Origin of the sequence: Cellulosimicrobium cellulans, from assembly GCF_016921195.1 — a bacterium.
In the GTDB taxonomy this organism is placed as follows: domain Bacteria; phylum Actinomycetota; class Actinomycetes; order Actinomycetales; family Cellulomonadaceae; genus Cellulosimicrobium; species Cellulosimicrobium cellulans_F.
Window position 1 is genome coordinate 514,996 of the sequence record NZ_JAFGYF010000001.1, and the last position, 57,269, is coordinate 572,264.

Annotated in this window: 51 protein-coding genes (1 of these 51 running past the window's edge); 27 read left to right on the forward strand and 24 right to left on the reverse strand. The window is 74.9% G+C overall.

What is annotated here, in order from left to right:
- Positions 1-145: 145 nt before the first annotated feature.
- Both JN535_RS02210 and JN535_RS02215 read left to right on the forward strand, forming a co-directional pair.
- Positions 146-2,848: a GH92 family glycosyl hydrolase gene (locus tag JN535_RS02210; protein ID WP_205201559.1), complete on the forward strand. Its 2,703-nt coding sequence runs from the start codon at positions 146-148 to the stop codon at positions 2,846-2,848.
- 98 nt (positions 2,849-2,946) lie between these two features.
- The gene (locus JN535_RS02215; protein ID WP_307868098.1) at positions 2,947-3,882 is read left to right on the forward strand and encodes a Ppx/GppA phosphatase family protein; all 936 of its coding nucleotides are present in this window, start codon (positions 2,947-2,949) and stop codon (positions 3,880-3,882) included.
- Between the two features lie 27 nt (positions 3,883-3,909).
- Here JN535_RS02215 and JN535_RS02220 read toward each other — a convergent pair whose 3' ends face one another.
- From JN535_RS02220 to JN535_RS02245, 6 genes are all read right to left on the reverse strand, one after another.
- A complete protein-coding gene (locus JN535_RS02220; protein WP_205201569.1) occupies positions 3,910-4,347 on the reverse strand; it encodes a VOC family protein in 438 nt (145 codons plus the stop codon).
- Positions 4,348-4,416: 69 nt separating this feature from the next.
- A complete protein-coding gene (locus tag JN535_RS02225; protein WP_307868100.1) occupies positions 4,417-4,878 on the reverse strand; it encodes a helix-turn-helix transcriptional regulator in 462 nt (153 codons plus the stop codon).
- Complete coding sequence (locus tag JN535_RS02230; RefSeq protein ID WP_205201571.1) at positions 4,866-6,182, reverse strand: CoA transferase; 1,317 nt, start codon at positions 6,180-6,182, stop codon at positions 4,866-4,868. The genes JN535_RS02225 and JN535_RS02230 overlap by 13 nt, the downstream gene beginning before the upstream one ends.
- Before the next feature lie 40 nt (positions 6,183-6,222).
- Positions 6,223-8,013 (reverse strand): hypothetical protein, encoded by a 1,791-nt coding sequence (locus JN535_RS02235; protein WP_205201573.1) that lies wholly within the window; start codon positions 8,011-8,013, stop codon positions 6,223-6,225.
- Between the two features lie 142 nt (positions 8,014-8,155).
- Positions 8,156-8,605: an NUDIX hydrolase gene (locus tag JN535_RS02240; protein WP_307868102.1), complete on the reverse strand. Its 450-nt coding sequence runs from the start codon at positions 8,603-8,605 to the stop codon at positions 8,156-8,158.
- 358 nt (positions 8,606-8,963) lie between these two features.
- Complete coding sequence (locus tag JN535_RS02245; RefSeq protein WP_205201575.1) at positions 8,964-10,313, reverse strand: glycoside hydrolase family 6 protein; 1,350 nt, start codon at positions 10,311-10,313, stop codon at positions 8,964-8,966.
- Between the two features lie 135 nt (positions 10,314-10,448).
- Between JN535_RS02245 and JN535_RS02250 the strand changes: the two genes are divergently transcribed.
- Together JN535_RS02250 and JN535_RS02255 are read left to right on the forward strand one after the other, a co-directional pair.
- Positions 10,449-10,862, forward strand: coding sequence for a PadR family transcriptional regulator (locus JN535_RS02250; RefSeq protein ID WP_205201578.1), 414 nt, complete (start codon positions 10,449-10,451; stop codon positions 10,860-10,862).
- Entirely contained in the window at positions 10,859-12,013 is a 1,155-nt protein-coding gene (locus JN535_RS02255) for a hypothetical protein (RefSeq protein WP_205201580.1), read from the forward strand. Before JN535_RS02250 ends, JN535_RS02255 begins: the two co-directional genes overlap by 4 nt.
- Positions 12,014-12,131: 118 nt before the next feature.
- Here the strand turns inward: JN535_RS02255 and purB are convergent, their stop codons facing one another.
- Positions 12,132-13,619 (reverse strand): adenylosuccinate lyase, encoded by a 1,488-nt coding sequence (gene purB, locus JN535_RS02260; protein ID WP_205201582.1) that lies wholly within the window; start codon positions 13,617-13,619, stop codon positions 12,132-12,134.
- A 194-nt stretch (positions 13,620-13,813) separates the two neighbouring features.
- Between purB and JN535_RS02265 the strand changes: the two genes are divergently transcribed.
- Both JN535_RS02265 and JN535_RS21410 read left to right on the forward strand, forming a co-directional pair.
- Positions 13,814-14,128 (forward strand): hypothetical protein, encoded by a 315-nt coding sequence (locus tag JN535_RS02265; RefSeq protein ID WP_205201584.1) that lies wholly within the window; start codon positions 13,814-13,816, stop codon positions 14,126-14,128.
- Positions 14,125-15,810: a PGAP1-like alpha/beta domain-containing protein gene (locus tag JN535_RS21410; protein ID WP_205201586.1), complete on the forward strand. Its 1,686-nt coding sequence runs from the start codon at positions 14,125-14,127 to the stop codon at positions 15,808-15,810. The genes JN535_RS02265 and JN535_RS21410 overlap by 4 nt, the downstream gene beginning before the upstream one ends.
- A 33-nt stretch (positions 15,811-15,843) precedes the next feature.
- Here the strand turns inward: JN535_RS21410 and JN535_RS02275 are convergent, their stop codons facing one another.
- Positions 15,844-16,233: a phage holin family protein gene (locus JN535_RS02275; protein WP_205201588.1), complete on the reverse strand. Its 390-nt coding sequence runs from the start codon at positions 16,231-16,233 to the stop codon at positions 15,844-15,846.
- A gap of 91 nt (positions 16,234-16,324) precedes the next feature.
- Between JN535_RS02275 and hisC the strand changes: the two genes are divergently transcribed.
- Positions 16,325-17,404 (forward strand): histidinol-phosphate transaminase, encoded by a 1,080-nt coding sequence (gene hisC / locus JN535_RS02280; protein ID WP_205201590.1) that lies wholly within the window; start codon positions 16,325-16,327, stop codon positions 17,402-17,404.
- 1 nt (position 17,405) lies between these two features.
- On the opposite strand, the gene JN535_RS02285 is transcribed toward hisC, so the two are convergent.
- Positions 17,406-17,807, reverse strand: a complete 402-nt coding sequence (locus tag JN535_RS02285) for a PIN domain-containing protein (protein ID WP_307868105.1) — start codon at positions 17,805-17,807, stop codon at positions 17,406-17,408.
- Between the two features lie 190 nt (positions 17,808-17,997).
- Between JN535_RS02285 and JN535_RS02290 the strand changes: the two genes are divergently transcribed.
- From JN535_RS02290 to JN535_RS02315, 6 genes are all read left to right on the forward strand, one after another.
- The gene (locus JN535_RS02290) at positions 17,998-18,264 is read left to right on the forward strand and encodes a DUF805 domain-containing protein (RefSeq protein WP_240200423.1); all 267 of its coding nucleotides are present in this window, start codon (positions 17,998-18,000) and stop codon (positions 18,262-18,264) included.
- Positions 18,265-18,486: 222 nt separating this feature from the next.
- Positions 18,487-19,692, forward strand: a complete 1,206-nt coding sequence (gene pdhA / locus JN535_RS02295; RefSeq protein ID WP_205201592.1) for a pyruvate dehydrogenase (acetyl-transferring) E1 component subunit alpha — start codon at positions 18,487-18,489, stop codon at positions 19,690-19,692.
- Positions 19,689-20,681, forward strand: coding sequence for an alpha-ketoacid dehydrogenase subunit beta (locus tag JN535_RS02300; RefSeq protein ID WP_205201594.1), 993 nt, complete (start codon positions 19,689-19,691; stop codon positions 20,679-20,681). Before pdhA ends, JN535_RS02300 begins: the two co-directional genes overlap by 4 nt.
- A gap of 56 nt (positions 20,682-20,737) precedes the next feature.
- Positions 20,738-22,186, forward strand: coding sequence for a dihydrolipoamide acetyltransferase family protein (locus tag JN535_RS02305; RefSeq protein ID WP_205201596.1), 1,449 nt, complete (start codon positions 20,738-20,740; stop codon positions 22,184-22,186).
- A 95-nt stretch (positions 22,187-22,281) separates the two neighbouring features.
- Positions 22,282-22,770, forward strand: a complete 489-nt coding sequence (locus JN535_RS02310; protein WP_205201598.1) for a hypothetical protein — start codon at positions 22,282-22,284, stop codon at positions 22,768-22,770.
- An 85-nt stretch (positions 22,771-22,855) separates the two neighbouring features.
- Positions 22,856-23,557 (forward strand): DUF6766 family protein, encoded by a 702-nt coding sequence (locus JN535_RS02315; RefSeq protein WP_205201600.1) that lies wholly within the window; start codon positions 22,856-22,858, stop codon positions 23,555-23,557.
- A gap of 117 nt (positions 23,558-23,674) precedes the next feature.
- Here JN535_RS02315 and JN535_RS02320 read toward each other — a convergent pair whose 3' ends face one another.
- The gene (locus JN535_RS02320; protein ID WP_205201602.1) at positions 23,675-24,430 is read right to left on the reverse strand and encodes an AraC family transcriptional regulator; all 756 of its coding nucleotides are present in this window, start codon (positions 24,428-24,430) and stop codon (positions 23,675-23,677) included.
- 83 nt (positions 24,431-24,513) lie between these two features.
- Between JN535_RS02320 and JN535_RS02325 the strand changes: the two genes are divergently transcribed.
- The 9 genes from JN535_RS02325 (at position 24,514) to JN535_RS02365 (ending at position 37,893) form a co-directional block, all read left to right on the forward strand.
- Positions 24,514-25,311, forward strand: coding sequence for a TSUP family transporter (locus tag JN535_RS02325; RefSeq protein WP_205201611.1), 798 nt, complete (start codon positions 24,514-24,516; stop codon positions 25,309-25,311).
- A gap of 166 nt (positions 25,312-25,477) precedes the next feature.
- On the forward strand, positions 25,478-26,959 hold the full coding sequence (locus JN535_RS02330; protein WP_205201613.1) for an MFS transporter: 1,482 nt from the start codon (positions 25,478-25,480) through the stop codon (positions 26,957-26,959).
- Between the two features lie 110 nt (positions 26,960-27,069).
- Complete coding sequence (locus JN535_RS02335; RefSeq protein ID WP_205202981.1) at positions 27,070-29,253, forward strand: molybdopterin oxidoreductase family protein; 2,184 nt, start codon at positions 27,070-27,072, stop codon at positions 29,251-29,253.
- Positions 29,250-31,067, forward strand: coding sequence for an FAD-dependent oxidoreductase (locus JN535_RS02340; protein WP_205201616.1), 1,818 nt, complete (start codon positions 29,250-29,252; stop codon positions 31,065-31,067). Before JN535_RS02335 ends, JN535_RS02340 begins: the two co-directional genes overlap by 4 nt.
- Positions 31,068-31,324: 257 nt before the next feature.
- Complete coding sequence (gene nirB, locus JN535_RS02345) at positions 31,325-34,048, forward strand: nitrite reductase large subunit NirB (RefSeq protein WP_307868109.1); 2,724 nt, start codon at positions 31,325-31,327, stop codon at positions 34,046-34,048.
- A complete protein-coding gene (gene nirD / locus JN535_RS02350) occupies positions 34,045-34,485 on the forward strand; it encodes a nitrite reductase small subunit NirD (protein ID WP_205201618.1) in 441 nt (146 codons plus the stop codon). Before nirB ends, nirD begins: the two co-directional genes overlap by 4 nt.
- Positions 34,482-35,843: a uroporphyrinogen-III C-methyltransferase gene (gene cobA / locus JN535_RS02355; RefSeq protein WP_205201620.1), complete on the forward strand. Its 1,362-nt coding sequence runs from the start codon at positions 34,482-34,484 to the stop codon at positions 35,841-35,843. The genes nirD and cobA overlap by 4 nt, the downstream gene beginning before the upstream one ends.
- A 125-nt stretch (positions 35,844-35,968) precedes the next feature.
- Complete coding sequence (locus JN535_RS02360; RefSeq protein WP_205202985.1) at positions 35,969-37,060, forward strand: uroporphyrinogen-III synthase; 1,092 nt, start codon at positions 35,969-35,971, stop codon at positions 37,058-37,060.
- Complete coding sequence (locus tag JN535_RS02365; protein WP_205201622.1) at positions 37,057-37,893, forward strand: sirohydrochlorin chelatase; 837 nt, start codon at positions 37,057-37,059, stop codon at positions 37,891-37,893. Before JN535_RS02360 ends, JN535_RS02365 begins: the two co-directional genes overlap by 4 nt.
- A gap of 179 nt (positions 37,894-38,072) precedes the next feature.
- Here JN535_RS02365 and JN535_RS02370 read toward each other — a convergent pair whose 3' ends face one another.
- Together JN535_RS02370 and JN535_RS02375 are read right to left on the reverse strand one after the other, a co-directional pair.
- The gene (locus JN535_RS02370) at positions 38,073-39,563 is read right to left on the reverse strand and encodes an MFS transporter (protein ID WP_205201624.1); all 1,491 of its coding nucleotides are present in this window, start codon (positions 39,561-39,563) and stop codon (positions 38,073-38,075) included.
- Positions 39,560-40,600 carry an alcohol dehydrogenase catalytic domain-containing protein gene (locus JN535_RS02375; RefSeq protein WP_205201626.1) on the reverse strand — a complete coding sequence of 347 codons (1,041 nt, stop codon included), beginning with the start codon at positions 40,598-40,600 and terminating at the stop codon, positions 39,560-39,562. Before JN535_RS02375 ends, JN535_RS02370 begins: the two co-directional genes overlap by 4 nt.
- 160 nt (positions 40,601-40,760) lie before the next feature.
- Between JN535_RS02375 and soxR the strand changes: the two genes are divergently transcribed.
- On the forward strand, positions 40,761-41,231 hold the full coding sequence (gene soxR / locus JN535_RS02380) for a redox-sensitive transcriptional activator SoxR (protein ID WP_205201628.1): 471 nt from the start codon (positions 40,761-40,763) through the stop codon (positions 41,229-41,231).
- Positions 41,232-41,241: 10 nt separating this feature from the next.
- Here soxR and JN535_RS02385 read toward each other — a convergent pair whose 3' ends face one another.
- The 7 genes from JN535_RS02385 to JN535_RS02415 form a co-directional block, all read right to left on the reverse strand.
- A complete protein-coding gene (locus JN535_RS02385) occupies positions 41,242-41,964 on the reverse strand; it encodes a GNAT family N-acetyltransferase (RefSeq protein WP_205201630.1) in 723 nt (240 codons plus the stop codon).
- A 165-nt stretch (positions 41,965-42,129) separates the two neighbouring features.
- Complete coding sequence (locus JN535_RS02390; RefSeq protein WP_205201632.1) at positions 42,130-43,173, reverse strand: hypothetical protein; 1,044 nt, start codon at positions 43,171-43,173, stop codon at positions 42,130-42,132.
- On the reverse strand, positions 43,170-44,354 hold the full coding sequence (locus JN535_RS02395; RefSeq protein ID WP_205201634.1) for a vWA domain-containing protein: 1,185 nt from the start codon (positions 44,352-44,354) through the stop codon (positions 43,170-43,172). Before JN535_RS02395 ends, JN535_RS02390 begins: the two co-directional genes overlap by 4 nt.
- Positions 44,355-44,361: 7 nt before the next feature.
- Positions 44,362-45,456, reverse strand: a complete 1,095-nt coding sequence (locus JN535_RS02400; RefSeq protein ID WP_205201636.1) for a vWA domain-containing protein — start codon at positions 45,454-45,456, stop codon at positions 44,362-44,364.
- A complete protein-coding gene (locus JN535_RS02405; protein ID WP_205201645.1) occupies positions 45,450-45,953 on the reverse strand; it encodes a hypothetical protein in 504 nt (167 codons plus the stop codon). Before JN535_RS02405 ends, JN535_RS02400 begins: the two co-directional genes overlap by 7 nt.
- Positions 45,940-46,842 (reverse strand): DUF58 domain-containing protein, encoded by a 903-nt coding sequence (locus tag JN535_RS02410; RefSeq protein WP_205201655.1) that lies wholly within the window; start codon positions 46,840-46,842, stop codon positions 45,940-45,942. The genes JN535_RS02405 and JN535_RS02410 overlap by 14 nt, the downstream gene beginning before the upstream one ends.
- A 32-nt stretch (positions 46,843-46,874) precedes the next feature.
- Complete coding sequence (locus tag JN535_RS02415) at positions 46,875-47,873, reverse strand: AAA family ATPase (protein WP_205201657.1); 999 nt, start codon at positions 47,871-47,873, stop codon at positions 46,875-46,877.
- Between the two features lie 251 nt (positions 47,874-48,124).
- On the opposite strand from JN535_RS02415, the gene JN535_RS02420 reads away from it, so the two are divergent.
- Positions 48,125-50,278 (forward strand): cytochrome c oxidase assembly protein, encoded by a 2,154-nt coding sequence (locus JN535_RS02420; protein ID WP_307868114.1) that lies wholly within the window; start codon positions 48,125-48,127, stop codon positions 50,276-50,278.
- Between the two features lie 123 nt (positions 50,279-50,401).
- Positions 50,402-52,714, forward strand: coding sequence for a S9 family peptidase (locus tag JN535_RS02425; protein WP_205201661.1), 2,313 nt, complete (start codon positions 50,402-50,404; stop codon positions 52,712-52,714).
- A 79-nt stretch (positions 52,715-52,793) separates the two neighbouring features.
- On the opposite strand, the gene JN535_RS02430 is transcribed toward JN535_RS02425, so the two are convergent.
- From JN535_RS02430 to JN535_RS02445, 4 genes are all read right to left on the reverse strand, one after another.
- Complete coding sequence (locus tag JN535_RS02430) at positions 52,794-53,336, reverse strand: RNA polymerase sigma factor (RefSeq protein ID WP_205201663.1); 543 nt, start codon at positions 53,334-53,336, stop codon at positions 52,794-52,796.
- A gap of 129 nt (positions 53,337-53,465) precedes the next feature.
- The gene (locus tag JN535_RS02435) at positions 53,466-53,654 is read right to left on the reverse strand and encodes a hypothetical protein (RefSeq protein WP_205201665.1); all 189 of its coding nucleotides are present in this window, start codon (positions 53,652-53,654) and stop codon (positions 53,466-53,468) included.
- A gap of 100 nt (positions 53,655-53,754) precedes the next feature.
- Entirely contained in the window at positions 53,755-53,961 is a 207-nt protein-coding gene (locus JN535_RS02440; protein WP_205201667.1) for a hypothetical protein, read from the reverse strand.
- 159 nt (positions 53,962-54,120) lie between these two features.
- On the reverse strand, positions 54,121-54,858 hold the full coding sequence (locus JN535_RS02445) for an alpha/beta fold hydrolase (protein ID WP_205201669.1): 738 nt from the start codon (positions 54,856-54,858) through the stop codon (positions 54,121-54,123).
- A 50-nt stretch (positions 54,859-54,908) separates the two neighbouring features.
- On the opposite strand from JN535_RS02445, the gene JN535_RS02450 reads away from it, so the two are divergent.
- Positions 54,909-55,670 carry a helix-turn-helix transcriptional regulator gene (locus tag JN535_RS02450; protein WP_205201680.1) on the forward strand — a complete coding sequence of 254 codons (762 nt, stop codon included), beginning with the start codon at positions 54,909-54,911 and terminating at the stop codon, positions 55,668-55,670.
- Positions 55,671-55,830: 160 nt separating this feature from the next.
- Here JN535_RS02450 and JN535_RS02455 read toward each other — a convergent pair whose 3' ends face one another.
- Positions 55,831-56,526 (reverse strand): TetR/AcrR family transcriptional regulator, encoded by a 696-nt coding sequence (locus tag JN535_RS02455; RefSeq protein WP_307868115.1) that lies wholly within the window; start codon positions 56,524-56,526, stop codon positions 55,831-55,833.
- Between the two features lie 137 nt (positions 56,527-56,663).
- On the opposite strand from JN535_RS02455, the gene JN535_RS02460 reads away from it, so the two are divergent.
- A protein-coding gene (locus tag JN535_RS02460; protein WP_205201684.1) for an MMPL family transporter crosses the window boundary here: on the forward strand, positions 56,664-57,269 show its beginning. It continues 2,286 nt past the right edge of the window; 606 of the gene's 2,892 nt are visible here — the first part of the coding sequence; it begins with the start codon at positions 56,664-56,666; its stop codon lies beyond the right edge, outside the window.

Consider the following 57,269-nt stretch of genomic DNA (forward strand, 5'->3'; position numbering starts at 1 on the left):
TAGCCGGGAGAGAGTGGCCGACGGACGCCCGTCGTCGACCAGGAGCACCGTCGCCCCGCCACGAGCGGTCACGGGCGGCACCTGCTCGACGGACCCGGGGCGCCCCGGGCGACGACGCCCGGTCGCACGTCGAAGAGGACATGGCATGAGACGACCACGACTCGCCCTGCTCGCCGCGGGGCTCGCGCTCGCCGTCGCGCCGGGCACGCTGCTGCCCGCCGCCGCGGGCGCCGCCCCCGGCGCCGAGGGCACCGTCACGGCGGCCGCGGACGCCGACCTCACGCTCGAGGTCAACCCGTTCGTCGGCACCGAGAGCGAGGGCAACGCCTACCCGGGCGCGACCGTGCCGTTCGGCATGGTCCAGCTCAGCCCGGACAACACGAACTCCTACGCCTCGACGTCGTACAGCACGAACGCCGGGCGCGTGTGGGGATTCAGCCACCGGCACATCAACAGCGCGGGCTGCCCCGCGGCGGGCGAGCTGCTCGTCACGCCGGACACGAGCGCGACCCCGCGCACGTCGCGCTCGTTCATCGCCATCAAGGACCAGCAGAGCACCGAGCACGCGTCGGCCGGGTTCTACGAGGTGACGCTCGCCAACGACGTGCACGCGGAGCTCACCGCGACCACGCGCGTCGGCGCGCACCGCTACACGTTCCCCGCCGCGACGACGTCGCACCTGTCGTTCAACGTGGGCCAGACCCTGCGCGACGCGGGCGCGAGCTCGGTGACGTGGGTCGACGACCGCACGCTCGAGGGCTGGGTCGACAACGGCGGCTTCTGCGGCGGCACGCCGGACAAGCAGCGGTACTTCTTCAGTGCGACGTTCGACCGTCCGGTCGCGTCGAGCGGTACGTGGGGGACCGACGCACGCTACGTCGCGGGCTCCACGACGAGCGAGGTCGCGGGTGGCAACAACGGTGCCGTCGCGGTGTTCGACACCACGACCGACCGCGACGTCGAGGTGAGCGTGGGCGTGTCGTTCGTGAGCGTCGAGGGCGCGCGCGCCAACCGCGAGGCGGAGGCCACGGACGCGGGCGGTCAGGTCGCGTTCGACACCGTGCGCGAGGAGGCCCGCGACGCCTGGAACGCCGAGCTCGGCCGTGCCGCGATCGACGCGTCACCCGACCAGCGCCGGATCTTCTACACCCAGCTCTACAAGACGCTGCTGTCGCCGACGATCGGCAGCGACGTCGACGGCCGGTACCGCGGCACGGACCTCCAGGTCCACCAGGCCGACGGCTGGGACTACTACCAGAACTTCTCGCTCTGGGACACGTACCGCACGCAGGCGACGCTGCACGCGCTCCTGCTGCCGGAGCGCGCGCAGGACATCGTGCGCTCGATGTACCAGCACCGCGTCGAGGGCGGCTGGTTGCCGCGCTGGTCGCTCGGTTCGCTCGAGACCAACATCATGGCGGGCGACCCGGTGACGCCGTGGCTCGCGGAGAACTTCGCGCTCGGCACCGTCCCCGACGACATCGCGGACGAGCTGTGGGACTACCTCGTGGAGAACGCCACGACGACCCCGCCGGACGACGTCGCGTCCGTCGGGCGGCGCAGCACCGAGTTCTACGCCGAGCACGGCCACGTGCCGTTCTACCCCGAGGTCGAGGGCGGCCTCGGCGGCCAGTTCGAGGAGTACCGCCACGGCGGCTCCGCCACGCTCGAGCTCGCGCTCGCCGACGCGAGCCTCGGCGCCGCGGCGGAGCGCACGGGCCGCGAGGGTGGCCAGGCGTTCCTCGACAAGGGCCGCAACTGGCGCAACCTCTGGAACCCGGACGTCGAGCTCTCCGGCGGCTTCCGGGGCATGGTCAACGCGAAGCGCCCGACGGGCGAGTTCGTCACGCTGCCCGAGCTGACCGACGTCACGCGCTCCGGCTTCCACGAGGGCGTGCCGTGGCAGTACCAGTGGATGGTGCCGCAGGACGTCACCGGTCTCCAGGAGGTCATGGGCGGCGAGGACGGGTTCGTCGAGCGCCTCGACTACTACTTCGACCAGCCGGCGCTCGCCGCGAACCCCGGCGTCTCGCCGAGCACGTGGGCCAAGGGCGGCAGCTCGTACTACACGACGATCCGCTACAACCCGGGCAACGAGCCCACGATCATGAACGCGTGGCTCTACGGGTACGTGGGCCAGCCGTGGAAGACGAACGACGTGCTCGCCGCGAACCTCAACCGCTTCCCGGACACCCCGGACGGCGGCGTGGGGAACGACGACCTCGGCACGCTCGCCGCCTGGTACGTCATGGCGTCGCTCGGGTTCGAGCCCGTCATGCCCGGCTCCGGCATCCTCGCGCTCAACGCCCCCAAGGTGCAGGCCGCGACGCTCACGACCGACGCCGGCACGACGGTGCAGATCGACGCCGCGGGCGCCAACGAGAAGCTCCCGAGCTACGTCGCGGGCCTCGAGGTCGACGGCGTCGCGCACACCGCCGCGTGGCTCGACGTCGCGGCGCTGCAGGACGGCGGCACGCTCGACTTCGACCTGTCCGACACGAGCGCGGGCCTCACGTGGGGTACCGGTGCGGCCGACCGCATCCCGTCGGTCTCCGCGGCCGCCCCGCCCGCGCCGGTCGAGGTCGAGGCGAGCGCGCGCTGCCTCGGCGGCCGCGCGTTCGTCGCGGTCCGTGCGACCAGCACGGCCGACGAGCCCGTCGACGTGACGCTCACGACCCCGTTCGGCGAGCGGACGGTCCGGCACGTCCAGCCGGGCAAGAACGCCTACCAGTCGTTCACGACGCGCTCCACGTCCGTCGAGGCGGGCACGGCGACCGTGACCGTCGTGGCCGCGGACGGCGCGACCTCCGCCATCGACGTGGCGTACGACGCGCTGGCCTGCGACTGAGCGGCACGCCACCGCGGGTGCGCGCCGCGCACCGGACGAGGGCCGTCGTCGGGCACCCCGCCCGACGGCGGCCCTCGCCGCGCCGCTAGGCTCGCGGCGTGAGCACCACCACGCGTCTGGGCGTCCTCGACATCGGCTCGAACACCGTGCACCTCGCCGTCGTGGACGCCGCCTACGCGGCGCGCCCCGTGCAGGCGGCGGGGGCGCGCACGGTCGTGCGCATCATGCGCTACCTCCGGCCCGACGGCTCGCTGTCGCCCGAGGGCGTCGCCGCGATGCTCACCGCGGTCGACGACGCGATGGCGCTCGCGCGCGAGTCGGCCGTCGACGAGATGCTGCCCATGGCGACGTCGGCGCTGCGCGACGCGACGAACGGACCCGAGGTCCTCGCCGCGATCGGCGAGCGCGTGGGCCAGCCCGTGCGCGTGCTGTCCGGGGAGGACGAGTCGCGCCTGACGTTCCTCGCCGCACGGCGCTGGCACGGCTGGGCCGCGGGGCGTCTCCTCGTGCTCGACATCGGCGGCGGCTCGCTCGAGATCGCCTCCGGCGTCGACGAGGAGCCCGACCTCGCCGCGTCGCTCCCGCTCGGTGCCGGGCGCATGACCATGGCGTTCCTGCCCGACGACCCGCCCACGCCCGAGCAGGTCGAGGCGCTGCGCGAGCACGTGCGCGCGACGCTCGCGCCCACCGTCGAGGCGTTCCGGGCGCTCCCCGCGCCCGATCACGTCGTCGCGACGTCCAAGACGTTCCGCTCCCTCGCGCGGCTCGCGGGCATGCAGACCGAGGCCGTCGGCCCGGACGACCGGTGGCGCATGCGGCGCTCGCAGCTCGCCGACTGGGTGCCGCGGCTCGCGCGCATCACGGCGGAGGGGCGCACCGCGCTGCCGGGCATCACGCCCGAACGCACGTTCCAGATCGTCGCCGGCGGCGTCGTCGCGGTCGAGACGATGCGCGCGCTCGGCGTCGACGAGGTCGAGATCTGCCCGTGGGCGCTGCGCGAGGGCGCGATCCTGCGCCGGCTCGACCACAGCTGACGACCGCCCGCGCCGACGGCCGGGGGCTCAGCGAGCGGGCGGCGCGGTGCGCTCCGTGAGGCTGAACCAGTTCCCCGAGTCGTCGACGAACACGGCCTCGATCCCGTACGGGCGGTGCGCGGGCGGCTGGCGGAACGTCACGCCCTTCGCGCTGAGCTCGCGGTACGTCGCCTCGCAGTCGTCGGTCTCCATGACGCCCGCGCCCATCGAGCCCTTCGCGACGAGCGAGCGCAGCTGGGCGGCGGACTCCGGGTCACGGCCCATCGCGCAGTCGGACAGGATGATCGTCCGGCTCGGGTCGTCCTTCGGGCCCACGGTCAGCCAGCGGAAGCCTGCTCCCGCGCCCTCGAGCTCGGCGCCCATCGAGACGTCGTCGCGCAGCTCGAAGCCGAGCACGCCCGTGTAGAACTCCTTGGCCGAGTCCTGGTCCAGGACGTAGACGGTCGTGTGGGACAGGGTGAGCATCGGGTCCTCCTCGTGCCGCCGGTCCGGCGGCGGCGGTCCGCGCGGCCGGGTGGCCGCGACACCTCGACGCTACGGCTCGACGACGGTCGGCGGCTTCTCCGATCGTGCGGTCCCGCCGGGCCTCGGCTGGCCCCACGCGAGCGCGAAGCACCCCGGGACGGGCGGCGGTCCGCTCCGCGCGTGGGCGTCCCGGTAGGCGCGCGGGCTGACGCCGACGATCTCGCGGAACCGCGCGGAGAACGAGCCCAGGCTCGTGTACCCGACGGCGTGGCAGACCTCCGTGACGGTGAGGTTCGCCGAGCGCAGCAGGTCCTTGGCCCGCTCGACGCGTCGCGTGGCCAGGTAGGCCACCGGGCTCGTGCCGAACGCCCGGGTGAACGCGCGCGCGAAGTGGTACGGCGAGTAGCCGGCGTCCGCCGCCACGTCGGCGAGCCGCAGGGGCTCGGCGAAGTCGCGGTCCATGCGGTCCCGCGCCCGGCGCAGGTGCACGGCGACCTCGGGGCGCACGACGACCTGGCTCACGACGACCACCGCGCCTCGTCCGCGCCCCACGGCCGGGCGGGGGCGGGGTAGTCGTCGACGGGCTCGCCGGCGAGGCGGTCGAGCGCGGGCCGGGTCGTCGTCGCGACGACCGCCCGGCCGTCCAGGCGCGCGGGGTGCTCGACGACGCAGCCGGCGCCCGGAGTCCGCGGCGCCCCGTGCGCGGGGTCGCGACCGGGCGCCGCGAGCAGGGCGCGGGCGGTCCGGGCGAGCGCCCCGTCGACCTCGCGACCGCGGCCGTCGGCCGCGCGGTCGGCGAGGGAGTCCACGACGGCGGCCGCGAGGAGGTAGCCGGTCGCGTGGTCGAGCGCCTGGGCGGGCAGCGCGCCGGGGGTCGCGTCCTCGCCAGGGGTGCCGTCCCGGGACCCCTCCACCAGCGCGATCCCGCTCGCCGCCTGGACGATCGAGTCGAAGCCTCGCCGCCCGGCCCACGGGCCGTCGTCGCCCCACGCCGTGACGCGCGCGTGCACGGCGCCCGGCGGGAGCCGCAGGCCGAACGCCTCGACCGCTCCGGGGCGGTAGCCGGTCACGAGGACGTCGGCGCGGTCGAGCAGGTCCTGGGCGAGGGCGAGACCGTCGCGCGTCGCGAGGTCGAGCAGCGTCGACCGCTTGCCCTGGCCCGTGTCGAGGTGCTGCACCTCGATCTCCGGCAGGCCCGGCGGGTCGACGCGCAGCACGTCCGCACCGAGCAGCGCGAGCGTGCGCGTCGCGATCGGGCCCGCGATCACGCGGGTGAGGTCCAGCACCCGGACCCCGGCGAGGGGTCGCGGCCCGCGCGCGAGCGGGCCAGGGCGTGCGGCGTCGTCGCGCACGCAGGCCCGCACGGGAGGGCCCGACGCCGCGGCGCGGCCGGGTGCGGACGCGCGCCACGCCTCCTCGGTGCGCACGCGGACGGCGATCGCCCCGACGTCGGCCGCGCGGTCCTCGACGGCCTGGGCCGAGCGCCCGGCGAGGGCGGCGGCGACGTCGTCGCGTGTCGGGGCGCTCGCGGCGGCGTCCGTCAGGTCGAGGAGCGAGAGCAGGCGCTCGCGGTGGTGCGGGTAGTTCGCGTGCGTGCGGACCCAGCCGTCCGCGGTCCGGAAGAAGCCCGAGAGCGGGGCGAAGCCGTCCACCGGGGCGCCGTCGACGCGCAGCAGCCGGTCGCTCGCGAAGGCCGCGGCGACCCGCTCGGGTTCGGGAGGCGGGCCGGCGTCGAACCCGCCCGCGCGGGCCGCGGCGTCGCGCACGGCGGCGATCGACGCGACCGCGAGGTCCAGGACCGGCAGCGTCGCGGCGAGGAACGGCTCGGCACCCACCCCGCGACGATACGCCGTCGGCGTGGCCCCACGCCGGGCGTCAGCGGCGCGTGACCGTCCCCGGGAACGCCGCGACGTCGTCGTTCGCGTAGTCGCCGTCCGCGCCCTGGTTGATGTCGGAGATCAGCTGGACCAACTCGAGGTCGCTGCGTGGACCGCGGGCGAGGTTGAACGCGATCTGCTCCGAGCTGAGCGGCTTGCCGTCGTAGTCGGTGGTGAACACCTGGCCCGGAGGAGCGCCGACGGACTGGTAGTTCTCGACGCTGTCGATCGAGGTCGACCGGAACTGGTCCATCTGGTCCTGGGTGAGCGAGATGGTCACGGTGTCGCCGGGCCGGATCGTCTGTGGCGAGTCGATGCCGGAGAACTCCCGCATGTTGAGGTACTGCGCCGACATGTCGTCGGCCGTGATGTCGTACGAGTACGTGCGAGCCGAGAGGTCCTCGTTCCCCGACGCGTCGAAGGCCTGGGTCATGCGGAAGTCGCCGCGGTCGCCGTAGGTCGCGGTGAGGAGCTGCTCGGTGCTGCCGTCGGGGTTGGTCGTCGCGACGAGCGAGCCGGTGTTCTGGCCGATCTCCCACTCGGCGCCACCGACGGGCGTGTCGAAGCCGACGGTCGACGTCGAGTCGAACTCGATGCGCTCGATCTTCGTGGTGCCGGAGATGCCGGTCGACGGGTCGGCGGGGATCTCGCCGGTGACGAGGTACGCGTCGTACGCGGCCTGGCCCTCCGGCGTCGACAGGTCGAACTCGGCGCTGCGCAACGACGCGCCGTCGAGCGACGTCGTGTTGCCGAGCATGACCTTGACGGCGTCGAAGTCGAGGCCGAGGCCCGCGTGGTTCGCGATGGCCTCGGTGGGGCCCGCGGTCACGCGCACCGTGTCGTCGCCCGTGCGCTCGATGAGGCTCGTCACGCCGCTCGCGTCCTTGACGGACGACTCGACGGCGATGTGGCGGAACGCCGCGTTGAGCTCGGTCTCCGCGTAGCTGCCGCCGTCCATCGTGACGGACGAGCCCACCGGCATGCTGCGGGGGTCGAACGGGTTGATGCTCCCGGGGTCGGTGACCTTCGCGTCGTCGGGCACCTTGACCGTGTACTCCGACGTGACGCCGGTCGTGTACCCGCCGCTGACGCCCGTGCCGCCCTTGTCGACGCCGCCCTCGACGCCGATCGAGACGTCGGACTTGGACGTGTACGTGGTGAAGCCGTCCTCGGACTTCTCGCCGACGGTGTACTCGGCGCCGCCGTTGACCCCGAACGAGATCTTCGAGCCGTTCGTCGTCTTCATCCAGTCGGAGAGCGAGCCGCTCCCCGAGTACGTGGTCTCGCCGCTCTCCGGGTCGTGGGAGACACCGAACCCGACCTTCGCGTCGGTGCCCTCGGTCGCCGGGTTGCCCAGGCTCCCGTTGTCCGTGCCCGACTCGTGGTCGCCCTTCACCGTGACCTTGGGGCCGCCGGGGCTCTCGTCACCCGAGCCCGACCCGCCGCCCGTGCCGCTGCCGCCCGGCCCGCCGCCGGAGCCCGGCCCGCCACCCGGTCCGCCGCCCCCGCCGGGGCCGCCCGAGCCGTCGGAGCTGGCGCTCTCCTGCTGGTCGGCGTTCTTGCGGACCTTGTCCGCCGCGTCCCGGAGCGTCGCGGCGGCGGCGGCCAGCGCGGGGCCGAGCTCGGCGGACCAGCGGCCGCGCAGCTCGTCTCCGTCCGGACCGGACCAGCGGGCACCGCTCACGGTCGAGTCGAGCGTGCTGCGCGTCGTGGTGAGCGCGTCGGACGCCGTCGTGAGGCTCTGCGCGAGCGCGCGCAGCTCGCCGATGTCGGCACCGTAGAACCCCATGGTCGTCCCTCTGTCGCGGCGGATCCTGCCCCCGGAGCGTACGCGGGGCGGCACCACCGCGTCTCGCCCGGCTCATGGGGCGAGGTCCCCATGCGAGGCGGTCCCGGTTCGCGGGGTGACCGCCGGTCGGGACGTGCCGTCGTCAGGCGGAGAGGACGTCGGCGAGCCGGTCGAGGACGATCCGGCCCGCGGGAGGGACACGGTGCGCGTCGGCCGGCGTGAGCCACGCGAGCTCGGCGATCTCGGCGCTCGGCGCGGGTTCGGGGGAGCCGGTGACCGGCTCGGCGAACATGCAGTGCATGCGCACGACGCGTCCGCCGAGGCCGTGACCGGGAGCCTCGGCGACGAAGCCGGGGCGGACCGACGTCGGGTCGAGGCGCACGCCCAGCTCCTCGCGGATCTCGCGCACCAGGGCCTCGGCGTCCGACTCGCCGGGCTCGACCTTGCCGCCCGGCATGAAGAAGCGGTCCTTGCCGGTCGTGCGGACGGCGAGCAGGCGCCCGTCGCGGACGTTCACCCAGCCGACGGTGCGCAGGGGCGGCAGCGTGGAGGGCTCGGGCGGGTCGGTGAGGGGAAGGTCGTGCGACGTCACGGCCCCACTGTGCCATCTCCGTCGCGCCGTCTCCGCGCCGCCGTCCGGCGCCGACGGCTCACCACCACGTCCGAGGATCCCCGACGGCGCGTGGCGCACCCAGCGAGCCACGCGCCGTCGGGCCGGCCCCTCGCGCGGCCCCAGTTCCGGCGAAGGGCGATCGTGCCGGGCCGCGGCCCGGCACGACGATCGTCACACCGACCGGCGGATCCTGCTCGGTGCGGACTCGCCCCGGACCGGTCGAACGCGCGACGGCGGCCCCGGAAGACGCCGGACACGACACTGCTGCCGTGATGCGGGGATCACGGCAGCAGTGTCATGTTCGACGGCGAGCAGGGTCGTGCTCGACCGCGTCGTGTCACCAGGACGCGTTGCGCGCGAGCTCGAGCGCGACCTCCTGCCACCACTGTCCGGCGGGCGGCCCGCCGTTGCACGACCCGTCGCTCTCGCCGGGCAGCTTGACCCACAGCAGCGCGTCGAGGTGCGTGCCGTCGTCGACGGCGCGCGGTTGGTCGCCGAGCGCACGACCCCGGGGGTTGCACCACTCGCCGTTGCTCCCGTTGCCGTTGCGCGACGTGTCGACGACGAACGACACGTCCCCGCCGAGCAGCGCTGCGACCTGCTCGCCGTACGCGCGCGACTCGGCGGTCGTGCGGTAGTTCGACGTGTTGAGCGCGAACCCCACGGCGTCGTCGAGGCCGACCTGCTGCAGGCGGGCCGCGGCGGTCGCCGGGCTCAGCCACGCGGAGTGGCCCACGTCCACGTAGACGCGCGCGCCCGCGTCGGTGAGGATGCGCGCCGCGTCACGGAGCATGCCCACGCGGTCGCCCTGGCCGGAGCAGTCCCCGAGCTGGGCGAGGGCGTCGGGCTCGAGGACGACCCACGGCTCGCCGACGATGCCCGACGCGACCGTCTCGACCCAGCTCCGGTACGCCGCCTCGGCGGTGCCTCCACCGGAGTGCGACCCGCAGTCACGGCCGGGGATCGCGTAGATCGTCAGGAGCGGCGTCGTGCCCTCGGCCGCGGCCGCGCTCGTGAACGCGGCGACCTTGGCGCGCGACACCTGCGCGTCCGCGTCGGTGACCCACGACGACTGCGGCGTGAGCGCGATCTTCGCGAGGAGGTCGCGGTCCGCCCCCGACGCCGCCTGCCAGGCCTCCCACGCCTGGTTCGTCTCGTCCACGTGGAACGTCACGTCGCCCGGCGTCTCGCTCGGGTCGGTGGGATCGGTGGGGTCGGGCGGGTCGGTGGGGTCGGGCGGGACGTCGCCGCACGTGACGCCGTCGAGCGTGAAGCTCGCGGGCACGGCCGGAGCGGACGCGGCCGTGCCCACGAGGCCGAAGGACGCGCTGCCGCCCGTGGCGAGCGACGCGTTCCAGCCGACGTCGCCCACGGTGACCCGGCCGCCGTCGCGCACGAGCGTGCCGTTCCAGAGCTGGCCGATGCTCTCGCCCGCCGGCAGGTCCCAGGCCAGCTGCCAGCCCGAGCGCGGGGCGCCGAGGTTCGTGACGGTCACGTCGGCCTGGAAGCCGCCGGACCACGAGCTCGTGATGCGGTAGTCGACCGTGCAGGCCGAGGAGGGCGCGGCCGCGGCGGAGGTCGCGATCGCGGCGCCGGCGGTCGCCGTGGCGCCCAGCGTCGCGAGGGTCGCGACAGCGGCGACGAACGTCGCCGCACGGGGTCGTCGGGTGGGGGAGGTCGCTCTCATCTCGGGGCTCCGTCGCCTCGGGGTCAGGACTCCGCCACGGTAGGGACTGCCGGGGAGCGGCGGGAAGGGTGCGAAACGTTTCGCGCAGCGGCGTGTTGCGCTCCATGACTTTGCCACGAGGGTATGTTCGTCGGCATGTCATCGAAACCGCTCCAGGAACCCGCGTTCCTCGTCCTGTCCGCGCTCGCGGCCGGTCCCCTGCACGGGTACGGCATCGCGCAGGACGTCGAGTCCAGCTCCGGTGGCCGCGTGACGCTGCGTGCCGGGACGCTCTACGGCGCGATCGACCGGTTGGTCGCGGCCGGGCTCGTCGAGGTGGACCACGAGGAGGTCGTCGACTCGCGCCTGCGCCGCTACTACCGGCTCACCACCGAGGGCGCGTCGCGCCTCGCCGCCGAGGCAGAGCGCGCCGAGGCGCAGGCACGTCGCGCGATCGAGCGCCTCGGTGCCCGACGGCGCGCGGCCGGGCCGACGGCGGACAGCGCCTCCGCGCGTCCCGCCCGTGGGCGCGGGGCGGGCCTCGCCGACGAAGGGGCGGTGCCGGCATGAGCGGGGTCGACGTCCGCGCGGCGGGTGAGGGGACCGGGGACGCACGGGTCGTGGGGAGCCTGACGGCGGAGCCCGGCGCGACGACGCTCGTCGCGCCGGTCCTCGTGCGGGACTTTCGCCGTCTCCTGCGGCTCTTCCCGTACACGTACCGGCGGGCGCACGAGGCCGAGATGCTCGGCCACCTGCTCGACGGCGCGGAGCCGGGCCGGTCGCGCCCGACCCGCGCCGAGCGGTGGGACTTGGTGTGTGCCGCCGCCCGCGAATGGCTGCTCGCGCCGCTGGGCTCGACGCCGCGGCAGCGGCGAGCGGCGACCGCTCTGCTGTTCGTGCTGCTCCCGGCCGCGCTCGTGGTCATGGCGGCGCGCGTCCTCGCGTTCGCCGCCGCGATCGTCCGGGCGACACTCGGTCCGGACGGCAGTGCGCCGCTCGTGGCGACCGTCCCGACGGCGCTGATGTGGGCCCTGTGGGTCGTCGCGGTCACCCTCGCGCTCGCCGGGGCGCGACGCGTCGGCCTCGTGGTCGCGGTGCTCGCCGCCGCGGCGGGCGTGGCGGCGCTCGTCGTGTCGGTCGCCGTGGGCAGCGCCTATGCCGCGTACCTCGACGCGCCGTGGGTCGTCGCACTCGTCGCGTACGCGGGAGTGCTCGCCGCCCGACGGACGTGCCGGGTCGGTGCGGAGTCGCTGGCGCTCCGGGCGGCGACGGTCGGGGCAATGGCGCTGGCTCTCGGCGCGTTCGTCGCCGCGACCTACTCCGACGCTGCGCGCCTCGAGACGCCGTGGTGGTCGGGCGGCGGCCTGGTCTCGTGGACGCTTCAGGCGATCGCCGCGCCGGTGGTCGTACTCCTCGGCGCCGCCCTGTTGTGGCGCCGAGCCCGGCAGGCGGTCCCGGTGCTCGGTGGGCTCGCGCTCGGGATGCTGCTGAGCCGCTCGACCTTCTTCTGGTCCGGCACCGTGCCCGTCGAGACGGCAGACCTGGGCAACGTCCTGGCCCTGCTCGGGTGCGCGGCCGCCGCGACGCTCGCGCTGCGCTGGGCCGTCAACCGCCTCGACGAGCTCTCCGAGGCGCGCGCCTCGCACCGCGCGCTGCTCGCCGCGGCGAGCGGGAGCCCGGGACCTCGCGCGCCGCACCCGGGTGAGATGACCGCCGTCTGACACGCACGCCGTCGCGCAAGACCCTGCGCGCTCGCGAGAACGACATGAGGGCCGTCATCCACCGGACAACGGCCCTCATGCCGTGTCCGGTGCGTGCTGTGGTCGGCCCGCGGCCCGGTCAGTCCAGGTAGCCCGCCACGAGGCGGGACGCGAGGCCCGTGTAGGTCGCCGGGGTGAGGTCGGAGAGGCGCTGCGCGACGTCGTCGGGCAGGCCGAGGCCCGCCACGAACTCGCGGAGCCGCGCCGCGTCGACGCGCTGGCCGCGCGTGAGGTCCTTGAGGCGCTCGTACGGGTTCTCCATGCCCGGCACGCCCGCGACCGACGCCGCGCGCATGGCCGACTGGATGGGCTCGCCGAGCACCTCCCAGTTCTCGTCGAGGTCCGCCGCCATGAGGTCGGCGTTCGCGGCGAGGGCCTTGAGGCCGCGGCGCACGTTGTCGATCGCGAGGAGCGAGTGGCCGAACGCGGGGCCGACGTTGCGCTGCGTCGTCGAGTCCGTGAGGTCACGCTGGAGGCGTGACGTGACGAGGGTCGCACCGAGCGTGTCGAGCAGCGCGGAGGAGATCTCGAGGTTGGCCTCGGCGTTCTCGAACCGGATCGGGTTCACCTTGTGCGGCATGGTCGACGACCCGGTCGCGCCCGGCACGGGGATCTGCGTGAAGAACCCGAGCGAGATGTACGTCCACACGTCGGTCGCGAGGTTGTGGAGGATCCGGTTGAACCGCGCGACGTCCGCGTACAGCTCGGCCTGCCAGTCGTGCGACTCGATCTGCGTCGTCAGCGGGTTCCACGTGAGCCCCAGGCCCTCGACGAAGTGCTTCGAGACCGACGGCCAGTCCACGCCCGGGACGGCGACGGTGTGCGCGCCGTACGTGCCCGTCGCGCCGTTGAGCTTGCCCAGGTACTCGGCGCCGCCGATCCGACGGAGCTGGCGGCGCAGGCGGTGCGCGAGGACGGCGAGCTCCTTGCCGAGCGTCGTCGGCGTCGCGGGCTGGCCGTGCGTGCGCGAGAGCATCGGCACGTCGGCGTGCTCGCGCGCCATGTCCGCGAGCTGGTCGGCGAGCGCCGTCGCGGCGGGCAGCCAGACCTGCTCGACGGCGCCGCGCACCATGAGCGCGTACGACAGGTTGTTGACGTCCTCGCTCGTGCACGCGAAGTGCACCAGCTCGCCCACGCCGGGCAGCACGGTGTCCGCGCCCAGGGCGTCCGGCGCAGCGGCGAGGCGGCGCTTGACGAAGTACTCGACGGCCTTGACGTCGTGCACGGTCTCGCGCTCGATCGCGGCGAGCTCGGCGATCTCCTCGCCACCGAACGTCGCGGGGATGCGGCGCAGGTACGCGACCTCGGCGTCGGAGAGCTGGGGAGCGCCGGGCACGACCGGGCGGACCGCGTTCTCGTCGACCGCCTGGACGCCGTTGCACAGCGTGATCAGCCACTCGACCTCGACGTGGATGCGAGCGCGGTTGAGCGCGGCCTCGCTGAGGTGGTCGACGAGCGGGGCGATCGCGGCGCGGTAGCGGCCGTCGAGCGGGCCGAGCGCGATCGGCGGGGTCACCTCGGCGAGGCTCTCGCGGGCAGGGGCGTCTGCGGCAGGGTTCTCGGGCACGCCCCTGATTCTCCCACGCGCGCCCGACGGCGGCCCCGGCCTTTCGCAGTCCGGGCATGCGGTCCGGGCCGGGTGGGGCGATCTGTTGCGTCCCTGGGGTCGTGGCCGTCCCCAGGGGCGCTCCGCCCGGAGCCCGTCCACAGGGCGTCGTTGACCGTCACGGGTGGCGCGCGGCGCTGCGTACGGTCCTCGCCATGTCCTCCTCGTCGCCTCCGCCGCCCTCGCCGTGCGGCGCCGCGCCGTTCGGCGTCTCGATCGCCCGGACCCGGGTCCTCACCGCCCAGGACGACGTCGCGCGAGCGGGCGCCGCGCTCGTCGCGCCCGACCTGCCGTGGGCGGGCCACGCCCGCGCGTCGTACGACGCCGCGGCTGCCGAGCGCCGGAGCGGTCTGCTGCGCCTCGGCATGCTGCTCGACAGCTGTCTCCTGCGCCTCGACGCGCTCACCCTCCTCGCCGAGGCCGAGGTGGCGCGGATCCGGGCCGAGCTGGCCGCGACGGGCGCGGCGTGAGCACCGCCGAACCGTCGCCCGTGGTCGTGGTGCGCGGTGGGACGGAGCCCACCGCGGTCGAGACGGCCGCGGTCGTCGCGCAGGCGGTGGCGCTCGCGGCGCGCGCGGACATCGTCGCCGGGACCGTCGCCGCGCTCCGGGCCGCGCGGGACTCCGTGGACGCGACGACCGCGAGCCCCACGTCGTTCGCGGGCCGCTTCGCGGCACCTGCGCCGTTCCCGGCCACGTCGGGCTGGGACGTCCACGCCACGGCGTACTGGTCGGCCGAGGTGCGTGCTGCGCGCGCGGCCGCGCTCGAGGCCTTCGACCTCGCGATCGGCGTCGCGCAGGAGCAGGAGCGGGACCTGCGGGTCCTCGCGTCACGGTTGCAGCAGGCGGTCCGTGTCTACGACGACGCGGACGCCGTGGCGACGGCCCTGTGGCAGGACCTCGCGTTCCTGGCCGTCGGAGGCCTCAACCCGGTCGGGGCCGCGGCGGCCGGGGTCAACGCCGTCCTGACCCTGGGGACCATCGGGTTCCTGCACTCGCTCCTGCCGGGTCGCCCGTCCTGGCAGCGGGTCATCACCTCGGGGGAGTCGCTGCACCCAGCCACCATCCGCGCGCTGAGCCGGGCGATCGGCCTGCTCGACGCCGACCGGCCGTGGTACCGGATGCCGACCGTCGGCAACGGCGCGTCGGTGCTGCGCGGCCTCGCGCAGCCGCTGCGGGACCGCTTCCTGCCCGACCCCGACGTCCGGCTCGTCGACACGCCACGCGACCTGCCGACGCCCACGGACGTGCGGTCCGCGCTCGGCGCCGTGGACGCGCTCGCGACGGACTCGACGCTCAGCGTCCAGCGGATCGTCAAGGACGACGGCACGCCCACGTGGGTGGTGGCGATCCCCGGCACGCAGCCCGGCAACCTCAGGTCGGTCTACAACATGACGTCCAACTACCAGCTCATGGACGACGACCCGGCGCTCCGGGCGCAGGCCGACAGCGCGCGCGCCGTGCTGGAGGCGATGCGACAGGCCGGGATCGGGCAGGGCGACGACGTCGTGCTCGTGGGGCACAGCCAGGGCGGCATGATCGCTGCGACCGTCGCCGCGGCGACGGTCGGGACGTACTCCGTGCGGCACGTCGTGACGGCGGGCTCGCCCGTCGCCGGCCACGCCCTCCCGCCGGGGGTCAAGGGCACGCACCTCGAGACCCAGGGCGAGGCGATCTCCGACCTCGACGGGGCGGAGAACCGGGCGACGCCCGACAGGGTCACGGTGACCGGGACCATCGTGGCACCGGGCGGCGGGCCGTCGCTCGAGTGGCCGCACAGCGTGCGCTTCCACCAGGAGGTGCTGGACGCCGCGGTCGAGGTGGGCGACCGGGGGCTCGAGGAGCACCTGGACGACGTCGAGCGGCTGCTCGACGGGGTGGCGGAGGAACCCCTCGTCTACGAGGCGCGCCTGGTACCCGACCCGGACACCACGTTCTGCATCGGTGACGTGGCGGTCCCGCGGTCGCTCACGCCACCGTGGGCCCCTGGTACGCCGTTCCCTGGCGCGCCCGGGGTGCCGTTCCCCGGGGTGCCGTCGCCGGGGTCGCCGTCGCCGGTGGTGCCCGGGTTCCCGGTGACGGGTGGTCCGGGGGCCGGCGACCTCACCGCGCCCGGCCCGGACGGCGGGCGAGACGACGGTGACGCGCGGTAGCGACGCCGGTCCCGCCGCGCGGGGCGGCGGCGTTCAACGGTCCTTGGCCTTGGGCACGACGGCCGAGACGGCGAAGTTGATGAGCCCGATGATCAGCGCCGCGAGCAGGGCCCACCAGAACCCGCCGATGATGCGGATGCCCCAGTCGGTCTGCTCGGTGATCCACGCGGTCAGCATGAGCATCAGCGCGTTGACGACCAGGGAGAACAGCCCCAGCGTGAGGATGTAGAGCGGGATGGACAGGATCTGCACGATCGGCTTGATGATTGCGTTCACCAGCGAGTAGAGCAGCGCCACCACGAGGATGATGACGACCTTCCCGCCGGCGGTGTCGGAGCCGACGATCTGGAAGTGCTCGTCGATGAACAGGCTCGTGAGCCAGATCGCGAGGCCGGTGACGAGGACGCGGACGACGAAGCTCATACCGGGCATCCTGCCACCCGGGCGGCGCCCGGGCACGGCGCCGAGCCGTGCGCCGCTGGGCCGTGCCGGGCAGGTGGCATGATCGAGGACCGTGGCCCACGAACCCCGCGTCCCCTTGCGTCCCGCCGTCGCCGCCCTGCCGGCCTACGTCCCCGGAGCCCGTGTCGCCCCGGGCGCGGCGGCGTTCAAGCTCTCCTCCAACGAGAACCCGTACCCGCCGCTGCCGTCGGTCGTCGCGGCGATCGCCGACGCTGCCGCCGACGTGAACCGCTACCCGGACATGTACGCGACCGAGCTCACCGAGGCTCTCGCGGCCGACCTCGGTGTCGGCGCCGACGAGGTCGTCGTGGGCAACGGCTCGGTCGCTGTGCTCGCGCACGTGCTCCAGACGGTCGTCGAGCCGGGCGACGAGGTCGTGTACCCGTGGCGCTCGTTCGAGGCGTACCCGATCGCGGTCGCCGTCGCGGGCGGGACGTCGGTCCAGGTGCCGCTGCGGACCGGGGCCGACGTCGGCCGGCTCGACCTGTCCGCGATGGCTGCGGCGATCACGGAGCGCACGCGCGTCGTGATGGTCTGCACGCCCAACAACCCGACCGGCCCGGTCGTGCACCGCGACGAGCTCGAGACGTTCCTCGCGGCCGTGCCGTCGGACGTGCTGGTCGTGCTCGACGAGGCGTACCTCGAGTTCGTGCGCGACCCCGAGGCCCCCGACGGCCTCGCCGTGTACGCGCAGCACCCGAACGTCGTGCTGCTCCGCACGTTCTCCAAGGCCTACGGCCTCGCCGGTCTCCGCGTGGGGTACGCCGTCGCGCGCCCGCGTCTCGCGGCGGGGATCCGTGCCGTCTCGACGCCGTTCGGCGTCTCGCACGTCGCGCAGCGCGCCGCGATCGCCTCGCTCGCGGCGCGCGACGAGCTGCTGCAGCGCGTCGAGCACCTCGTGGCGGACCGGACGCGTCTCGTCGCGGGCCTGCGCGACCAGGGCTGGGTGCTGCCGGAGTCGCAGGCGAACTTCGTGTGGTTCGACCTGGGCGAGCGGACCATGCAGCGCGCGGAGGAGGCTCGGGCCGCGGGGGCGATCGTGCGCCCGTTCGCGGGCGAGGGCCTGCGCGTGAGCGTCGGCGAGCCGGAGGCGACGGACCTCTTCCTCCGCGTGAGCGCCACCTGGTCGTAGGTCAGGTCTCCGCCCGGCGAGGCGAGAGAACCTGGACGAGCTCGTCGAAAGGGCGGAAGGCGTCGAGGTTCGCGGTCATCACCGCGGCGCCGTGCCGGTGCGCCTGTGCGGCGATGAGCGCATCCTTGCCGCGCACCCGGGCACCGGTGACGCGGCCCTCGGCGTGGGCTGCGAGCAGGCCGTAGGAGCGGGTGCAGTCGAGGTCGAAGTCGATCCAGTCGAACCGGTCGTCCAGGTCGTTGAGGTGCCGACGGCGCTCGGCGGCCTGGGTGGAGGACCGTGCGGCACGGATCCCGAGCTCGAGCTCGGCCCGGGAGAAGATGCTCGCGCCGTACGACGCCTGCGGATCGAGAGCGTGACGGGCCAGGCCGACGAGGACGTTCGTGTGGAGCAGGACGATCACCGCCGGTCCTCCCACGGGTCGCGGACGAGGTCGTCGTCGCGTGCCTGCTCGATCTGGCTCACGAGCGCCTCGGCATTCGCCGGGCTCATCGGGGGGACGCTCACGAAGTTGCTCCCGGGTGTAGACGTTGGTCTACGCCCGGCGGTCGTCCGGGTTGCCGTGGGTCGCGAGCGCGAGAACACTCGCGTCCATGGACTCCATCGACACCGACCAGCTCGTCGACGAGTACGGCTGGGCCTTCGGCACGGCCGCGCTGGTCGTCTACGTCGCGGTGGCGGTGATCTTCCTCATCGCCTACGTCCGGATCATCCAGAAGGCCGGCTACTCGGGCTGGTGGATCCTCGTCGGGCTCGTACCCGTCCTCAACGTCGTGATGTTCCTGGTGTTCGCGTTCTCGCGCTGGCCCGTGCTGCGTGAGCGCGACGCGCTGCGCGCGGGCGGCGCGTACCCGCGGTAGGGGCAGCCCCCGCCGGCGCGGGGGCCGACCGGTGGGGATTGGAGGTTCCCTACAGCCCGCCGCGACGGATGTTGGGCGACACGTCGGCAGCCGAACCTACGGTGTCGTAGCCTACGCTTGCGTAGGCTACGGAGACGTAGGTTCCGACGGCGCCCCGACCGGGCGCCTCCTGCCCCCGAGCGGGCCGGCCGCCACGGCCGGGCCGCACCGAAGGAGAGTCGCGTGACCGAGAACGACGCGAGAACCGCCGCGCGGGACGGCGCGAGCACGCCCCCCGACCTCCCCGACGTCGCGGGCGGCCCCGACGACGCGCCCCTGCTCCAGCTCGTGACCCCGGCCGGTGCCCGCGTCACGACGCCCGAGACCGACGGCTACCGCGAGCGCGTCGCCCACCTGGACGCCCCCGCCCTGCGCGGGCTCTACCGCGACATGGTGCTCACGCGCCGCTTCGACGACGAGGCGACGTCGCTCCAGCGCCAGGGCGAGCTCGGCCTCTTCGCGCAGGCGAAGGGCCAGGAGGCCGCGCAGATCGGCTCCGGCCGCGCGCTCGCCCCGCAGGACTACGTCTTCCCGTCGTACCGCGAGCACGGCGTCTCGCACGTGCGCGGCATCGACCCGACGGCGCGCCTGCGCCTCTTCCGCGGCGTGGACCACGGCGGGTGGGACCCGACGGTGCACAACGTGCACCTGTACACGCTCGTCATCGGGTCGCACACGCTGCACGCGACCGGGTACGCGATGGGCGTCCAGCGCGACGGCCTCGTCGGGTCAGGCGACCCGGAGCGCGACGCGGCCGTCGTCACGTACTTCGGCGACGGCGCGACGTCGCAGGGCGACGTCAACGAGGCGCTCGTGTTCGCGGCCGTGAACAACGCGCCGGTCGTGTTCTTCTGCCAGAACAACCAGTGGGCGATCTCCGAGCCCACGACCAAGCAGTCGCGCGTGCCGCTCTACCGGCGCGGCGGCGGGTTCGGGATCCCCAGCGTGCGGGTCGACGGGAACGACGTGCTCGCGTGCTACGCCGTGACCGCGGAGGCGCTCGAGCGGGCGCGGTCCGGCGGCGGTCCGACCTTCGTCGAGGCGTTCACGTACCGCATGGGCGCGCACACGACGTCGGACGACCCGACCAAGTACCGCTCGCGGGCCCAGGAGGAGTACTGGCGTCGTCGCGACCCGATCGACCGGCTCGAGAACCTGCTCCGGGCCGAGGACGCGTGGGACGACGCGTTCGCCGCCGAGGTCTCGGCCGAGGCCGACGCGCTCGGCGAGCGGCTGCGCGACGAGGTCCGCGCGCTCGCCGCGCCCGACCCGTCGACCATGTTCGACCACGTGTACGCGACCCCGAACGCCGTGGTCGAGCGCGAGAAGGCGTGGTTCGCCGACTACCAGCAGTCCTTCGAGGAGCCGGCCGCGGAGGTGGCCCGATGAGCGAGAACAAGACCCTGACCCTCGCCCGTGCGATCAACGAGGGCCTGCGCCGGTCGCTGGAGAACGACCCCAAGGTCCTGCTCATGGGCGAGGACATCGGCGCGCTCGGCGGCGTCTTCCGCGTGACGGACGGGCTGCAGAAGGACTTCGGCGAGGACCGGGTCGTCGACACGCCCCTCGCGGAGTCCGGCATCCTCGGCACCGCGATCGGCCTCGCGCTGCGCGGCTACCGGCCGGTGTGCGAGATCCAGTTCGACGGCTTCATCTTCCCCGCGTACGACCAGATCACGACCCAGCTCGCGAAGATGGGCTACCGGTCGGGCGGGAAGCTCCAGGTGCCCGTCGTGATCCGCGTGCCGTACGGCGGCGGGATCGGCGCGGTCGAGCACCACAGCGAGAGCCCCGAGGCGCTGTTCGCCCACACCGCGGGGCTGCGCGTCGTGTCGCCGTCCACGCCGCAGGACGCGTACACGATGATCCAGGAGGCCATCGCCTCGCCCGACCCGGTGCTCTTCTTCGAGCCCAAGGGCCGCTACTGGGAGAAGGGTCCCGTCGAGACCACCGGGCGCGGCGAGGGCGCGACCGTGCTCGACCGCGCGCGCGTCGTCCGCCCCGGTACCGACCTCACGCTCGTCGCCTACGGCCCGACCGTCGCGACCGCGCTCCGAGCCGCCGCGGCGGCCGAGCAGGAGGGGCGCAGCGTCGAGGTCGTCGACCTGCGCAGCATCTCGCCGCTCGACACGGCGACCGTCGTGGAGTCCGTGCGCCGGACCGGGCGCTGCGTCGTCGTGCACGAGGCCCCGACCTACCTCGGCTCCGGCGCCGAGGTCGCCGCTCGCGTGACCGAGGAGTGCTTCTACTCGCTCGAGGCGCCCGTGCTGCGCGTCGGCGGCTTCCACACCCCGTACCCCGTCGCCAAGATCGAGCACGACTACCTGCCGAGCCTCGACCGCGTGCTCGACGCCGTCGACCGCGCGTTCGCGTTCTGACGCGCGTCCGCCGCGACCTCGACAGCGCAGACCGGGACCACCAGGAGGACCACGCAGTGCCCACCTTCGAGAAGTTCAACCTCCCCGACGCGGGCGAGGGCCTCACCGAGGCCGAGATCGTGCACTGGCACGTCGCCGTCGGCGACGCCGTGACGGTCAACCAGACGATCGTCGAGATCGAGACGGCCAAGTCGCTCGTCGAGCTCCCGTCGCCGTACACGGGTGTCGTCACGGAGATCCTCGCGCCCGAGGGGACGACGGTCGAGGTCGGCGTGCCGATCATCGTCGTCGACACCGACCCGACCGGTGCCGCGCCGGCGCCCAGCGCGCCGGCCGGCGTCGTGCCCGACGGCGCGGACACGGCTCCCGCGCCCGCCTCGCCCGCGGGTACCGGGACGGAGGGCGCGACGCCCGCCGCGGCCGGCGGCTCGGGCTCGGTGCTCGTGGGGTACGGGACGGTCGAGGCGGGCACGACCCGTCGCCGCCGCCGCGCGCCGGACGCGGCCCCGGTCACGCCCACCCCGGCTCCTGCCCCGGCGCCCGCCGTCCCCGCGGCGGACACGCCGACCCCCGCGCCCGCCGCCGTCGGGCACGTGCACCTGCCGGTGCTCGCCAAGCCGCCGGTGCGCAAGCTCGCCAAGGACCTCGGGGTGGACCTCGCGAGCGTCGCCGGCACGGGGCCGGGCGGGATCGTCACGCGCGAGGACGTGCAGGCGCACCACGAGCGCGCGACGGCGCAGCCCCTGGCGACGTACGCCGACGACGACCAGCCGTGGCTCGCGTCCGGCGCCGTCACCCCCGACGGCCGCCAGACGCGCGTCCCCGTGAAGTCGGTGCGCAAGCGCACCGCCGAGGCCATGGTGACGAGCGCGTTCACCGCGCCCCACGTCACGGTCTTCCACACGGTCGACGTCACCAAGACCATGCGCCTCGTGCACACGCTGCGCGAGGACCGGGAGTTCGCCGACGTGCGCGTCACGCCGCTGCTCGTCACCGCCAAGGCGCTGCTCCTCGCCGTGCGACGCCACCCGGAGATCAACGCGAGCTGGGACGACGCGGCACAGGAGATCGTCTACAAGCACTACGTGAACCTGGGGATCGCCGCCGCGACGCCGCGCGGGCTCGTGGTGCCGAACATCAAGGACGCGCACCGCCTCGACCTGCACGGCCTCGCGAGCGAGATCGCGGACCTCACCGCGACCGCGCGCGCGGGCCGCACGTCGCCCACCGACATGTCCGACGGCACGATCACGATCACGAACGTCGGTGTGTTCGGCATCGACACCGGGACGCCCATCCTCAACCCGGGCGAGGCCGCGATCCTCGCGTTCGGTGCGATCCGCGAGCAGCCGTGGGTCCACAAGGGCAAGATCAAGAAGCGCTGGGTCACGCAGCTCGCCCTGAGCTTCGACCACCGCCTCGTCGACGGCGAGCTCGGCGCGCGCGTCCTGGCCGACGTCGCGAAGGTGCTCGAGGACCCGGCCCGCGGCCTCGTCTGGGGCTGACGTCGCGGGTGCTCCGCTTGCGGGGACCCGGGGAACGGCGAGCATGGCCTCGGAGAGGCCGGTGAACTTCATCGGTGTCGTTCGAGGGAGGTCACGTGCGCAGCGCTCGGGGCGGGGAGGTCCGGTCGACGGCGGGAGCCGGGCCCGATGGCGGGCGTCGGGCTCGAACGGGGGTCGCCACCGGCGCGCTCGTCGGGCTCGCCGCGCTCGGGCTCGCCGCGTGCGCCGGGCCTGGCTCGGCGGAGGCGCGGGACGTCGTCGAGGACCTCGCGGGCGCGCTCGCCGCGGGCGACGGCGACGCGGCGTGCGCCCTGATCCTGCCCGACGCCGCGGACGCGCTCGCCACGGACGAGGGCGAGCCGTGCGCGGACGTGGTCAGCGCTCCGGACGGTCCGCTCGCCGCGCTCGCCGCGGCCGGTGACGACCTCGTCGTCGAGGACGTCCACGTGGCCGGCCGGCAGGCACAGGTCCTGACGACGACCGACACCGTCTTCCTCGCCGTGTCGGGTGACGGCTGGATCGTCACCGCAGCCGGCTGCACGCCGCGCGAGGACCGCCCCTACGACTGCGAGGTGGAGGCATGAGGGTCCCGCGGCTGATGTTCTGGGCCACGCTCGTGCTCGTCTGCGCGGGCCTCGCCGTGACGTTCGTGCTCGCGGCGGCGCACCGATGAGCGCCGGTTCCGGGAGGGGAGGCATCCTCGGCGGCCTCCGCGCGAGCTCGTTGAGCCTCTTCTTCGCCGCCGTGTTCCTCGCGTCGCTCGTCGCGCAGGCGGTGAGCGGGGTCGCGGTCTTCAACACGGACCAGCGCGCGGCCGGGCTCGACCCGGTGACGTTCGGCCAGTACGTGCTGTCCTCGGCGTTCTGGGTCGACGTCACCGAGAACTGGCAGTCCGAGTACCTCCAGTTCCTGCTCTTCATCACCGCGACGGTGTGGTTCGTGCAGCGCGGCTCGCCCGAGTCCAAGAAGATCGAGGCGGCCGGCCGCGAGTCCGACGAGGACCAGAAGGTGGGCGAGCATGCGACGACCGACTCCCCGGCCTGGGCGCGGGCCGGGGGCTGGCGGCTGGCGGTCTACTCGCGCTCCCTCTCGCTCGTCATGGGCGCGATCTTCCTCGGCTCCTGGGCGGCGCAGTCGGCGGCGGGCGCCGTCGCGTTCAGCGAGGAGCAGCTGCGCGAGCTCCAGGACCCGGTGCCGTGGACCGAGTACCTCTCGATGCCCGACTTCTGGAGCCGGACGTTCCAGAACTGGCAGTCCGAGATGCTGGCGGTCCTGAGCATGGTCGTGCTCGCGATCTACCTGCGCGAGCGGGGGTCGCCCGAGTCGAAGCCCGTCGGCTCGTCGCACGAGGCGACCGGCGTGGAGGGCTGACCGCGGTGGCACTCACAGGCCGGCCCGGTACGGAGGTCCACAACGCCGAAGCGGTGCTGGGCGCTCGGCGGGGTCCGGGCGCCACCTCGGTCCATGCAGGAGAACCTGCCCGCCCGTTCAGCGGAAGCGCGACGGCGGTCTTCCGAACGTGCGGGTGAACGCTGCCGTGTACGCGGCGGGGGTCGCGTAGCCGAGCCTCGCGGCGACCTGGGTCACGGTCGAGCGCCGCAGGAGCGGCAGGCTCGCCAGGAGGCGCGCGCGAGCGCGCCACGCCGCTGGGCTCGATCCGGTCGCGGCGCGGAACGCGCGGTCGAGCGTTCGCTCGCTGAGGGCGGCCGCGCGGGCCCAGTCGGCGTTGGTCACCCCGACGTCCGGGTCCGCGAGGTAGGCGGTGCACAGCTCGCGCAAGGGCCCGGCGTGCGGGAGCGTCACCGAGAGCGGTACCGGCGACACACGACGCAGCTCGTGCAGCGCCAGACGGACGACGAGGCCGTCGCGCCCGTCGGCGTCGTACTCGGCCTCGAGGTCGTTCGCCGCATGCAACAGCTCGCGCAGGAGCGGTCCCACCTCGACGACCGTGCACGTCGTGGGCCACCAGGGGACGGCGTCCGGCTCGATGTACAGGCTCCACGTGGTCACCTCGAGCATCCGCACTGCGTGCGGCGTGGCCGGGGGGATGAGCACCGCGCGGTCCGTCGGGACGGTCCACGACCCGTCGTCCGTCTCGACGAGCATCACGCCCTGCGCGCCGTAGAGCACCTGCGCCCGGCGGTGCTCGTGGCGCTCCAGCAGCGTGTCGGGCGGGTAGTCGGTGCCGATCGGCAGCACGTCGACTCGAAGGTGGTCGAGATCGGCGAGGGCGACGTTCCGCACACCCTCACCCTAGTGGCGGATCCGCGAAGAGATCAGGCAGGGAATCGATCGTCTGCCAACGTCGCACACCCTGAGATGGGGGTATGGAGCATCTCGTCCTCATCCTCGTCGGGGTCGGCGTCGGTGTGACCACAGTCCTCTTCGGCTTCGGCGGCGGGTTCGTCACCGTTCCTGTCGTCGCACTCGCCGACGCCGGCCTCGGTCAGGCCGCGCTCGGCGTGGCGACCGCGACCTCCGCACTCGTCATGGTCGTCAACGCCGCGGTGGCCACCGCTGCGTCGGACCGTCGCGAGCTCGCCCGGCTCGCCGATCGGGCCCCGCTGCTCGCGCTCCTGGCGGCGGGCGGAGCCGCGGGCGCCCTCGCCGGACGCCTGGCACCGGGCGAGCTCCTTCGCTGGGGCTTCGTCGCCTACCTCGCGCTCACCGTCGTCGACCTGCTCGTCCGGCCCGGCTTCTTCCGTCGTTCCCGGTCTCGAGACCCACGGAGCGGAGACGCGATCGGCGGGCGATCCTGGTGGGGGTTGCCGGTCGGTGGCATCGCGGCATTCCTCGGGGTCGGGGGGAGCGTCGTGACGGTGCCGCTCCTGCGCAGGGCCGGTGCGACGATGCGTACCGCGACGACTCTTGCCAACCCGCTCACGCTCGCGATCGCCGCCCCCGCACTCCTCGTCATGCTCATCGCGCGGGGACACGCGCCAGCAGCCCCGGGGCTCGTGGGAAGCGTCGACGTCGCGGCAGCCCTGGCCCTGCTGGCGGGAGCGACACCCGTCGTGGTCCTGCTACGCCGCCGACCACCCCGGATCCCCGACGGAGCCCACGCCACGGGCTACCTGCTGCTGCTCGTCGCCGCCGGTGCGACCGTCGCTCTTGCCGACGTCTAGTCCGCGCCGGGGAACCGTGCCCGTCGGAGGTGCCCGCGCGCGCTCACAACGGCCCGGCGGTCCGTGTGCGGAAACCCTCACACGGGCTTAACGGCGGTCGCGCGCGGGGGAAACACGGCGTTCCTAGCGTCCTGGTCACTGACCGGGACCTGCTGAAGGAGCCGCCATGTCCGCGCCCACGAGCCCTACCAGCCACGAGGGTGAGCAGTCCGCAGAGCACCCCTCGGGCACCACGACCGTCGCGACCTCCCCGCCTGGGGCCGTCGTCCGGCCGACCGCTGCGCCCGCCACCACCGGGCCGCACCACCGGTCCGGGCGATGGATCGACCGCTGGGACCCGGAGGACCCGACGTTCTGGCGCGACGGCGGCCGCAGGGTCGCGGCGCGCAACCTGTGGATCTCGGTGTTCGCGGAATTCCTGGGCTTCGCGGTCTGGGCGCTGTGGTCGATCGTCGTCCCGCAGCTCCCCGCGGCGGGGTTCGCCCTGACGGTCGACCAGCAGTTCTGGCTCATCGCCGTGCCGAGCCTGGTCGGCGCGACGCTGCGCATCCCGTACACGTTCGCGGTACCGCTGTTCGGCGGCCGCAACTGGACCGTGGTCTCCGCGCTCCTGCTCCTGCTCCCGACGGCGGCGCTCGCCGTCGTCGTGCAGGACCCGGGGACGCCGTTCGGCGTCATGCTCGCGGTCGCGGCGCTCGCGGGCTTCGGCGGCGGCAACTTCGCGTCGTCGATGGCGAACATCTCGTTCTTCTACCCGGAGCGGGAGAAGGGCAAGGCGCTGGGCCTCAACGCCGCGGGCGGCAACCTCGGGACGGCGGTCGTGCAGCTCGCGGTGCCGCTCGTCATCGTGGCCGGGGCGGGCGTCGCGCTCGAGCGCGCGGGTCTCATGATGATCCCGTTCATCCTGCTCGCGGCGTTCCTCGCGTGGCGGTTCATGGACAACCTGTCCACCGCGAAGGCGGACCCGAAGTCGTTCGCCGCCGCGACGCGGAACAAGCACACGTGGATCATCTCGTTCCTCTACATCGGGACGTTCGGGTCGTTCATCGGGTACGCCGGGGCGTTCCCCATGCTGCTCAAGGGCCAGTTCCCCGAGGTGACGCTCTCGATCGCGTTCCTCGGCGCGCTCGTCGGCTCGGTCACGCGCCCGCTCGGCGGCGTCATCGCGGACCGGGTGGGCGGCACGCGCGTCACCATCGCCTCGTACGGCGTCATGGCGCTCGGGGCGTTCGGCGCGATCCAGGCGCTCCGGTCGCACAGCTTCGGCCTGTTCTTCGCGTCGTTCCTCGTCCTGTTCGTCGCGACGGGCATCGGCAACGGCTCGACGTATCGGATGATCCCGGCCGTCTTCCAGGCGAGCGCCGTCCCGGGCGGCGCGCTCGACGGGCCGACGGCGGTCGACGCGGCGACGCTCGACGAGGCCCGGGCCCGCGCCCGCAAGGCCGCGGCCGGGTGCATCGGGATCGCCGGCGCGATCGGCGCGTTCGGGGGCTTCCTCATCCCGCGCGGGTTCGCGGCGTCCACCAGCCTCGCCGGCTCGCTCGTCCCGGCCCTGTGGGTGTTCATCGGGATGTACGCGGTCATGGCGGTCGTCGCCTGGGCCGTGTACCTGCGCAAGGGGTCGGCGCTCGCGTCGGCGGGGATCTGAGCGTGGCGACCACGTCCGCGACCGCCGCGCCGGAGGCCTCCGTGGGCCCCGGCAGGGCGCCCGCGCGCACCGCGGACTCGCACTGCCCGTACTGCGCGCTGCAGTGCGGCATGACCCTGACGCCCTCCGCCCCGGGGCGCGCGCTCCCGGTCGAGGTCGCCCCGCGCGACTTCCCGACCAACCGCGGCGGTCTGTGCCAGAAGGGCTGGACGAGCGCGACGGTCCTCCGCGCGGCGGACCGGATCACGACCCCCCTGCTGCGCGGGAGCGACGGCGAGCTGCACCCGGCGTCGTGGGACGAGGCGCTGGACGTCGTGGCGGCCGGGATCGCGCGCGTGCAGGCCGAGCACGGCCGGGACGCGGTCGCGGTCTTCGGCGGCGGTGGCCTGACGAACGAGAAGGCGTACGCGCTCGGCAAGTTCGCGCGCACGGTGCTGCGGACCGCGAACATCGACTACAACGGGCGCTTCTGCATGGCGTCGGCCGCCGCGGGGGCGAACCGGGCGTTCGGCGCGGACCGCGGGCTGCCGTTCCCGCTCGCGGACCTCGGCGGCGCGGACGCCGTGGTCCTGCTCGGCTCCAACCTCGCCGAGACCATGCCGCCGTCGGTCCAGCACCTCGCGGGCGTGCGCTCACGCGGCGGGCTCGTCGTCGTGGACCCGCGCCGCAGCGCGACGGCGGCGCTCACGGGCGAGCCGGGGGACGTCGTCGGCGTGGGCGACCAGGGCGTCCACCTCCAGCCCGTGCCCGGCACGGACCTGGTGGTGCTGCTCGCGCTGCTGCACGTCGTGGTCACGGAGGGGCTCGCGGACGCGGAGTACCTCGCCGCGCGCACGTCGGAGTTCGACGACGTCCGGCGCTCCGTCATGGCGTGGTGGCCCGAGCGCGCGGAGACGGTCTGCGGCGTCCCGGCCGACCGGCTGCGGTACGTGGCCCGGCTGCTCGCCGCGGCGTCGCCCGCGCGCGGCGGCGCGGGCGCGTACGTGCTCACGGGGCGCGGCGTCGAGCAGTCGTCGCAGGGCACCGCGACGGTGACGGCGGCGATCAACCTCGCGCTCGCGCTTGGTCTGCCCGGCCGCGCGGGGTCGGGGTACGGCGCGATCACCGGCCAGGGGAACGGGCAGGGCGGGCGTGAGCACGGCCAGAAGGCCGACCAGCTCCCGGGCTACCGCTCGATCGAGGACCCGGCCGCTCGGGCGCACGTCGCGGGCGTCTGGGGCGTGGACCCGTCGACGATCCCGGGCCGGGGGATGCCGGCCGTGACGCTGCTGCGCTCGCTCGGCGCCCGGCCAGGACCGGGCGGTGCGGGCACCACCTACGCGGAGGACGGGCGCCCGCGCGCGCTGCTCGTGCACGGGTCGAACGTCGTGGTGAGCGCGCCGGACGCGGACCAGGTCGCCGCGAACCTGCGCGCCCTCGACCTGCTCGTGGTGTGCGACCTCGTGCCGTCGGAGACGGCGCTCCTCGCGGACGTCGTCCTGCCCGTGACGCAGTGGGCGGAGGAGGAGGGCACGATGACGTCGCTCGAGGGGCGGGTGGTCCGCCGCCGTCGCGCGGTCGACGCGCCCGGCGAGGCGCGCTCGGAGCTGTGGATCCTCGCGGAGCTCGCACGACGCCTGGGCTCGGACGTCTCCTTCCCGACCGACCCCGCGGTCGTCTTCGACGAGCTCGCACGCGCCTCCGTGGGCGGCGTGGCCGACTACTCGGGCCTGAGCCACGCGCGCCTCGACGCGGACGAGGACGACGGCGGCCCGGGGCTGTTCTGGCCCGTCCCGGCGGGCGCGCCGGACGCGAGGCGGGCCGGCGCGCACCACCCGGGGACGCCGCGGATGTTCCTCGACCGGTTCGCGACACCGGACGGGCGCGCGCGGATGGTCGCGGTCGACCACGCCGGACCGAGCGACGACGTGCGCGCCGACGCCCCGCTCTACCTCGTGACCGGGCGCGTGCTGCAGCACTACCAGTCGGGCGCGCAGACGCGTCGCGTGCCGGAGCTCGACCGCCTCGTGCCGGAGCCGTTCGTCGAGCTGCACCCGGTCCTCGGCCTGCGGCTCGGGGTCGGCGACGGCGACCGCGCCCGCCTCACGACGCGCCGCGGCGAGATCGAGGCCGTCGCGCGCTGGACCGACCGGATCCGGCCGGACACCGTCTTCATGCCCTTCCACTGGAGCGGGGAGGGCAGCGTCAACCGCGTCACGACCGACGCGACCGACCCCATCTCGGGCATGCCCGAGTTCAAGGTGTGCGCCGTGGACGTGCGGCCCGCACGCGCAACCCAGGAGGTGGGCGCATGACGCGCGTGGTCGTGGTCGGCAACGGCATGGTCGGGTCGCGGTTCGCGAGCGACCTCGTGGCGCGGTGCGGCACCTCCGCGGGGACGACGGCCGTCGAGGTCACCGTGCTGGGTGCCGAGGAGTACGAGCCGTACAACCGCGTGCTGCTCAGCGAGGTCGTGGCGGGCAAGGTCGACGTCGCGGCGATCGGGCTGCCCGGTGCGGACGACGCCCGCGTCACCGTCCGGCGCGGCACGGAGGCCATCGCGATCGACCGTGCCGCGCGCCGCGTCGTCACGGGGGAGGGCGCGTACCCGTACGACGTCGTCGTGCTCGCCACGGGCGCCGGCGCACGGATCCCCGACCTGCCGGGTCTGACCGACCTCCCGGGCGGCCTTCCCCGCGGCGCGCACGCGCTGCGCACGCTCGACGACGCGCGCGAGATCGTCGCGGCGTCGGTCAACGCCCGGCACGCCGTGGTCGTCGGGGCGGGCGTGCTCGGGCTCGAGGTCGCGTGCGGGCTCGCGCGCCGCGGCGTCGCCGTGAGCCTCGTGCACGGGGGCGGGAGCGTCATGGATCGCCAGCTCGACCGCGCCGCGGGCGGTGTCGTCGCGCGGAGCCTCGCGGGGCTCGGCGTGCGGACCTGGACCCGCGCGCGCACCGAGCGCGTCGTCGTGGAGTCGGGCTCCGTGCGCGGCGTGACGCTCCGCGTGCCCGACGGCGGGGGTCCCGCCGGGCGGTCGGCGGCCCGCCCGGGTGGTGGTGCCGGGGGAGCGGGGGACGACGCGACGCGGCTCGTCGACCTCGAGGCCGACCTGCTCGTGCTCGCGTGCGGCACCGTGCCCGAGGCGGGGCTCGCGCGCGCGGCGGGCCTCGCGGTCGACCGGGGCGTCGTCGTCGGGCACGATCTGGCGAGCCCCGACGACCCGAGCGTGTTCGCGATCGGGGACTGCGCACAGCCGCCCGAGGGCGGCACCGGGCTGATCGCGCAGGGCTGGGACCAGTCGCGACGGCTCGCGGACCACCTCGCGGAGCGGTTCGCGAGCTCGAACGACCGGGGCGGCGCGGGGAACCCGGACGCTGCGCACGGGGCGGCATCGGGGCGCCCACGGGTCCGCCTGGGGGTCGACGCCGACCGGCCGAGCATGGCGCTGCGCCTCGCCATGAACGTCGTCGCGCGCCCGCTCGGGGAGCCGCCCGCGCCGTCGACACGGGGCCTCTCCCGGGTCGCCGCCCATCCTGGCGGTCCCGGGTCCACGGGTCGTCCGCGCCCTGCCGTGCACGGGAACCTCGGTGTGGACGAGCACCCGAGGGCTGGGACCGACGTCGTGCGCGTCAAGGCGGCGGGGTTGGAGATCGTGACGATGGGCGTGTGCGGCGAGCGGCGGACGCCCGATCCCGCGCACCGCTCCGTGACGCTGAGCGACCCCGCGGCGGGCCGGCACGTCGAGGTGGTCGTCGCGGACGGCCTGCTCGTCGGCGCGACGTGCGTCGGCGCGCCCGACGTGGGCGCCGACCTCACGGCGACCTACGCACGGCGGGTCCCCGTGCCCGCCGACCCGGCCCACCTGCTGCTCCGCCCGGTCGCGCAAGCGCCGGCACCGGCGTCGTCCCCCACCCACATGCCCGACCGCACCACCGTGTGCACGTGCAACGGCGTGACCAAGGGCGACGTCGTGGGCTGCTGGCACGACGGCGCTCGCAGCGTCGACGACGTCGCGCGGGCCACGCGTGCCACGACGGGCTGCGGCGGGTGCAAGGACGTCGTGTGCGGGCTCGTCGACTGGCTCGAGAAGGCCGACCCGGAGCAGGCGAGCGTCGTGCTCGGCGCGTGAGGCCGGCACTCTCTGCTCGCATCGGCAGTCGCGACCGCCGACCTCGGCGCTGCGTGCCGACCTCGCCCCGCACCGCCGACTTCACACGGCGGTGCGCGCCCGGGTGAGAACACCGTTACGGAGGAGCAACGGACGGGGCACGGTCGCGAAACCGCCCGTCCGTAGCGTCGATCGTGCCTTCCCGGAAGGCCCCGGGGACGACCCGGTCGGCGGGCCGGGGAGGTGGCCTCCCGCCCCCGATCCACCAGGAGCCCGCCGTGACCGGACCTCAGACCGATCCCGCCCCTGCGCCCGGTGCGCCTCGGCACCTCGTCGTCGTCGGCGGCGGCATGGTGGCGCAGCGGCTCGTCGAGGCGCTGCGCGCGCGCGACACCGACGGCGCGTGGCGCGTCTCGCTCTTCGCCGAGGAGCCGCGCAAGCCGTACGACCGCGTCGCGCTGACGAGCTACTTCTCGGCCCGCGACGCCGAGGAGCTCACGCTCGGCGACCCGGCCCTGTGGGACGACCCGTTGGTCACGCTGCACCGCGACTGCGCGGTGACGTCGATCGACCGTGAGGCGCAGACCGTCACCGACCGGCTCGGACGCGTGCACGCGTACGACGAGCTCGTCCTCGCGACGGGGTCGAGCGCCGCGATGCCGCCCATCCCGGGCAACGACCTCCCCGGCGTGTTCGTCTACCGCACGATCGACGACGTCGCGGCGCTGCGCGGGTGGGTCGAGGAGAAGCGCCGGACCGCCACGACCGAGGGCGGCTGGGAGCGGCCGGTGCGCGGCGCGGTGATCGGCGGCGGCCTCCTGGGCCTCGAGGCGGCGGGCGCGCTCAAGGCCCTCGGCGCGCAGGCGACCGTCATCCAGTTCGGCACGCACCTGATGGACGCCCAGATCGACCTGGGCGGCGGCGAGGCGCTCAAGCGCCTCATCAACGGCATGGGCATCGCGGTCCGGTGCAGCACCGGGACCAAGGAGATGAAGGTCTCCCGCAGGACCGGGCACGTGGGCCGGCTCGACTTCGCCGACGGCGGCCGGCTCGACGTGGACGTCGTCGTGGTCGCGACGGGCGTGCGGCCGCGCGACGAGCTCGCCCGCGCGGCGGGGCTCGCGATCGGGGAGCGCGGCGGCGCCGTCGTCGACCTCGCGTGCCGCACCGAGGACGAGCACGTGTGGGCCGTGGGCGAGGTCGCGTGCATCGAGGGGCGGTGCATCGGCCTGGTCGCGCCCGGCTACGCGATGGCGGAGGTCGTCGCGGACCGCCTGCTCGGCGGCGAGGCGACGTTCCCCGGAGCGGACACGGCGACCAAGCTCAAGCTGCAGGGCGTCGACGTCGCAAGCTTCGGCGACGCGCACGGTCGCACGGAGGGCGCCATGGAGCTCGTCTGGGCCGACCCGGTCGCGGGCGTCTACAAGAAGCTCGTGCTGTCCGACGACGCGCGCACGCTCCTGGGCGGCGTGTTCGTCGGCGACGCCGCGCCGTACGCGTCGCTGCGGCCGATGCTGGGCACGGAGCTCCCGGGCGACCCGGGGCTGTTCCTGCTCCCCGAGGGGTCCGGGAGCGGGGCGCCGAGCCTCGAGCTCCCCGACGACGCCACGGTCTGCTCGTGCAACAACGTCAGCGCGGGCACGATCCGCGGCGCGGTGACCGAGCACGGGTGCGCCGACCTCGCGGGCGTCAAGGCGTGCACGCGCGCGGGGACGAGCTGCGGGTCGTGCCTGCCGCTCGTCAAGAAGATCACGACGACCGAGCTAGCCCGCGCCGGCGTCGAGGTCTCCAGTGCGCTGTGCGAGCACTTCGACCTCTCGCGCGCGCAGCTCTTCGACGCGGTGCGCGTCGCGGACCTGCACACGTTCAGCGAGATCGTCGGGCGGTTCGGCAGGGTGCCCGAGCCCGTGACCGACACGCAGGGCGCCGTGCTCGTCCGCGACGCCGGGCGCGGCTGCGACATCTGCAAGCCCACCATCGCGTCGATCCTCGCGTCGCTCGGCAACGGGCACATCCTCGACGGCGAGCAGGCGACGCTCCAGGACACCAACGACCACGTCATGGCGAACCTGCAGAAGGACGGCACGTACTCCGTCGTCCCGCGCATCCCCGGCGGCGAGATCACGCCCGACGGGCTGCTCGTCATCGGCCAGGTCGCCAAGGACTTCGGGCTCTACACGAAGATCACGGGCGGCCAGCGCATCGACATGTTCGGCGCGCGCATCGAGCAGCTCCCGCACATCTGGCGCCGGCTGGTCGAGCACGGGTTCGAGTCCGGGCACGCCTACGGCAAGTCGCTGCGCACGGTGAAGTCGTGCGTGGGGTCCACGTGGTGCCGGTTCGGCGTGCAGGACTCGGTGGGCATGGCGGTCGAGCTCGAGCTGCGGTACCGCGGCCTGCGCTCGCCGCACAAGCTCAAGCTCGGTGTCTCCGGGTGCGCGCGCGAGTGCGCCGAGGCGCGCGGCAAGGACGTCGGCGTCATCGCGACGGACAAGGGCTGGAACGTCTACGTCGGCGGGAACGGCGGGTTCACGCCGCGGCACGCCCAGCTCCTCGCCGAGGACCTCGACGACGAGTCGCTCGTCCGGACCGTCGACCGCTTCCTCATGTACTACATCCGCACGGCCGACCGCCTCCAGCGCACGGCCGCGTGGGTCGAGGACTACGAGGGCGGCCTGGACGCGATCCGCGAGGTGGTCGTCGAGGACTCGCTCGGCATCGGCGCCGACCTCGACGCCGCGATGGCCCGCCACGTCGGCGACTACGAGGACGAGTGGCGCGCGGTCCTCGAGGACCCGGAGAAGCTGCGCCGCTTCGGCTCGTTCGTCAACGCGCCCGCCGAGCCCGACCCCGACCTCGCGTACGTCACCGAGCGCGGCCAGATCCGGCCCGCGACGGCCGACGAGCGCGCCGCTCTCGAGGAGGCCCGCGCCGCGGGTCTCGCCACCGTCCCCGCCGGCCCCGTGGTGATCGCCGGCACGACCCTGGAGGTCCGTCGATGAGCGTCGTGTCAGCAGAGCAGGTTGCGCACTCCGTGGAGACGGCGGACGCGCTGGGGTGGGAGCGCGTGTGCCTCCTGCGCGACCTCCTCGTCGAGCGCGGCGCCGCCGCCCTCGTCGGTGGGGTGCAGGTCGCGCTGTTCCGCCTCCCCGACGACACGGTGCGCGTCGTGCAGCAGCGCGACCCGTACTCCGGCGCGAACGTCATGTCGCGCGGCATCGTCGGCACGCGCGGGGGAGTGCCCACGGTCGCCGGACCCATGTACAAGCAGGTCTTCGACCTCGCGACCGGTCGGTGCCTCGAGGCCGCCGGGTACGTGCCCGTCCAGGGCCTCGCCCCGGACCTGGCGACGTGGCCCGTCGAGGTGCGCGACGGCGTCGTCCACGTGGGGGACCGTCCCGTGGCCCACCCGGACACCCCCGCGGACGGTGCGTCATGACGACGCTCCTGGGCCTGGACCTCGCCGGTCGCACGGTCCTCGTGGCCGGGGGCGGTCCCGTCGCGGCCCGCCGCGCGCGGGCGATGGCCGACGACGGCGCGCACGTCCGCGTCGTCGCGCCCCAGATCTGCGAGGACCTGCGCGACCTCGTCACCGCCGCGCTCCACGCCCCGCTCCTCGCGCCGTCGTCCGCCCAGCGGCAGCCCGACGGCGGTGCAGGGCCGGGCGGCCGCGTCACCTGGGCGCCGCGCGAGGTCCGCGAGTCGGACGTCGAGGACGCGTGGCTCGTGCTCGCCGCGACGGACGACTCGGGGACCAACCGCGACGTCGCCGCATGGGCGGCGGCGCGCCGCACCTGGTGCGTCAACGCCGGCGCGGCGCACGAGGGCACTGCGCGCACGCCCGCGACGACCCACAGCGGCGACGTGCTCGTCGGGGTCGTCACGGACGTCCCCCCACGCCGTCCGTCAGCGGACGGTCGCGCTCGGGAGCGACGAGCGGCCGACGACGCGGCCGAGCGGCGCGGCGCCGACCCGCGGCGGGCCCGCGCCGTCCGCGACGCGATCGCCGAGCACCTGCGTTCCGGCGGCGCCGACCAACGGCGCCACCGGCCGGCCGACGGCGGGCTCGGGCGCGTGACGCTCGTCGGCGGAGGCCCGGGCGCCGTCGACCTGCTCACCGTCCGAGGGCGCCGGGTGCTCGCGGAGGCGGACGTCGTCGTCGCGGACCGGCTCGGACCCGTCGACGTGCTCGACGAGCTCGCGCCCGGGGTCGAGGTGATCGACGTCGGCAAGACGCCCGGGAACCACCCCGTGCCGCAGCACGAGATCAACGCGATCCTCGTGGAGCAGGCGCAGCGCGGTCGTCGCGTCGTGCGGCTCAAGGGCGGCGACCCGTTCGTCTATGGTCGCGGCGGCGAGGAGGTCGTCGCGTGCCGGGAGGCCGGCGTGCCGGTCGACGTCGTGCCGGGGGTGTCCAGCGCGCTGAGCGTGCCGGCGCTCGCGGGCATCCCGCTCACGCACCGGGGGACGGTCGCCGCGTTCCACGTCATCAGCGGGCACGACGGGCTCGATGCCGCCGCGCTCGCCGGGGTGCGCGACCGCACGGCTACGCTGGTGGTCCTCATGGGTGTCTCGCAGCTCGCACGCATCACGGCCCAGGCCCTCGGCGCCGGGGCCGACCCCGCGCTGCCCGTCGCGATCGTGGAGAGCGGCTCGACGCCGCGCCAGCGCGTCACGCGGGCCTCGCTCGGCGAGGTCGTCGAGCGTGCCGCCCAGGTCGGGGTCCGGGCCCCGGCCATCATCGTGGTGGGGGACGTCGCCGCGGAGGGACGGCTCGACCCGGCGACGGTCGCGTGAGCGGCACCGGCAGCACCGAGATCGACCCGCCCGTCGCGACGTCGGCCCACGGAGGGGCGGTCTCGGACGCACCGGTCGACGGCGCGTCCGGTCCCGACGGGGAGCGCCCCGCCCTCGGTCAGGTCATGGCCGGCTGCACGGTGCTCGTCACGGCCGACCGCCGCAAGAGCGAGCTCGCCGCCGCCCTGCAGCGCCGGGGCGCCGAGGTCCGCCACGCGCCCGCGCTGAGCATGATCCCGCACGCCGACGACGAGCGGCTCCTCGCGGGGACGCGCGACCTCGTCGAGCACCCGCCGGACGTCGTCGTCGTCACGACGGGCATCGGCTTCCGGTCGTGGGTCGAGGCCGCGGACGCGCACGGCCTCGCGGACCGCCTGCTCGAGGTGCTCGCCGACGCGCGGATCGTCGCGCGCGGGCCCAAGGCGCGCGGCGCGATCCAGGCCGCCGGGCTCACGGCAGACTGGGTCGCCGAGTCCGAGACGTCGGCGGAGATCGCCGACGTGCTGCTCGGCGAGGGCGTCGCCGGGTTGCGCATCGCCGTCCAGCACCACGGCGCCGGGGCCGACGGCCTCGACGTCGTGTTCGCCGAGGCGGGCGCCGAGGTCGCGAGCCTCGTCGTCTACCGCTGGGGGCCGCCGCCCGACCCCGAGGCGCTGCGCGCGTCCGTCGAGGCCGCGGCCGTCGGCGAGATCGACGCCGTCGTGTTCACCTCCGCGCCCGGTGCCGAGGCGTGGCTGAGCGCCGCCGAGGAGCACGGCGTGGGCCGCCTCGTCGTGTCGCGGTTCCAGGACGGGTCGATGGTCGCGGCGGCGGTCGGGCCGATCACGGCGAAGCCGCTCGAGCACCGCGGCGTCACCCCGCTCCAGCCCGAGCGCGGGCGCCTCGGCGCGCTCGTGCGCACGCTCGTCGCGCACTACGAGCAGGCCGAGACCCTCGCGCTGGCGACCGTCGCGGGCGTGCTCCAGATCCGCTCGCGCGTCGCCGTGCTCGACGGCGAGGTGCTGCCCCTCTCGCCCAGCAGCCTCGAGGTGCTGCGCCTGCTCGCCGCGCGCCGCGGTGACGTCGTCACGCGCGACGACGTGCTCGACGTCCTGCCCGGCGACTCGCGCGACCCGCACGCCGCCGAGGTCGCCGTCGCCCGTCTGCGCGAGGCGACCGGCCGGCGCGACCTCGTCAAGACCGTCGTCAAGCGCGGATACCGATTGGAGCTCGCATGAGCGCGGAGATCGTGGCCTCTCCCTCGGGAGCGTCGTCGGACTCATCGTCGGGGGACGTGGGCCGCACGACGCCCGCGTCCGTGCTCATCGGGTGCTCCCACGGCACGAGCGACCTCGCCGGCCGTGACGTGATCCGCGCACTGCTCGACGACGTCCGCGCCGCACGGCCCGACCTCGACGTGCGCGAGGCGTTCGTCGACGTGCAGCAGCCCGAGGTCGCGGACGTCGTGACGTCGGTCGTCGCTCCTGCGGCGACGGAGGACCCGGACGGTTCCGCGCCGGACGCCGGGGAACCCGGGGACGCGGTCGTCGTGCCGCTGCTGCTCTCCGGCGGGTTCCACGTGAGCGTCGACGTCGCGGCGGCGGTCGAGGACCGCGGTCCCGGCACCGGTCGCGCCGCCGCGTCCACCCCCCTCGGGCCGGACCCTCGCCTCGTGGACCTGCTCGCCGAGCGGCTCGCCGACGTCGGCCTGCGCCCGGAGGACGCCGTCGTGGTCGCCGCCGCCGGCTCGAGCCGCCCGGGAGCCGCCCGCGACGTCGAGGAGCTCGCCGCGGGCCTGCGCGAGCGCGTGCCCGGCCCGGTGACGGTCGGCTACGGCGCCATGGCCGAGCCCTCCGTGCCCGACGCCGTCGCCGCCGCCCGCGCCGACCTCGCCCCGGGCGGGCGCGTCGTCGTCGCGGCCTACCTCCTCGCGCCGGGGTTCTTCTACGACCGCGTCCTCGAGGCCGGCGGCGACGTCGTCACCGCCCCGCTCGCCCCCGACGCCCGCCTCACCGCGATCGTCCTCGACCGCTACGCCACCGCCGCGGCCACCCTCGCTCAGCCGAGGTAGTACCGAGGTCGGCCGAGGGAGAACCCCTGGTCTCGCGAGATGGAACCGCGGCCCCGCGAAGGAGAACCGTGGTCTCGCGAGGTAGAACCGCGGTTCTATCTCGCGGGACCGCGGTTCTCCTTCGACCGACCACGGTTCTACCTCGGCCGACACGGGTTCCTTCTCACGCGACCGGGGCTCTACCTCGTGAGGGTCGGACGGGTGCGGGGGGCCAGGAGGGCGACGCCCGCCGCGAGCAGCACCGTGACGCCGAAGCAGACGACGTACGACGCGAGGCCGAGCGTCGGGTGCAGGGCCCACAGGAGCGAGCCTGTGACGGCGAGCGCGGTCGCGGCGGCGACGGCGTCGGACACCTGGAGCGCCGACGAGTTGGCGCCCTGCTCGGCGACGGGCGAGAGCTCGAGCGTCAGCACCGACAGCGTCGGGTGGGTCATGCCCATGCCGAGCCCCGCGAGGGTCCACGCGACCATGCCGACGACGGGCGGGACGGCGGTCCACGCGAGCAGCGCCGCGCCGCCGATGCCGAGCGCGACGAGCGTCCCGCCGAGGCGCACGTACCCGGCGTGCTGGAGCCCCCAGGTCGCGCGACCGCGCAGCCAGGACCCCGTCGACCAGCCGACGGCGCCGAACGTCAGCACGGCGCCCGCGAGCGACGGCGCAAGGCCCCGCTCGTGCGAGAGCAGGAGCGGGAGCAGCACCTCGGCGCCGGTGAAGGCGGCGGCGACGAGGCCGCGGATCGCGATGACGCTCGGCAAGCCACGCGCGGCACGGGTCGTGCCGGGAGGCAGGAGTCGCGGGACGGCGAGCGCGACGGCCGCGAGCGCGGCGACGAGCAGCAGCACGAGCCCGGTGCCGCGGAGCTGGCCCGCGTAGTTGAGCGCCCCGATCCCGACGGCGGCCACGACGGCCCAGGCGAGCGAGGCCTGGCGCGCGGTCCGGTCGAGGGGCGACTCGGCGTCGGCGGTCCCGTGCGGAGGGAGGTCGTCCGACGAGGACTGGAGGTCGTCGGAGACGCGGGACGAGGCGTCCGGGGCCGAGCCGCGGGCGGCGCGCATGCCGGGCCGCATGAGGATCAGTGCCGGGACGGCGAGGACCGGGACCGCGAGGAAGACCCACCGCCAGCCGACGTGCTCCACGACCAGCCCGGCGATGGCGGGGCCGACGATGGACGGGATCACCCACGCCGCGGCGAACGCGGCGAAGACCTTCGGCCGCCGGTCGGTGGGGAACACGCGCGCGACGAGCACGTAGAGCGCGACGATGTAGAGGCCCGTCCCGACGCCCTGGAGCACGCGGCCGGCGACGAGGACCAGCATGTCCTGCGCGAGCCCCGCCACCAGCAGGCCGGCGAGGAAGAGCCCGATGCCCGTCCACAGCGGCGTCGTCGGGCCCGCGCGGTCGCTCCAGCGGCCGGACGCGACCATGCCCACGACGCTCGACGCGAGCGACGCGGCGAACGCGAGCGTGTAGAGGGTGAGGCCGTCGAGCTCGACGGCGACGGTCGGCATGGCGGTGGCGACGGCGAGCGCCTCGAACGCGCCGAGGAACACGAACGCGACCATGCCGAACAGGACGGTGCGCTGCGTCCCGGGGGAGAGCGTGCCCGTGTGGGGCGCGTCGGGGGTGCCGTGCACCGGCGCGTCGGCGTCGGTGCGGGGGTCCGCCGTCATACGAGAACGACCTTTCCGGTGGTGGCGCGCGCTTCGAGCTCGCGGTGGGCGCGCGCTGCCTCCGCGAGGGGTACCTGGTGCGTGACGACGTGCCACGTCCCGTCCGCCGCGAGCGCGAGCGCGCGCTCCTGCAGGTCGAACAGGTCTCCCCAGGGTCGGGCCCGGGGTCCCACGGCCCACCGTACGTCGCGCGCGGCCGTCCCCGCCCTGGAATTCATGACGTCCTCGGCGTCGTGGTCGACGTCACCGGCGCGGTTCGGCGTGCCCGACGACCACCCGAAGAGCACGAGCCGCCCGTTCGGGGCGACGAGCGCGGCGGCGTCCGTCCCCGCGTCCCCGCCGACGCCGTCGAGCAGGACGGTCGCCCCGGCCGGGGCGTGCTGCGCGACGGCGGCCCGCGCCTCGCTCTGCCAGCCGTCGGTCCGGTAGTCGACGACCGCGAGCCGTTCGGCGCGCGACTCCCCGGCGAGCGTGCGCACGAGCGCGACCTTCTCCGGGCCGCCCGCGAGCGCGACGACCCGCGCCCCGGCCGCGAGCGCGCTCTGCACGAGGAGCGTGCCGAGCCCGCCGCCCGCGGCGGTGACGAGCACGGTGTCGGCCGCCGTGAGCTCGGCGAGGTCGAGGATGCCGACGGCGGTGCGGCCGGTCCCGATCATGGCGATCGCGTCGGGTGCGGTGACGTGGTCGGGGATGCGGTGCAGCGCGCCGACGGGGACGACGGCGAGCCGCGCGTACCCACCCCCGTCGGGCGTGGCGCCGAGGTGGGCGGCGACGCGGCGTCCGCGCCACGCGGCGTCGACCGAGGGTCCGACGGCGGCGACGACCCCGGCGACCTCGCGTCCGGGGATCGTCGGGAGCGCGGGGAGCGGGAGGGGGCCGCCCGCGGCCTCGCCTCGGCGCAGGGTCGTGTCGAGCAGGTGGACGCCGTGCGCACGGACGGCGACGAGCACCTGGCCCGGCCCGGGGACGGGGTCGGGCACCTGGTCGAGGACGAGGTTCTCGGGCGGTCCGAACGCGTGCAGGCGGATGGCGTCCACGGGTGCTCCTCACGTCGGGGTCGGCGTCGGCACGGGGCCTCGCCGGGGCGGCGGCACGCGTCCCGGTCCGGGCGCGCCCTGCTAGTCTCGAACCTCAACAATTGTTGAGGTCAAGCCACCGCGGCACGTCCCCGTCGCGACCGTCCCGAGAGGAGCCCGCGTGCCCGACGACGCCCCGTCCCCGAGCGACGAGCTCACCGTCGGCCAGCTCGCCGCGCGCAGCGGCGTCGCGGTGTCCGCGCTGCACTTCTACGAGCGCGAGGGGCTCATCACGAGCCGCCGGACCCCGGGGAACCAGCGACGTTTCGCGCGCGAGACCCTGCGCCGCGTCGCGTTCGTGCGCGCGTCGCAGCGCGTCGGCATCCCGCTCGCCCGCATCCGCGACGCGCTCGCGACGCTCCCCGGCGACCGGACGCCCACCGCCAAGGACTGGCACCGCCTCTCGGCGGGGTGGCACGCGGACCTCGACGCGCGCATCGAGCAGCTCACGCGCCTGCGCGACCACCTGACGGACTGCATCGGCTGCGGGTGCCTGTCGCTGCGCAAGTGCGTGCTCGTCAACCCGCACGACGCGCTCGCCGACGAGGGCCCCGGCCCGCGGACCCTGCTCGTGGAGGGGATCGAGGACTGAGCGCCGGGAGTCAGCCCGGCGCGAGCAGCGACCCGAAGCTCGGGCGGTGGCGCAGCGCGAACCCCAGCCGCTCGTACACACCGATCGCGCCGACGTTCTGGGCCGCGGCGTGCAGGAACGCGCGGTCGCCCCGCTCCTGCACGTGGAACGCGACGTCGCGCACGAGGCGGGAGGCGAGGCCACGACCGCGGTGGTCCGGGTCGGTCGTCACGGCGCTGATCTCCGTCCAGCCGGCGGGGTGCAGGCGCTCGCCCGCCATCGCGACGAGCCGGCCGGCGTCGTCCCGGAACCCGACGTAGCGCCCGAGCAGGTAGGTGCGGGCCTCGAACGGTCCCGGGCGGCTGCGCTCGACGAGCGCGAGCATGTGCGGCACGTCGGCCGCGCCGAGCACGACGGCGTCCGGGTCGGGACGGGTGACCAGGCGCTCGGTCTCGACGAGCTGGACCCCCTCCACGCGGGCCTCGAGCGTCCAGCCCTCCGGCGGCTCGACCCCGACGGGCGGCGCGGAGAAGCGGCCGCCCGGCCCGACGAGCGCGGCGATGGCGTCCCAGACCCCGGGCTCGTCCCACGAGCGCACGCCCGTGATGGGCGAGACGTCGACCGGGTAGCGCCGCGCGAGGTCGTCGCCCTCGGCGAGGTGCGCGTGGGCGCCGGTGAGGGCGCTCCAGGACGGGTTGTCGAGAGCAGCGTCGTCCACGCCGGTGGCGTGGCGCTGCGTGGTCGTCGCGGTCATCGTGCTCCTCCTCGCCCCGGTCTCCCGGGGGCCCTGGCGTCGTCACGGTCGTCCGGCCGTGCGGGTCCTCCGGGGCGAACGCACGCGAGCGCGCCCTTCTTCCGGGGCCCCCGGCGGGGCGGGCCCTGCCCGCCGTGGAGCGGGCGTCGCGCAGGGCCCCGACCGTCACCAGTTCTTGGTGCCGCTCCCGCTGCCGTCGCCCGGGTCGGTGCCCGTCCCGGGCTGGTCGCCGTAGAGGTCGCGGTACTCCTGCTCGAGACGCTCCTGCTCCTCGCGCGCCTCCGAGCCCTGCTGCTCGAGCTCCTCCTGGCGCTGCTGCTCCTCGCGCTCGGCCTGGCTCTGCTGGTCCTCGCCCTCGGACCCCTCGCCCCCCGAGGCCTCGGACTGCTCGTCGCCCTCGGAGCCGTCGCCCTCCTGCGTGTCCCCGCCGCCCTGGTTCTCCGGCTGCGAGTCCTGCGCCTGCTGCTGCTTGTCCTGGAGGCGCTGCCGGGCGGCCTCGTCCTGCTCCTCCTGCTCGGGGGTCTGCTCGGACTCCCCGCAGTCGGGCCAGCCGCGGATCTGCTCCGCGGTCGCGTACTCCTGCTCGGCGTACTCGTACCAGTCCTGGACGTCCTGGCGCAGCTCCTCCGGGTCGGGCTCCTCGCTCCCGTCGCCGTACGGGTCGAGGATCTCCTCGTCGTACGGCAGCCCCGCGTCGCGGGCGGCGATGGCCTCCTCGACGAGCGCGAGCTCCGCCGCCTTGCCGTCCGCGTACGCCATGTCTCGGTCGCCCTGGATCTCGTACGCGAGCGAGAGGTTCGTCTGGATCATGCAGCGTTCCTCGGGGCTCTCGTGCTCCGCGAGGTCGTACGCGCGGTCGAGGGACGTGATCGCGTCGTACAGCGCCCACGAGTCCTCGGACCGGGCGAGCGCCGTCCCGTGGTTGTAGTGCGCCTTCCACGGCTCGACGATGTTGAAGACCCGCTGGATCCCGTAGTAGTCCGCCGCGGTCGTCGCCTCTCCGCCGTCGTAGCGGTCCTTGGCCGTGGCGGCGACCGGCGCGAGGAGCGTGAGCTTGACCCCGACGACGAGGAGCGCGAGCACGAGAGGCAGCGTCCCGACGAGCCACCAGGTGCGCCGGCGCAGCCGCGCGGCGCGGAGCGCGGCGACACCCGTGGGGCGCGGCTTCCGCCGCCCCGTCGGGGGCATGGGGGGAGGGGTCCAGGTCATCGCCGGACCTCCACCGCGTCCGCCGTGAGGGCGCCCGACGGCGGTCGCTCGCCGTCGCCCTGCCCGCCCGGCTGCCGTGCGCCCGGGTCGCGCGCGGGTCCCCCGGTCGCCGGCGGCCGGGACGTCGTCGGGCGCACGAGCGAGCGGCTGGCCGAGCGCGACCAGAACCATGCCTCGAGGCCGAGCAGCGCGACGAGCACGAGCGCGAACGGCCAGACCACGGGGCGGTACGCCGTGACGTCGCGTCGTCCGTCGGCCGCGACCTGCTGCGGGTCCACGCCCGCGACGAGCGACGCCGTCTCGGACGGCTCCTGCCGGTGCACGTACGGCACGCCGAGCTGGTCCGCGAGCGCGGTGAGCGACTCCTCGTCGAGCACGGACAGCGCCTCGACGGGCTCGCCGTCGTCGCTCGGCTGCGACCAGTCGATGATGTACTCCGCGTCCTCGGGGTCCACGTCGGGGTCGTACTCCTTCATGCGCCCGCCCTCGGGCGTGCCGTAGCCGAGCACGGCACCGCCGTCGACGAGCGGGGCCAGCTCGGCGAACGAGCGCGGCTCGCCCTCCGCCGTCTGCTCCCCGTCGGTGAGGAAGAAGACGAGGCGCACGTTCGCGGGGTGCTGCTCGGCGGACCCCTGGAGCGCGGACCGCAGCTCGTCGAGGGGCCGGTCCGTGAGCGAGCCCTGCGAGTACCGCGTGATCTCGCGGTTGAAGGTCTCCGCCCACGACGTGATCGCGCGCGCGTCGGTCGTCAGGGGCAGCTGGCGCGACGCCTGCGAGTCGAACGAGATGATCGAGTAGCGCGCGCCGGGGATCGCCTCGGTGAGGCTCGTGATGTCGTGCCGCACGCCGTCGAGCCGCTCCTGGCCGCCCTCGGGCCCGTAGTCCTCGGCCGCCATCGAGCCCGTGCGGTCGACGACGAAGAACATGTCGACGTTCGCGACCGACGTGTCGCGGTCCGTCGACGCGACCGACGGCGCGAGCCCGATGATCCCGAGCAGCACCACCGCGCCGGCGCGGCGCAGCCACGCCGCGCGCGGGGCGCCCGGGCGCGGGACGCCGTCGGGGCCGGGGCGTCCGGCCACGACCGCCTGCCACACCGTGAGGCCGAGCAGCGGCAGGACGAGCAGCGTGAGCGCCCACACGGGCACGAGCGGCTGGAGCGTCAGTCCGGCGAGGTTCATCGGCCCGTCACTCCTTCACCCGCCACGCGACGACGAGCAGCAGCGCGACGCCGAGGACCGCGACGAGGAACCAGCCCGCGGGCCGGTCCGTGACGATCACCTCGGGCGACGCGTCGAGCTCGACGGCCTGCTGCGCGACGACGTCGTCCACCATGCCCTGCACCGCGGCCGGGTCGTCGGCGAGGAAGTAGAGCCCGCCGCCGTCCTCGACCGTGCTGCGGTACTCGGTCTCCTCGGGCGTGCCCTCGTAGCGCTGCGACCCGCCGAAGATCCCGTGCAGCGTGATGTCGCGCGACGCGACGAGGTCGGCCGCCTGGGGCAGCGTGTAGATCGGCTCGCCGGAGACGTAGTTGTCGGTCGCGAGGATGATCGAGCGCGAGCGCTCGGTGTCCTCCGCGTCGAACTGGAGCGCGCAGCTCGCGAGCCCGTCGCCGATGAGGCTCGCGCCGGAGAGGTTCGCGGTCGTGCCCGCGGTGAACTGCGCGTACTCCAGGATCTCGGCGTCGTCGGACCCGCCCGTGTAGTCGAACGTGGAGGGGTCCTTGTCGAGCGCGTCGATCCCGGCCTGGAGCTCCTCCTGCACGAGCGTGTAGTCGTCGGTGAGCGGAAAGACGGTGCGCGACGAGGAGTTGAAGATCGACAGCGCGATCCGCTCGCCCTCGAAGTTGTCCACGAGCTCCTGGAACACCTTGAGCACCGCGCCGTCGTACTCGATCATCGAGCCCGACACGTCCAGGCACAGCACGATGTCGCGCGTGCCGAGCCGGTCGACGACGACGTCCGTCTCGACCGGACGCGCCGCCACCGCCCCGGCGCCGACGACCGCGACGAGCAGTCCCGCCGCCGTCAGGCCCTGGAGCACGCGGTACCGCCGCACCCACGCCGCGAACGCGGGCACGCGAGCGAGGTACTCGGAGTTCGCGACCCAGAGCACGTCCTCGTCGGTGTCGCTGGCCCGGCGCCGCCGGGCGAGCCACCAGGCGACCGCACCCGCGGCGAGGACCGCGACGACGAGCGCGCCCCACAGCCACGGCCACAGGATCGACGAGCCCTGCGGCCCGGGGACGACGGCGGTGCTCGTCGCGAGCGCGTTCCTCACCATCCGCGCACCACCGATCGCGCGCGGTCGATCGAGTCCTCGGCGTCGGTCGCGCGGGCCGCCGGGTCGTTGTCGTGGTCCGCGAACGACGGCCGGTAGTAGCGCGCGATGAGCTGCGTGAGGCGCCCGGCCTCGCTGAGCTGCTGGATCTCCGAGAGCGTCATGGACGACGCGTCCTGGCCCAGCCGGCCCGTGGCGAAGCCCCGCATCTCGGCGGAGAGCGCGAGGTGCAGCGTGCGCTCGTCGAGCTCGCCCGCGCGGAACCGCTCCGCGACGGCGTCCAGCCGCCGCTCGTACTCGGCGCGCAGCGACGCGTAGGGGTCGTACGGGCCGGTGGGGAGCAGGGGTGCGGGCGGCGGCGCGGCCTTCTCCGCCGCGCTCGCGCGCGTCAGCCAGACGACCAGGAACACGACGGCGGCCGCCGCGAGGATCAGCGCGATCCCCAGGACGGTCCACCACCCCGAGTAGCCCACGGGGTCGACGAGCTCATCGACGGGCACGCTTCTGCCTCCCCAGGAGCTCGACGAACCGCTGCACCACGTCGTCCGACCCCTCGACGAGCACGCCCTCGACCTGGAGGCTGCGCAGCCGCTCCGCGACCTCGGCCCGGCGCGCGGCGAGGGCCTGGGCCGCGGACTCGGCGAGCGCGGCCCGGCCGCGCAGGAACGCCGGCAGGCGCAGCGTCCCGTCGACGTCCGCGACGTCGCCGGTGGCGTGCCGCCCCGCGCCCGCGCCGACGGGGGAGAGGTCCGCGACCTGGACGACCATGACCTCGTGGCGCACGCGCAGCGACCGCAGGAGCTGCTCGTGCTCGGCGGCGGGTCGCGCCTCGTCGGTCACGACCACGATCAGCGAGCGGCGCCGGAAGGCGGAGCGGGCGCGGTCGAGCGGCCGCGTCAGGTCGCTCGGCGGCGCGTCGGGCCGCCACAGGTCCTCGACGGTCCGCAGCAGCACCTCGAGGTCGCGCGTGCTGGCGCGCGGCGGGAGCTGGGAAAGACGCTCGGCGTCCCCCGCGACGAGCGCGACCCGGTCGCCCCGGTCGCGCGCGAGGTAGGCCACGAGGGCGCAGCAGAAGCCCGCGACCTCCGCCTTGGTCTCGCCGCTCGGGGCGGTCGCGCCCATCGTGCGGCCGGTGTCGACGACGAGCACGAGGTTGAGGTTCGACTCGCGCACGAACCGGCGGATGATCGGCAGTCCGGCGCGCGCCGACGACTTCCAGTCGATGTCCCCGACGTCCTCGCCCGGCGCGTACAGGTGCAGGTCGTCGAAGTCCTGGCCGTGCCCCTTGAAGACCGACCGGTGCCGTCCCTCGAGCAGGCCGGACGCCCGGCGCGCGACCGGGAGGTCGAGCCGGGCCCTGACCTGGGCGAGACGGGAGACGTCGGGCACGTGGTGCTCTCTCGGGAGGGTGCGGGGGTCGCTCAGGGCGTCGGGACGGCGTCGAACACCGCGTCCACGAGCTGCTCCGGCGGCACGTTGTTGGCGAGCGCGTCGAACGTGCGCACGAGGCGGTGCCGCAGCACCGAGTAGCGCACCGCCTTGATGTCGTCCGGGATGACGTACGCGCGGCCCGCGAGGATCGCGAGCGCCTGGCCCACGCGCATGAGCGCGATGCCCCCACGCGGCGACGCGCCCACGCGCACGTGGCGGTCGAGGCCGGGGATCGGGCGCGGGCCGGAGAACCGCGTCGTGTTGATGAGGTCGACGACGTAGCGCTTGATGGAGTCGTCCACGTACACGTCGTCGACCAGGCCGCGCAGGAAGCGCACGTCGTCGAGCGAGATCGGCTGCGCCGTGAGGGGTTGCGTCATCTGACCGGTCGCGATGCGCTGGAGGATCTCGAGCTCCTGCGGCGGCGTCGGGTAGGTGAGCACCTCCTTCATGAGGAAGCGGTCCATCTGGGCCTCGGGGAGCACGTACGTGCCCTCCTCCTCGATGGGGTTCTGCGTCGCGAGCACCATGAACGGGTCCGGCAGCGCGAAGTTCTCCCCGCCGATCGACGTCTGCTTCTCCTGCATCGCCTCGAGCATCGCCGACTGCGTCTTGGCCGACGAGCGGTTGATCTCGTCGAGCAGCACGACGTTGGCGTGCACCGGGCCGAGCTGCGTCGTGAACTCGCCGGTCGCGTAGTTGAAGATCTGCGTGCCGACGATGTCGTTCGGCATGAGGTCGGGCGTGCACTGGATGCGGTGGAACGAGCCGTCGACCGCCGCGGCGAGCGTCTGCGCCGCCGTCGTCTTGGCGAGCCCCGGCACGGACTCGAGGAGGATGTGGCCGCCCGCGAGGAGCGAGCTGACGAGCGCCGTGCGCAGCGCGTCCTGGCCGACGACGCGCTGGTCGAAGACCTGGCCGACGCGCTTGAGCAGGTGGCTCGCGCGGTCGAGGTCCTGCGTCGAGATGCTGCCGTGCCCTGCGGCCATCGATCGTCCTCCGGGTCGTGCGTGGGTCGTGCGGGTGTGGTCCCGTGCGCGGCCGGAAGGGTGGACGAGTCGTCTCCGGCCCCCGGCGAACCCGGCCCAGTATGCCAGCGGGACCCCCGCCGGACCCGGCGCCGCCCACAGGTCCGGGTGGGGAGAGGTACCCACCCGTTCCGCGCACGGGCGCCACCAGGGCCCCCGGGTCGTCCACAGGCGATGACCGACGGGGCCCGCGCGCTCGATACCCTGGACCGGTGACCACGACTGCCCTGCGCCGCGCGCCGTCGGACGCCCGACCCGCGAACCCGTGGTGGCTCGTCCTCGCCGGACCGTTCGCGGTCGTCGTCGCCGTCGTCGCCGTGCTCGCCGCCGGCGCGTTCTCGGCCGCGTTCACCGTCCCGGCCGGCTTCCCCGACCCGGGTGCGCTCGCGCGCCTCGGCACCCCGGTCGTCACGGTCCTCACCGAGCTCTCCGTCGCGCTGACGCTCGGCTCGCTCGTCCTCGCGGCGTGCGTGCTGCCGGCCGGGACGCCGGTCCGCAAGGCGCTCGGGGTCGCGGGCGCGGCGGCCGCGACGTGGGCCGTGCTGTCGGTCGTGCAGGTCGTGCTGCGCTACTCCTCGATCTCGAGCACGCCCGTCACGGGCCCGACGTTCGGCGACCAGCTCGGCCTCTTCGTCTCGCAGGTCAGCCTGGGTCGCAACTACCTCGCGATCGTCGTGGTCGCGGCGCTGACGTCCGCCGCCGCGCTCGCGGTGCGCAGCGCGACGGGCGCGATGTGGACGGCCGCGCTCGCGCTCGTCGCGATCGCGATGCAGGCCAACACGGGTCACGCCGCGGGAGCGGTGAGCCACGAGCTCGCCGTCTCCTCGATGTTCCTCCACCTGGCCGGCGCGGCGCTGTGGGTCGGTGGCCTGGGGACGCTCGCCGTCGTACGCGTGCGCGGCGGGCTGGGTCGTGCGGACTTCGCGGCGTCCGTCGCGCGGTACTCCGCGATCGCGCTGTGGTGCTACGTCGCCGTCGCCGTCTCCGGGATCGCGAACGCGAGCATCCGCGTCGACACGCTCGCGGGACTCACCACCGACTACGGCATCCTCCTGCTCACCAAGCTCGCGCTCCTGCTCGTCCTGGGCGCCGTCGGGTTCGCGCACCGCGAGCTCGTCGTGCGACGGCTCGCCGGCCCGACGGCGGTCGCGCGGGCGGGCGCCGACCGTGCGTCGGCGAAGGGGTCGCCGAAGGTCGCCGCGAAGGGCTCGAAGAGCTCGTCGGGCAAGTCCACGCAGGGGGTGACGTCGTCGTCCACGGGCGCGAGGGGTGCCGCCGCGGAGGGCACGCGCTGGCTGTTCTGGCGCCTGGTCGCGGTCGAGCTCGCGATCATGGGCGCGGTGTCCGGCGTCGCCGTCGCGCTCGGGTCGACCGCACCGCCGGTGCCGCAGGAGGAGCCGCTCGACAGCTCCGCCGCGTACCAGGTGACCGGGCACGCGCTGCCCCCCGAGCCGACGCTGGCGCGCTGGTTCACCGAGTGGCGCTGGGACCTGCTGCCCGCGTTCGCGTGCGTCGCGGCGCTCGTCGTCTACCTGGGGTGGGTGCGCCGGCTCGCGAAGCGCGGCGACTCGTGGTCGGTGGGCCGCACGGTCTCGTGGTGCATCGGCATCCTCATCCTCTTCTGGGTGACCTCGGGTGGGCCCGCCATGTACGGGCACGTGCTGTTCAGCGCGCACATGGTCCAGCACATGATCCTCGCGATGGTCGTGCCGATCTTCCTCGTGCTCGCGGCGCCGGTGACGCTGCTCGTGCGGGCCGTCCCACCGCGCAAGGACGGGTCGCGCGGGCCGCGCGAGTGGGCGCTCGCGGTCGTGACGTCCCGCGTGGGCCAGTTCTTCGCCAACCCGATCGTCGCCGCGGTGAACTTCGCCGGCTCGATGATCGTCTTCTACTACACGCCGGCGTTCGAGTACGCCCTGACGACGTACGCCGGGCACCTCGCGATGCTCGCGCACTTCACGCTCGCGGGGTACCTGTTCGCCAACGCGCTCGTCGGGATCGACCCCGGCCCGCACCGGCCGCCCTACCCGCAGCGCCTGCTCCTGCTCTTCGCGACTATGGCGTTCCACGCCTTCTTCGGCGTCTCGCTGACGTCGGGCGAGGTGCTCCTCGTGCCGGAGTGGTTCGGCCTGCTCGGCCGCGAGTGGGGCCCGAGCGCCATCGCCGACCAGCAGCGCGGGGGCGGCGTCGCCTGGGGCATCGGCGAGCTCCCGACGCTGATCCTCGCCATCGTCGTCGCGGTCATGTGGACGCGCTCGGACGAGCGCGAGGCCAAGCGTCGCGACCGTCAGGCCGACCGCGACGGCGACGCCGAGCTTCAGGAGTACAACGCCATGCTCGCCGAGATGTCGAAGCGCGACGACTGACTGACACCGCCCGCGCCGCCGAGCGCGACCTTGCGGTCGGCCTCGGGCCGATCACGAGCAGCCCCGCGGTCGGCGCGCCGGGGCGGGGGCGAGCGGGGGCGGGAGCCGTGATAGGACGTACGGGTGAGTAACGACGCCGCCACGCCCGGTACCTCCGACTCGTCCGAGACCCCGTTCCACGACCTCGACCACTACCTCGCGATCCCGCGGGTCGGAGGGCTCGCGCTCTCGCCCGACGGCGCGCGTCTGGTCACGACCGTGCAGACGCTCGACCCGAAGCGCACGGGGTACCGGACCGCGCTGTGGGAGGTCGATCCCGCGGGCGAAGCCCCGGCGCGTCGGCTCACGCGCAGCGCCACGGGCGAGTCGAGCGCGACGTTCACGGGTGCGGGCGACGTGCTCTTCACGTCGGCACGGCCCGACCCCGACGGCGGGTCCGACGACGACCCGAAGGCCGCGCTGTGGCTGCTCCCGGCGACGGGCGGTGAGGCGCGCGTCGTCGCGACGGCGCCCGCGGGCGTGAGCGGCCCGCTCGCGGCCACGGACGCGCCGGTCGTGTCCGTGGCGGCGTCGGTGCTCCCGAGCGCTCGCGACCTCGCGCACGACGCGGAGCTCCGGTCCGCGCGCAAGGACGCCAAGGTCGCAGCGATCCTCCACAGCGCGTACCCCGTGCGCCAGTGGGACCACGACCGCGGCCCGGACGAGGCGCACCGGTTCGTCGGTGACCTCACGACCCTCGCCGACGAGCCCGTCCAGCCGCTCCCGTCGCCGGCCGCGCCGGCCGACGCAGGGGCGGACGACGCCACCGCGGCGAACGAGACCGCGCGCCACGACCGCCGGCTCCTCGACCTGCGTGACGTCACCCGCGGCGTCGAGCAGGGCTCCGCGCCGGGCCGCGCGCTGCACGAGCACGCCGCGGACCTGTCCGCCGACGGCACGACCCTCGTCACGACGTGGCAGGTGGCCGGTCCCGGGCCGCAGGTGCGCAACACGCTCGTCGCGATCGACACGGCGACGGGCGCGCGCCGCACGCTCGTCGACGAGCCGCGGGCGGAGGCGCACTGGCCGCGCATCTCGCCCGACGGCGCGTGGGTGGCGTTCGTGCGCGAGACCGTCTCGACGCCGCACCAGGCGCCGGAGGAGAGCCTCGCCGTCGTGCCGCTGCACGCGCCGGACGCGCCGGCGGGGACCGCGGAGGGGCACGACGACTCGGCGACGACGCGCGCGGAGAACCATGCGACCCCGCGCACGCTCGTGCCGCACTGGGACCGGTGGCCGACGTCGCTGCGCTGGCTGCCCGACGGCTCGGGCCTGCTCGTCACGGCCGACGACGACGGCCGCGGGCCGGTCTTCCTCGTTCCCTTCTCGCCGGACGGGACGGCGGAGAACGGCACCGCCGAGCGCGTGACGAGCGACGACGCCGTCTTCACCGACGTGCAGGTCGCTCCCGACGGCCGCACGGCGTACGCGCTGCGGACCAGCTACCTCGAGCCGTCGCACCCGGTCCGCATCGACCTCGGGGCGTTCCTCGGTTCCGGTACGTCGGGCAGCCGCACGCCCGTGCCCGCGACGCCGCTGCGCGGACCGGTCGCGACGCCCGACCTGCCGGGCACGCTCGTCGACGTCGAGACCGCCGCGTCGGACGACGTGCGCGTGCGCGGCTGGCTCGCGCTGCCGCACGGGGCGTCCGCCGAGAACCCGGCACCCTTGCTGCTGTGGATCCACGGCGGCCCGCTCGGGTCGTGGAACGCGTGGAGCTGGCGCTGGAACCCGTGGCTGATGGTCGCCCGGGGGTACGCGGTCCTGCTCCCGGACCCCGCGCTGTCGACCGGGTACGGCCAGGACTTCGTGCAGCGCGGCTGGGGGGCGTGGGGCAAGGCCCCGTACACGGACCTGCTCGCGATCACCGACGCGGTGGAGGCGCGTCCCGAGGTCGACGCGACCCGGACGGCCGCGATGGGCGGGTCGTTCGGCGGGTACATGGCGAACTGGGTCGCCGGCCACACGGACCGCTTCCGCGCGATCGTCACGCACGCGAGCCTGTGGGCGCTCGACCAGTTCGGCCCGACGACGGACCACGCGTACTACTGGGCGCGCGAGATGACGCCGGAGATGGCGCTCGAGAACAGCCCGCACCGGTTCGTCCAGGACATCGTCACGCCGATGCTCGTGATCCACGGCGACAAGGACTACCGCGTCCCGATCGGTGAGGGGCTGCGGCTCTGGTACGAGCTGCTCCAGTCGTCGGGCCTGCCCGCCGGGGCCGACGGCGAGACGGTGCACCGGTTCCTGTTCTACCCCGACGAGAACCACTGGATCCTCCAGCCGCAGCACGCGAAGGTCTGGTACCAGGTGGTGCTCGCGTTCCTCGCGGAGCACGTCCTCGGCGCCACGCCGGGCGAGGGCGACGCGGAGCTGCCGACGACGCTCGGCTGAGCACGGGGTTGCCCGCTCTCGACCACGACGTTGCTGTCGCTCTCGGCCCGAGGGCGACAGCGACGTCGTGCTCGGCGGGTCAGGGATCGGCGCGGAGCTGGGCCAGGCCGCGGCGCGCGTGGCTCTTCACGGTCCCGAGCGGGAGGCCGGTCTCGGCCGCGACCTGGGCGTGCGTCCGGCCCTGGGCGTACACGAGGCGCACCACCCGGCGCCGCTCGGGGGCGAGACGGCGCAGTGCGCCGTCGAGGTCGACCCGGGTCGCGACGTCGTCGGCGGGGTCGGGGACGGCCGTGGCGACCCGGCACCGCGCGGCCGCCTCGCGCCGTCGTGCCTCGCGCGCCCGCGCGCGCAGGACGTCGGCGGCCACGTGGTGCGCGATGCCCAGCAGCCACGCCGGAACGTCCCCGCGCGCGGGGTCGAACCGGTCGCGCGAGCGCCACGCCGCGAGGAAGACGAGCTGTGTCGCGTCGTCGGCGTCGGCCGGGTCGCCCAGGCGGCGCGCGACGACGGCGCGGACGAGCGGCGCCCAGCGGGCGTAGGCCGACGGCAGGTCGAGGACGTCGTCGCCAGGCGCGCGCTCGTCCCGCCTCGCGCCCTGACGGGGGCGGGGGACACGTGCCACGGTCCTGACCATCGCGCCACCGGTCCTCGTCGTCCTCCTCCCAGTGTCCGACGCCGCGGCGCGGGACGCGAGGTCGCGTGCGCCGGGGACGGCGGAGCCGGTGCGCGGGCGGCCGTGGTCAGGCGCGCGTCAGCGGTGCACCGGGCGGCGTTGGTGGACGTGCCGGTCGTGCACGGCCTTGCCGAGCTCGTAGATCGAGCCGACGAGGATCGCGGTGATGACGAGCGCGCCGAAGATGAGGAACCACTGCGACATGCCGTTCCCGATCCCGGTGACGCCGATCGTCCCGCCGGACCCGGCAGTGAGCGACGCGAACATGGCGGCCTCCTCCTGAGGGCGGACGTGCCCTCTCGTCCGGGGTTCGCCCGCGAACGTCCGCAGGGATGCGCCCTCGCGGTCCGGGTCCGGTGACCTCGCGTCAGGCGACGGTCGACGGGACCGGGGCGGATGCCGCGCGCCAGCGGCGCACGAGGCGCCGGTCGGCCGCACCCCGGGCTGCTGCCCACGCGCAGTGCTGGGTGGTCTCGCGGTGCTCCAGGAGGGCGTCGCGGTCGTGCTCCAGGGCCCAGAGCAGGGCGGTGCGCACCTCGGTGCGCGAGGGGGCGGAGGGCAGGGTGTCGTGCATGGTCCGTCTCGTCGTCGGTCGGGCTTCGGGCGGCCTGCTGACCGCTTTCACCCGACAAGACGGCACAAGTCGCCGTCCGTGACGCGAGTTCGGTCACTTTTCTCCGGCGAGGACGTGACGCCGGCCGCACGGGCTCGGGCTCGTGCGACCGGCCGCGCGTCAGGAGACCGCGTCGACGACGGCCGCGGCGAGGTCGCGGGGCCGCGAGAACATCGGCCAGTGGCCCGTCGGGAGGTCGACGTAGGTGAGGTCCGAGAGCTCGCCCAGCTCGGTGTGCAGGGGAGGGCCGGGGTGGGCGAGCTCCGCGAGCACGGCCGACGGGATGGAGCAGCAGATCACGGTCGTGGGGACGTCGAGCCGTGCCGGGTTCGTCACGTGGACCGGCCCGCGCGCGACCGGTCCGGGCATCGGCACCGCGCGGTCGCGGAACCGCGCGAGCATCGCCTCGTCCAGGCCGTCGAGGCTCGATCCGTCCTCGCCCAGCGTCTCCCAGGCGGGCAGCGGGACCTCGGCCGCTTCCGCCGGGAGGTCGGGCGACAGGGCGGCACCGTCGACGAGGGGGCCGGTGTCGACGTAGACGATCCGCTCGATCCGGGCCGGGTCGCGGTCGGCGGTCTGCTGCACGACGGGCCCGCCGCCGCTGTGGCCGACCAGTGCGACCCGACCGTCGAGCCCGTCGACGAGCCGCGCGACCGCGTCCACGTGGTCCTCGCGCGTGACCCGGGCGCGGTCCTGCGCGGTCGCGCCGGGCTCGAGGCCGGGGAGGGTCACGGCGTGCGGGACGAGACCGGTGGCCTCGAGGTGGGTGACGACGTCGTCCCATGCCCACGCGCCCAGCCAGAAGCCGGGGACGAGGACGACGTGGAGGGGCTGCGCGGTCGTGTCGTGGTTGCTCATGCACCCACCCTCGCAGGGCATCGGTGACACCTGTCTGTCACCATCGTCCGATGAACAGGACGGAACGCCTCTACGCGATCGCGGAGGAGCTGCGGAGGGCGGGGCGGACCGGCACGACGGGACCGCGCCTCGCGGCCGCGCTCGAGGTGAGCGAGCGGACGATCAAGCGTGACGTGGCTGCGCTCCAGCAGGGCGGGCTGACGATCTGGGCCCAGGCCGGTCCCGGCGGCGGCTACGTGCTCGACCCGAGCGCATCCCTGCCGCCGGTCAACTTCACGCCCGGCCAGGCGGTCGCCGTCGCGGTAGCGCTCGCGACGCTCCCGTCCGGCAGCCCGTTCGCGGTCGACGCGCACGCGGCGCGCGGCAAGGTGTGGGACGCGCTCGCGGCCGGCGACCGCGAGCGGGCCGAGGCGCTCGCCGCGCGGGTGTGGGTCCGGCACGACGCCCCGGACGCACCGCCCGAGGCGCCCGCCGCAGCGGGTGGGGAGATCGTCGGTCGTGCGCGGTCGCACCTCGGGGTGCTGCGCGCCGTCGAGCAGGCGCTCGCCGGGTCGCGCGTGCTCGCGATCCGCTATCGGGACGGCCGGGGCGCGACCTCGTCGCGCCGGGTCGAGCCCGTGCTGCTCGCGCACACCGACGGGCACTGGTACCTGGTCGCGTGGTGCCGGTCGCGCGAGGCGATCCGCTGGTTCCGGCTGGACCGCGTCGAGCGCGCCGACCTCACCGCCCAGACGTACGCGCCCCGCCCGGTCGAGGACGTCGGCGAGCCACCCGTCGGCGCGGCCGCCGTCTACGACCCCGACCCGGCGTGACGTCGCCAGCGGACCGTCGGTCCCCGCGCAGCACGCAGAACTCCTTGCCCTCGACGTCGGCCATGACGAGCACGGCCTCGCCGCGGGGTCCGGTCTCGCGCCCTGTCCAGCCGGGCGCGGCCTGCCAGAGGTCCGCGACGACGACGGGCTGGACGCGGCGTCAGGCCGCGTCGGGGTCCGGCTCGACGAGCCGCCCGACGAGCGCCGGCAGCCAGTCGGCGGCCTGCGCGCGGGCGACCGCGTCGTCGCCGGCGGGGCCGAGGAACGCGTCCCTCGCCGCGCACGTGTAGGCGCTGATGAGCACGCGCGTGGCCGAGGCGGCGTCGATCGCGAAGCGCATCCCGACGCTCGTGAGCACACGCGTGAGGATGTCCGCGAGCTCCGCCCGGAACGACTCCTCCTGGTCCGCGAACCGCTCCGCGACCTGCGGGTCGCGCAGCGCGAGCAGCTCGAGCTCCGCGTTCATGAGGCACCAGCGCCGCTCGTCGCGCGGGTCCGCCATCACGGCGGCGACGATCGTCGCGATCGCCTCGGGTGCGATGACGCCGTCGCGCACCGGGTCCTCCGGGAGGTGCTCGACGGCGGCCTCGAGGCTCCGCATGCGCATCCGGATCTCGCGCTCGGTGAGCGCGAGGAAGAGCGACTCCTTGGTCTCGAAGTTCGAGTAGAAGGCGCCGCGCGTGAAGCCCGCGGCCTCGCAGACGGCCTCGATCGACGTGCCGTTGATGCCGTGCTCGGCGAACAGCCCGTAGGCGGCGTCGAGCAGGCGCTCGCGCGTGCGCTCGCGGCGGGGGGAGAGGGGGGTCTCGCTCTCGGCGTCGCGGTCGACTCGGGTCCGGTCGAGGTCGGTGGTCACGCCGCACATGCTCCCACTGTCGGACGGCGCCACCCGCACGGGCGGCCTTGCGATACACGAGTGTATCCGATACGGTCACGCATCGGATACAGCGGCGTATCCTGAAATCCGTCTGCACTCTCCCCGGGAGGCCGCTCGTGTCCTCAGCGCTCTACTCGCTCGGCCGCTGGGCGGTCGGGGCGCGCCGGCTCGTCCTCGCCGCGTGGATCGGGATCCTCGTCCTCGCGGGCGCGCTCGCCGGCCTCGTCGGCCAGGGCCTCGACGACGAGGTGACCATCCCCGGCACCGAGTCCCAGGCGGCGCTCGACCGCCTCGCCGCGACGTTCCCTCAGGTCAGCGGCGCGTCCGCGCAGGTCGTCGTGGTCGCGCCCGACGGCTCCACCATCGAGGACGACGCCGTCCGCGCGCCCGTGGAGGACGCGGTCGCCGCGCTCGGCGACGTCGACGGCGTCGCCGCCGTCACCTCGCCCTACGACGACACCATGACCGCGTCGATCAGCGACGACGACGTCGCGACGCTCATGACCATCCAGCTCGACGAGGGGCAGAGCGAGGTCCCCGACGCCACCAAGGACGCGCTCGGCGACCTCGTCGACGACCTCGCCGCGGCCCTGCCCGACGGCGCCCAGGCCGCGCTCGGCGGGCAGCTCTTCAGCACCGAGTTCCCGACGCTCACCGTCACCGAGGCCCTCGGCCTGCTCGTCGCGCTCGTCGTGCTCGTCCTCACCTTCGGCTCGTTCGTC

Excerpts from the sequence above, each read along its gene's own strand:
- JN535_RS02210 (WP_205201559.1), top strand. The coding sequence starts at position 146 with ATGAGACGACCACGACTCGCCCTGCTCGCCGCGGGGCTCGCGCTCGCC.
- JN535_RS02220 (WP_205201569.1), bottom strand. The coding sequence starts at position 4,347 with ATGCTCACCCTGTCCCACACGACCGTCTACGTCCTGGACCAGGACTCG.
- JN535_RS02235 (WP_205201573.1), bottom strand. The coding sequence starts at position 8,013 with ATGGGGTTCTACGGTGCCGACATCGGCGAGCTGCGCGCGCTCGCGCAG.
- JN535_RS02245 (WP_205201575.1), bottom strand. The coding sequence starts at position 10,313 with ATGAGAGCGACCTCCCCCACCCGACGACCCCGTGCGGCGACGTTCGTC.
- JN535_RS02250 (WP_205201578.1), top strand. The coding sequence starts at position 10,449 with ATGTCATCGAAACCGCTCCAGGAACCCGCGTTCCTCGTCCTGTCCGCG.
- JN535_RS02255 (WP_205201580.1), top strand. The coding sequence starts at position 10,859 with ATGAGCGGGGTCGACGTCCGCGCGGCGGGTGAGGGGACCGGGGACGCA.
- JN535_RS02265 (WP_205201584.1), top strand. The coding sequence starts at position 13,814 with ATGTCCTCCTCGTCGCCTCCGCCGCCCTCGCCGTGCGGCGCCGCGCCG.
- JN535_RS02275 (WP_205201588.1), bottom strand. The coding sequence starts at position 16,233 with ATGAGCTTCGTCGTCCGCGTCCTCGTCACCGGCCTCGCGATCTGGCTC.
- JN535_RS02290 (WP_240200423.1), top strand. The coding sequence starts at position 17,998 with ATGGACTCCATCGACACCGACCAGCTCGTCGACGAGTACGGCTGGGCC.
- JN535_RS02300 (WP_205201594.1), top strand. The coding sequence starts at position 19,689 with ATGAGCGAGAACAAGACCCTGACCCTCGCCCGTGCGATCAACGAGGGC.
- JN535_RS02315 (WP_205201600.1), top strand. The coding sequence starts at position 22,856 with ATGAGCGCCGGTTCCGGGAGGGGAGGCATCCTCGGCGGCCTCCGCGCG.
- JN535_RS02325 (WP_205201611.1), top strand. The coding sequence starts at position 24,514 with ATGGAGCATCTCGTCCTCATCCTCGTCGGGGTCGGCGTCGGTGTGACC.
- JN535_RS02330 (WP_205201613.1), top strand. The coding sequence starts at position 25,478 with ATGTCCGCGCCCACGAGCCCTACCAGCCACGAGGGTGAGCAGTCCGCA.
- JN535_RS02335 (WP_205202981.1), top strand. The coding sequence starts at position 27,070 with ATGACCCTGACGCCCTCCGCCCCGGGGCGCGCGCTCCCGGTCGAGGTC.
- JN535_RS02340 (WP_205201616.1), top strand. The coding sequence starts at position 29,250 with ATGACGCGCGTGGTCGTGGTCGGCAACGGCATGGTCGGGTCGCGGTTC.
- nirD (WP_205201618.1), top strand. The coding sequence starts at position 34,045 with ATGAGCGTCGTGTCAGCAGAGCAGGTTGCGCACTCCGTGGAGACGGCG.
- cobA (WP_205201620.1), top strand. The coding sequence starts at position 34,482 with ATGACGACGCTCCTGGGCCTGGACCTCGCCGGTCGCACGGTCCTCGTG.
- JN535_RS02360 (WP_205202985.1), top strand. The coding sequence starts at position 35,969 with ATGGCCGGCTGCACGGTGCTCGTCACGGCCGACCGCCGCAAGAGCGAG.
- JN535_RS02365 (WP_205201622.1), top strand. The coding sequence starts at position 37,057 with ATGAGCGCGGAGATCGTGGCCTCTCCCTCGGGAGCGTCGTCGGACTCA.
- JN535_RS02370 (WP_205201624.1), bottom strand. The coding sequence starts at position 39,563 with ATGACGGCGGACCCCCGCACCGACGCCGACGCGCCGGTGCACGGCACC.
- JN535_RS02385 (WP_205201630.1), bottom strand. The coding sequence starts at position 41,964 with ATGACCGCGACGACCACGCAGCGCCACGCCACCGGCGTGGACGACGCT.
- JN535_RS02390 (WP_205201632.1), bottom strand. The coding sequence starts at position 43,173 with ATGACCTGGACCCCTCCCCCCATGCCCCCGACGGGGCGGCGGAAGCCG.
- JN535_RS02395 (WP_205201634.1), bottom strand. The coding sequence starts at position 44,354 with ATGAACCTCGCCGGACTGACGCTCCAGCCGCTCGTGCCCGTGTGGGCG.
- JN535_RS02400 (WP_205201636.1), bottom strand. The coding sequence starts at position 45,456 with ATGGTGAGGAACGCGCTCGCGACGAGCACCGCCGTCGTCCCCGGGCCG.
- JN535_RS02415 (WP_205201657.1), bottom strand. The coding sequence starts at position 47,873 with ATGGCCGCAGGGCACGGCAGCATCTCGACGCAGGACCTCGACCGCGCG.
- JN535_RS02435 (WP_205201665.1), bottom strand. The coding sequence starts at position 53,654 with ATGTTCGCGTCGCTCACTGCCGGGTCCGGCGGGACGATCGGCGTCACC.
- JN535_RS02440 (WP_205201667.1), bottom strand. The coding sequence starts at position 53,961 with ATGCACGACACCCTGCCCTCCGCCCCCTCGCGCACCGAGGTGCGCACC.
- JN535_RS02445 (WP_205201669.1), bottom strand. The coding sequence starts at position 54,858 with ATGAGCAACCACGACACGACCGCGCAGCCCCTCCACGTCGTCCTCGTC.
- JN535_RS02450 (WP_205201680.1), top strand. The coding sequence starts at position 54,909 with ATGAACAGGACGGAACGCCTCTACGCGATCGCGGAGGAGCTGCGGAGG.